Raw genomic sequence first — 57,671 nt, forward strand, 5'->3', positions numbered from 1 at the left:
TCCTAGCTTGTCCATCCAATCTTTACGCAGGATCGGAAAAGCCCCGCCTCCGTAGCTAGGATAAAACCTGGGAATGGAGTAGTTTTTCCCTTTAATCTTCGAATCAGACCACGCCAATTCTAGATTTGGGGCGCTTAGGTTCGGATAATCCTTTATGTACGGCGTCAAGTCCCAGAACACGCCTTGATCAACCATCTTCTGCAGCTGCGGATTCACCAATGACTCGACAAACGTAACCTCGGGCAAATCGCCGGATGCCAGCATGACATTAATCTTTTCCTCTGAGGTGGAAGGCGACAGCCATGTAATATCAAGCTTGGTATTGGTACGCTTCTCAAATTCTTTCCAAATCACGTTTGTGTTGTCAATAAATTCAGGCGCATAATTCAGCGTCTGGATTTGAATTTTCGTTGGAGCCGAAGAATCAGAAGCCTCCTTTGTACTGCTGCATGCCGTTATGAGCATGCTTGATCCCACAATTACAACGATGGATTTCGTTAACAAAGACTTCTTCAGCTGTGTGCTTTGTCGATTCATGATCATGACCTCCTCAGATTAGTAAAACCTATGTCATCATTCCTTTACAGAACCGACCATTGCGCCTTTCGCAAAATGCTTCTGCAAGAATGGGTACACCAGCATAATTGGAATCGTTGCGATCACGACTGCAGCCATTTTCAATGTTTCGGTTGGCATCTGTCTGTTCATCTGGCTAGCTACCTTTGCTTCTCCACCACCTCCCATCGTAGTGGGATCAACGAGCATATTTTGCAGAAGAACCTGCAGCGGCCACTTCGTTTGCTCGTTAATAAACATAATTCCGTTAAAATACGTATTCCAATAAGCTACGGCAAAAAACAACCCAAAGGCGACGAGTGCGGGCATAGACAGCGGAATAATAATGCGCCAGAATACGCCGATCTCGGTAGCTCCGTCGATGCGAGCCGCCTCTTCCAAACTATCCGGAATACTGTCGAAAAATCCTTTCATTAAGAGCACATACCATCCGCTTGTCAAAGACGATAAAATAAGCGACCAAATACTATCGATAAGCCCGAGATTGCGAACGACCATATACAGCGGTACGAGACCCGGTGTGAATAAAAAGGTTAGCAGAATCATGAACATCATGGTTTTACGGAAACGAAGACGTCTGCAGGATATGGCATATGCCAATCCTCCTGTAACCAGCAGGCTTAGCGCTGTGCCTACCGTAGCCAGAAAAACGCTGATCAATAAGGAATTCATGAATAATCCGTTATCAAGCAAGTATTTATATGCATCGAGCGACCATTCTTTCGGCCATAATATCAAATCTCTCGTGTAATACTCCGTTGGAGCCGTGAATGAAAGCACGATTGTATAATAGATCGGGAAGATCATGGCTAAGCTAAATAGGATGAGAATACCGCCATTCGTAATCCCAAATATACGGTCCTTCCAAATCATGTTCGTTTTCATAATCCGATGTCTCTCCCTTCGCAGCCCCAATTAATATAAGCTTTCGTCGCCGAACCGTTTAGCAACCTTATTTGCCGCCACGACTAGAACCACGCCAATAACGGATTTGAATAAACCGATCGCTGTACTATAGCTGAACTCGCCTTGCCGTATCCCCACGCGGTATACGTAGGTGTCGAACACTTCAGCAACCTGAGTTACGGCAGCGTTCATCATCAGGTATACTTGCTCAAAGCCCGTATCCATAATGGTCCCCAAGCGCAAAATGAATAGAATGATAATGACGTTTCTCATTGCGGGTAAAGTAATATGCCACATCCTGCGGAATCGGCCTGCTCCATCCATTACAGCCGCTTCATACTGCTGTGGATCAACGCCTGCAATCGTTGCGAGGAATATTATCGTCCCCCACCCTACTTCCTTCCAAATCGATTGTGCCGTCAGCAGCCCCCAGAAATAATTCGGATTGGACAAAATATCCATGGTGTCCTTATCTAGTGCTGCGAGCAGCTTATTAAATAGGCCTTCCGATTGGGAAAACATTAAATAGGTGAGCCCATAGATCAAAACCCAAGATAAAAAATGAGGAATGTATATGAGTGATTGAACCATCCGCTTCATCACTTGATTCCGTACTTCATTCATCATAAGCGCCAATATAATCGGAGCCGGAAAGAAAAAGACAAGGTTCATGACGCTTATGCCCAGCGTGTTCCGCATCAATATCCAAAAGTCAGGATTGGAAAAAAATCGCGTGAAATGTTCAAACCCGACCCATTCGCTTCCCCAAACCCCTAAGTAAGGCGAATAATCCTGAAATGCAATAATTAGATTCGTAATCGGAATATATTTGAAAATAATAAAAAATAAGATGCCCGGGAGAGCCAATAAATACAAATACCGATCCCGCTTTAAATCCGGCCATAGCGATCGTTTTCTTTTTTTAATCATTTTGTTTTTCGATGGTCGAGACGACAAGCTTTTGCCCCGAAATGCTGCTTCCGTATTAGGCGTTCGCATCGGTCTACCTCGCTTTCTTCTATCCATAATTTGTCCATCCACTAACTTGGAACACCGTTGATCGATAAGAAGAAAGTAACCGTTCCTAACATTTCATGCAATTCGACTTTTTTTCCGCTGCTATAAAGATGGTTTTTACTAGAATCGAGGACCTAGAACACCCTATAGAATATGGGTTTGTCCTATTCATTTCCATAGATTGCACTATTTTTACGACGATCCTCTAGCTATCAAAGTTAATTTTTTGAAAATGTATTTCTTTTCATATGAACGCTATTTCGCTATGATGGATAACAACATCATTTCTTAACACCATAGATTATCTTTATGATATTCGAATCAGGAGTGAGGTAAATGAAAGCACCATGGGCAAGAAAACGATCCTCAAAAGGAATCATGTATTGGAAACTTAGCGCGCTATCCATACTCCTCACCTGCCTTCCTATCACCATTGTCAGTGCCATCAACTGGAATGTCGGAAATCAGTACCTGATTAAGCAATATCAGCATAATAACGAACAGCTGCTCAAGGACACATCGAGGCAGATTGATGATCAAATTAATCAGCTTATCCAATACTCCCTACATATGATTGCGAACCCGATATTCAAATCCTCTATTGCCAGCATGAATTTTGTTAATGAATTTGAAACGACACACGAACTTAGCGATACGCTGGATTTCATTGAAAATGGCTACCCGCTTATCGATCAAGCCTATTTATATATTGAAAGCCAGAATAAGGTGATGCAATCGACACTAGGATTACGGTCGCTTGACAGCTCTGCTGCTTCTTCAGCTTGGAAAAGCATAATGAGCGAAGATAAAGGCATATTCTGGACGAATAAACTTGTCCGGCCCTTTAATAGAGACGACACGAAAAACGCGATTGTGATGAAATTACCTTTCAATAGCCAAAAGCCATTTGGTGCCCTTGTTCTATATGTGAATCCATCCAAATTCCATCTCAATTCGAATTCCGAACAAATTTCCTATGTCCTTGATGGGGAGGATACTCTAATCGGGCAATCCGATGCGAGCAAGGAATACCCAAATGCGCTGCCTGGAATACAAAAGTTTTTAAGCGAAAACGTTCGATCGTATGATAGCGAGTTCCATTTTAGGCTCCCTGTCGACAACGATGTCATGCTGATGAATACACTATCTTTTTGGAAATTGGGCAGTATTTGGACTTACGTCTCTGGAACACCCGCATCCGCTATCACGGCGCCTAATCAACCCTATAAGCAGGTTGTACTGATCTACTGGGCTATTTCACTGCTTATCGCACTTGGAGTAAGCTGGTTTGCCTCACACCGCATGTACAAGCCTATCCGCAAAATAGTAGATTTGTTCAAAGAAGAAAAAACAAAAGACCCCTCCCAATACAATGAGATCGAATATATCGAAGAGAAATGGAAGCAGCACAGATTCGCTGCTGAATCTTTACAAAACCAATTGAACACTTCCATTCCGAAGGTTAGGGAAGCGTTTATCAATCAATTTGTCTCGGGGCAAGCTACGCATTTGACCGAATCGGAAATAAAGGAAAAGCTGCTCGCTCTGCAGCTCGACATCACCGATCAACATTTTTCAGTCATTATATGCCAGCCTTATACGCTTAGCCGAGATAGCGGGCAACTTACAGCAAAGGACGATCAGCTGCTTACGTATGCTTCCATCAATGTTTTGCAACAACTCTCTGAACCTGTGACCTCATATATGCATACGATTAATTTCATGGACAGCTCCTTCGCTATGATCTTGTTCTATCCGGCGTCCTCGTCCTCTGACGAGCTGAAGAAGCAGCTGATGCAATTAAGCACAGATATGATTCATACTTTGCGTGATGTATTGAACATGAAGGCAACCATCATTATAAACGGCCCCACCCGCTCATGGTCTAACGTTCCTTTTTTACTAGAACAGGCTAAAATAGCGCTTAATTACCGCAGCTTTATTTCTGACAGTCAGCTATTAGACGCTGAGCTCGTATTGGAGCAAGTGAATATGCAAAGCGAATTCCCTTTAGAGCTGGAGCAGGAATTTACCCATACGCTCAACCTTGGACTCGAAGAAGAGTCTGTCGAGATTTTAACGAGATTAGTTATGGCACTGCAAAATGGCGATGCTCCTGAATGGGTCGTCCATCAAGTGCTGATGCGTCTAAAAAATAACCTGTACCGTGTCATGCTTCAATCCGGCCATAATCCCTACGCGCTGTACGACGGGGTCAAATTGCAAAAGGAATTGAAGGCACTTCATGATTCAAACGCTTGTATTCATTGGTTTCGCACGAATATCATTAAGCCCTATATCGAAATATTGAATAAAAGCTATCATCATTCCATTAAACATGTCGTTGACCACATCATTACAACCATTAATGAAAACTATATGAGTGATCTCTCGCTCGAAACATTCGCTTCTGAGGCTAAAGTGAGCATATCCCAGCTAAGCAAGGCATTCAGGCAGATGACCGGCACGAACTATATTGATTACTTAACCTCTGTTAAAATAAATCATTGCAAACAGCTCCTCATCACTACCGATATGAAAATACATGAAATTGCGAAATGCGTAGGCTATCAGCCTCCCTATTTCAACCGGATGTTCAAGCGGCTTGAAGACCTAACTCCGGGACAATTCCGCGAACAGTTTAAATAGCGGCCCTCTTATTAGCAAAAAAGATCGCATTCTCCTAGCCCCGCACGGCTAGGGGAGGAATGCGATCTTTCTCATGTTCGGTGCGGTGTCTGTCATCACTTAAGCAAGCTTAAGAAGCAGACCATTCCGCGCAGATATACTGCCGTGAATGATCTGCCCATGTCATCTATTCGATGCCTTCCTCTTTTGCCTTCGCGTTTACTTCCTCAATCATCTTGTCGAGACCCTTGGCCTTGTAGCCGTCTACAACCTTTTTCCAGGACTGCTCCGCCGAATCCTTCGACAGCATGATGTTCAACAAATCATCGTGATCAAACACTGTAAATTTATCCTTGGCAGGCGTCGACATGTAAGTCAGACGAATATCATAGTCAGGAATTTTGGTGTTATTCATAATCCAGTCGATATAATTGACCGCTTCCTGCCTAATCTCTTCATTTGAAATAATGGGACTGTTCATATCGTAGTTGCTGGCCGTTTCATAGGCAACCAGGTCCTTCAAGAAACCGATAGCAGGGTATTTTTCGATGCGCGGCCTATTATCCAAAATAACCTTTTTGTCTCCCTCTACCTTGTAATCTACGCCTTCAATGCCGTAAGTGAGCAAAGCTTTGCCTTCTGGAGAGAGTACATAATCGTACAGCGCCAAAATACGGTCAAGCTTCTTCGGATCAATCTTTCCGCTGAAGTAGCTTTCGGACCAATAGGTTTTGAAGATTGCATGGCTGCGCTCCCCGTCCGGTCCAACTAGCGGCTTCAGCACCTTTACGCTATCAAGAATATTGACGTTTGGATTGCTGTTAGCCCAGCGCTTGGTGTAAATATGCTGATCCAGGTTCATAAATCCGCCGCCTGCAATCATCGCTGCTGCTTTGCCTGAAGCGAATTTGTCGTAAGCGGTATCCGGGCTGGTTAAGGCGATGTCAGGATCAATCAGATTATGGTCATACATATCCTTCATGTTCTGAATGGCTGGCAGCGCATTTTTGGAGAAGACCGCCGGAATAAACTTGCCATCCTCCTTGATCCACTTAAAATCCGCGCCGCTGCCATCGCTAGTCGCTACAGGGTTGCCGTACAGCCAAAACAGGCCGCCGATCATTTTCACCTGAGAAGCCGTTAGGCCCGTAATCTTCTTGCCCTCTGGATCGGCCTTAACGATGGCATCAAGCATCGCCTTGAACTCGTCCCATGTCTCCGGCTCTTTCGTAATGCCAGCCTTCTGCGCCAAATCCCACCGATAATAGACTAAGCGGTCAAGCGCGCTCCAGTCCACGCTTGGGAACATCCTTCTAGGGATCGTATAGTGCTTGCCGTCAACCGCCAAACCCTTAATGTCCGGCGCCTCAAAGTATGCTGCCAGGTTCGGATATTTGGTCAAATCCGGCAGCGAAGCGACAACGCCTTGACTAACCCACTTCCGTTGATATTGCGTGCCGACTGCATCTATTGCGAATACGTCCGGGAGCTGTCCCGAAGCAGCCCACATCTGGATTTTTTGAGCATAGTCATCCCATGTTGTATTTACCGGTTTAATCTTAATGTTGAATTTCTTCAAAATTTGTTGCATGATGGGGTCTTTATCCATCTTCGCTACTTCCGCTTCCACGTCCCAGAAAGCGATGGAGATTTCCATTGGATCCTTGTAGGGGTTGTCATCTGCGGCAGTATCCGTGTTATTGGCTGCATTCGCCGCCGGGCTCTCTGCTGCCTTCTCGTTACCGCTGCTGCATGCCGCGAGCAAGCCTGCAAAGAGAGATAAGCATGCAAGGATAACGCCAGCCTTCTTCAATCTTTTCATTGTTGAATCCTCCCTTTTTTGTCATTGTGAAGCTTTCTTTAAATTAGGACAAGCATCTATTTGATATTTCCTTATCCTTTGATGGAGCCCACCATAATGCCTTTATTAAAGTGCTTCTGCAGGAAAGGATAGACCATAAGTATCGGAACGCAAGTAATAACGATAGTAGCCATCTGCAGGGCAGGCGTATAAACTTTGCTGGAGCTGTCGGTTGCCATTTGCTCCGCCAGCGTATTAAGTAATTGATTGGATGTAATGAGCGTCTCCCGCAAATAAATTTGCAAAGGCGTCTTGGCTGAATCGCTGATGAAGATGAGCGCGTACCACCACTCGTTCCACCGCTCTACCGCAAAGAACAAGCCGAATGTAGCGATAAACGGCGCTGAGATCGGCAAAATGATTTTAAGCAAAATGTACAGGTCATTCGCTCCGTCCAGCTTCGCCGATTCCTCCAAGCTCTCTGGGAGCGTGCCAAAGTAGTTTTTCATAATAATAAGATAGAAAGTGTTGAGGCCTGCCGGTATGATCATGACGAAGATGCTGTTGACAAGGCCAAGCGCCTTAATAATGAGATAGAATGGAATAAGTCCCCCGTTAAAAAACATCGTGAACAAAATAAGCGTAAGCATCCCGTTCCGGCCGGGCATTCCTTTCTTGGAGAGCGCGTAGGCTCCCGCCACCGAAATGCTCATGCTGAACAGCACGCCCACAACGGTTATAAATATGGAATTTGTCATAGAGCTCCAAAACTTCGCATCGGACAAAATGACTTTGTAAGCCGACAAGTCAAAGGACAAGGGCAGCAAATAAAGATTGTACTGGCTTATGACATCGAATTTGGCGAAGGAAATAATGAGCACGTTATAGAATGGGAAAAAAGTGACAATGGACAATAGCGAAAGCAGAATATAAACGACTAAGTCGAAGGTGCTTATTTTTTTTCTTTTTCTCGTATGCGAAAGCTTCATCTGATTACCTCCCATGCACGATTAATATAGTCCTTCTTCGCCCATTCGCTTCACAACGGTATTGGCAACCGCCAGAAGCACTAAGCTAATGACGGACTTGATTAATCCCGCCGCTGTCATATAGCCAAAGTCTCCGCCTACCTGGAACGATGTTCGGTAAATGTAAGTATCGATCACGTCAGACACGGAATAGACGGGTGAACTGTACAGGTTGAAAATTTGGTCAAAGCTTGCGCCTTGCGTCAGCAATTGGCCCACATGCAAAATTAGCAAAATGGCTACGGTGCTCTTCATGCCCGGCCATGCGATATGAAGCAGCCGTTGGAAACGACCCGCTCCATCCATCTCGGCGGCTTCGTACAGCTCGGGGTTAATGCCCGCCAACGCGGCTAAGTAGATGATGGAGTCCCAACCGACTTCCCGCCATACATGCGTAATATAGAGCATGGGACGGAATGACGAAGCGCTCGTAAGCGGTGAAATGGACTCATAGCCAAACAGCATAATGATTTGGTTCACGGCACCGTCGCGGCTTAAAATAATGGATATAATGCCCGCCAGCACGACCCATGAAATAAAATGCGGGAAAGTAAGTACCGTTTGGAAGAAGCGCCTCGCCTTTTTCCTCGAAAATTCATTTAGCAAAATCGCGAGTATGATCGGCGCGGGAAAATGAATGAGGAGCTTCATTAGGCTGATAATCATCGTATTTTTGAATGCCGTATGGAAGTCTGCGTCCGTCAAGAGCGTTCGAAAATGTTCGATTCCAATCCATGGACTGCCTAGTATGCCTCCGCTGTAATCAAATGTCTTGAAAGCCAGCGTAACGCCGTACATCGGCGCGTAGCTGAATATCGCATACCAGACCATCACAGGAAGCACCATAAGATAAAAATATTTGTACTGAAGCATCGTCTTCCACAGCTTCTTCTTTGGTTTGTAAGCATTTGCAGCGCTCTGCATAAGAAGTCACTCCTTGCTCTATTAAATTTGCGCAAACTCGGGAATCCATTCGCTCTTTTAAGTATAGTAAGGTCGGCGAGGGCGGAGTATAGACATTACTAGCCTTGTATGTGGACTCCTTCATGCAAGTGCTTTCATTTATTTTCAATCATAAAATAAGACATAGCGGCAATGGTTTTGTACATATTCGGTTATATAAAAAGAGGAGGGCTGTCGTTGGAAGACATGAAAAAATAGCGGTACAGGGTCTATTCCTGTACCGCTATTTTCTATTCTGGTCTATGGCTGCTTGCTTCCTGAGAATGTGGGATACTCCTGTGCGTGCAAGGGCCCGCCTTCCTTCATTACCGTCCATAACGGGTCGGTGTCGCTCTCCATCGAGGACATCATCTCGTCATGCCAATCGCTTAGCAGATAGACGGCTTCCTTGCATACATCCCGCAACTCCTCTGCCAGATTGCGCTGCTCATAGGGATCGTCCTTTAGATGGAACAGCATCTCCTTCGGAAATCCATGGTGACCGTCATGATAAGAGCGGATGTACAGCCAATCCTGGAACCTGACGCTTCGCTGGCACACATGGGCGCATTGCGACAGTACCAAATAATCTCTTCCCTCATCCATTCCCTCCGTAATGCTCTCCATATAGCTTCGTCCATCCCATCGGTCAGGACGCGCTGCTCCGACTAAATCCGCCAGCGTCGGAGCGAGATCGAGATGGTAATGCAGCCCTTCGTTCTTGATTCCCTTTGCTCCCCCCGGCCAGCGGAATATCATCGGAATCCGGCAAGTGCCCTGATCCGCCGTGCCGTGTTCAGAATAAATGCCAAGCTCGCCAAGATTCTCGCCATGATCCGCACTGATGAGAATAGCCGTATCCTCCAAAATGCCCAGCTGCTCAAGCTTTGACAGCACCTGCCCAATATGATCATCCATATACCGAATCGCGCTGTCGTAATTGTCGATGATATGCCTTAGATCGCCATAGTTCTCTACTGGCTGCCCGTGTCTGGGCCACTTGCTGTAATGCGACTTTGCAAGCCGGTTCATATCCGAAATGCTGTGCTGCCCTTCCTTCAGCAGATGGGATTGGAATACGTCCTCCGTCAGCCACTCCGGAAGAGGGGCCTCCCGGAAGGGATACCCATATGTCTCAGGCACCCGGTACGGCGTATGCGGGTCCCAGAAGTTCAAATGCAAAAACCACCGATTCATGCTTCCATTATCCTCCAGCCATTTTAATGCGGTAGGAAGCACTTGATGTGCCGACTCGATCCCGTTTTCTCCAATATTATGAACCTCATGAAATCCGGCATTAAATGTCCATGCGGAATGCCTGTCAGCAAATGTGCTGATCGTTGCCGCCTTGTAGCCCGCTTTCCGCAATACGCCGGGGAGACTCTCCCACTTAAGCCGATCCTCGAAGCCCCGGCTCGGTCCCTCCCGCCTCATATCCGCCGCTGTGCCGCCATGACCCGCAATGCCGGTATGGATGCCGAATCTGCCTGACATCAAAGCTGATCTCGAAGGAAGACATGGCGCGTCCGAGCAATAATAGTTAGTAAAAACCACTCCCTCTTCCGCTATACGATCAATATTGGGAGATGTGTTACGGTGATACCCGTAGCAGCCCAAATGATCGGGACGGAGAGAGTCTAGATCGAGATAAACAATTCTCATCGCGGACAGCCTCTCTTTCCATTAATTCATCATTCCGCACCTTTGTAATGATCAAACTATCGCAGCTAGGCGTCACTTGCATGCGGAACTGCTTCCCTTTCCCTTTACCTATCATCCATATTATAATTTGTAAATAGTTTGGCTAAGTATAGAAAAAAGCGTTAAATTCATTGTTGTTTATTATGAAAGTGCATTCATTTAGATTAAATCTTGGTTTTGTACATATTAATCATATTTTTTTCTATACGAATACATGAATACTATCGCTACGATTGCTGTAAAGGGGGCATTACGATGTACAAAGCGGTCATTGTGGATGACGAACGATGGATTGTCGAAGGCATAAAGGCAGGAGTCCGCTGGGAAAAGTACGGCTTTCAGGTTGCTGGCGAAGCCGAGAACGGGCAAGAAGGTCTGAAACTAATCGAGGCGCTGCAGCCAGAATTTGTGCTGACCGATATTAAGATGCCCCTTGTCAACGGGCTTGAGCTGATCAAGCGGGGAAAGGACTTGTCGCCACGCACTCATTTTGCGGTGCTGAGCGGGCATGCGGAATTTGCTTACGCCCAGAAGGCGCTGAATTACGGAACGTTCGGCTACTGCCTTAAACCTTTTGAAATTGAGGAAATTGAAGCTTTGCTCGGCAGGCTCTCGCAGGTGCTCAAGCAGCAGTCACAGGCAGAACCGCAATACGACTCCCAGGAGCTGTATGAAGTGCTCTGCTCTGGGAATGAAGAGCTCCTTAAAGAGAAATTTACTGTTGTCGGCTTGCCTATAAGCACAGAGCTCCCCGTCACACCCATTGTCATACAAGGCTATCCGCTCCTTCCATACTCGGGAGATATTCACCATGTCCGCTTTCGCATGAACAAGCGAAGGGTAGGCTACTTCGTGTACAGCCATCTAACGAACCATTTCTTGGGTTCGCTTAACTTGTCCGGGAACAGCATCGATTACAGCATCGGCACCGGTCCTTCCACTTCCCGTCCTACCGATCTTGAGGCATCGCTGGAAGCGGCGTCCATAGCGTCTTACGGCTACTTCTCAACAGGCAAGAGCGGCATCTACCATCCCGCTTCCGCTGAGGAATCACCTATCGACTCCATTCTAACGGAGCTGACTGAGGCTCTAGCCCAGAAGGACCGCGTACGATTCGTATCCGTTATGGAATCCTGCAGGCCGATGTTCCAACATTTTAAGCTGACCATTAAGGATGCATATCTCATTTTCAATACGGTCATGTACCTTTTCTCGAGAGAAGGGGCAGCGGCGCAAACCCGGTTTCTGGAGGGTTATGACCAGCTCTATTATGACTATGGCCAAGCCCATGCGATGATTGATTATCTTATTAAGCAAACGTTAAAGCATTTTTCGGATGAGCTTTCCTTACGACTCGCAGGCGTAACGCATAGTCGCATCAAGGAAATATTGTTTTTTATCCATAATCATTTTAATCAGGAAATGTCCATTCAAAGCCTTTCAGAGAAATTTTTCTTAAGCCCTACTTATTTGTCCCAGCTGTTCAAGAAAGAAGTCGGAGAAAACTTCGTGGAATATTTGTCCCGCCAGCGCATCCAATATGCTTGCAAGCTGCTCACCGAGACAGATATGACGGTTAGCCAGATTGGCGAGAAATGCGGCTTCAATGACTATTTTTACTTTACGCGAATCTTTAAACGGCTAAATAGCATGACGCCTACACAATACCGGGGCTCGCAATGAAATCCTTTAAAAAATGGTCCATTCGGACGCAGGTGCTGACCATTGGAGCGATTATTCTAGCCATTATCCCGCTTGTCATTATTTTGACGTATCGTCAATCCAGTGCAATCATCGTCAACCAAAACACGCAGTACAACATGGAAATGGTATCCAGTCTTCAGCAGCGGGTCTCCGACAGCTACGCTAGAATTTCCGGCATCTTGATTAATCTGGGCTACGATACAACCGTCCAAGACTTTCTGGTGGAGAGCGATAGCCTAAGGATCTACGAGCTGTCGAAGAAGGTACAGAGCTTGATGGGGGTAATCAAAAGCACCAACCCCGACATTGTCGACGTCGTCATTATGAACAATTCCGGCAAGCATACGTCTCTGCAGGGCAGAATCAGCATCGTGAATGACATGGTGGGTGAGCTGGCGGAGAAGCAAGGCGAGGTCTATTATGGCGGTTTTAAACAAGCAGGCCCTTTCATCTTGCGGGACTCATTTCTCTTCGGCATGAATCTATACGCTTCTCGCAACACGTACCAATACGGAGAAAAAATAGGCTTCATTGCGGTTGTTCTGGATGCCAAGTCCATTCAGCTTGAAATCGAGAAGTTTCCAAGGCTGTCCGGCACAAGCTTCTACCTTAGAACGAATAATGAGCTGGTGTACGCAAATGCGAGCGGGCAGGAGCTTAATCTAGACGAGACAAGGCTGACTCTCTATTCCGGCTTTGGCGAGAGCGCTGTCATGGAGAAGATTGACGGTAAGTCCTATGCTATTCAATCGTTTCCCTTACCAGAGATCAAAGGCAACATTATTTCGGCGGTGCCCATCAAAAACCTGATTAAAGAGCTAGAGGGACTGAAGCGAACCAGCTACTTGATGCTAATCATTACGCTTCTTCTCATTACGATACCGTATTACGTGCTTATAATGAATTTATTGCGGCCTCTTGGAAAGCTAATCGCGTTCATGAAGCGGCTGAAGAGCGGTAATCTGGACTTGCTGCATACGAAGGTAGAGCTGGAGGGCTACGCTGAAATGGAGGTTATTTCCACTCAATTCAACACCATGTTGAACCGCATCAACGACCTGACCGAGCAGCTGCTGGAGACGACAGGTGCGCTGTATCAAGCCGATATCGAGCGGCAGCGCGCCGAAATGTCGTTTCTGCAGAGCCAGATCAAGCCGCATTTTCTCAGCAATACGCTGGATGCTATTAAGGGAATCGCAATTGTTAAGGGAAATAATGAAATTTACGAAATGGCCTCGGCCTTAAGCCGGATGCTGCGTTATAGCATCAAAGGCGCCAATGAAGTGACGCTGCAGGAGGAGATTAGAATTGTCGACTCTTACATTACGATCCATCAGGGGAGATTTCCAGGAAGAATTCAGTACGAGCAATACATTTCGGAGGAGCTGAGCGAGATTCTCATTCCGAAAATGATTATTCAACCGATTGTCGAAAATGCGCTGACTCACGGGCTGGAGCCGTCTGAAAGCGGGGGCAAAGTTATCATCCAGACAGAGATCTATGATGCTCGTCACATAGAGATCATGGTGACGGACAATGGCGTCGGCATGGAGCCGCAACGGCTGAAGCAAGTGAGAAATGCCCTTATCTCCAAGGACCCCGAGGCCAATCAGCATATCGGGATGAAAAATGTAAATGATCGAATTCGCCTCCATTACGGAGAGGGAGCCGGGATCACCATTAATAGCTGGCTTGGAAGCGGCACCGTCGTCCGCGTGCGGCTTCCTGTGCCGACTAATTTTAACTATCGCTTATGAAAGATGCTGACGCTCGAAAGCATGAACTCCTTACATTTTAAAATGATTAAGCTGCTCTTTCGAAATGTTCGTCATATGAAGCAATTCATCCGCAGACTCTAATAACGTTTTCATCAACCCTGCCTGAGCAGTCACCGATGCAGATGCGTAATTGGTATTTTCAGCAGATTGTTTGGCAATATCCGCTACTTCATGGACGGATGCGGTGACCTGCTCTGAGCTTGCTGAGATTTGCTCCGTTAAATTCGTTACCTGCTGCACTTGATCTACTAATTTCTGAGATGACGCCAGTATTCCTGTAAAGATGTCATTTGCGCTATTGATCGTTTCGATTCCTTTGTCAACCTCGATTTTCTCGCTTGTCATGGATGCGCCTAAACGATTAATCTTTTCCGTAATCGCTGTTAATTTGTCTGATATATCATCTGTAGAGAGCTTAGACTGGCTGGCTAGCTTCTGAATTTCTGAAGCGACTACTGCAAAGCCTCTCCCATGCTCCCCAGCACGCGCAGCCTCTATGGAAGCGTTCAGCGCGAGTATGTTTGTTTGAGCCGAGATTTTTGCTATTATGGCAACCATTCCCTGTACCTGTTCGGATTGGCTCGTTAGGAATTCTACTAACTCACCAGAGCTCATAACGGAATGATTAATTTTGTTCATCTGGTTGAAAGCATCTTCAATCGCAAGCTGGCCCTGAACAGCCTGTTGATGTGAATGAGACGATTCATTAAGAACATCTTGAGCGGATTCAACTATGCGCTGAATATTAATCGCAATTTCATTCATGGCCGTCGAGCTTTCTTCCGAATTGATGAATTGCGTTTGCGTTCCACTGCTTAACTCGACCATCTTACTATTGATATTATCCATTTCCGCTACGGATTGCGTGATCGCCTTCGTTAATTCGGATGAGGATAGAGATACTTTACTGCTCGTAGCTTTGCTTGCGCTGATCATATTTCTAAACTCATTGATAACTGTATTGATAGGCTTAACGATGTCCCCAACTTCATCTCTCGTATAGGGAACAAGCCGATTGGTTAAGTCACCTTGGCTAACTTGAATGAGAGACGTATTTATATAGGCAATCGACTTCTTGACCGAAATATAAAAGCCTATAAAAATATATAATAAAATGATAAATCCAATCATAACGGCGATATTAAATATCATTGCTTTATTCTCATAGGCGTCTACTCTATTCTTGATTAACCCGTCCAATAACGTTAACTCCAAATGATATAGCTCTGAATTATTTTGAATAAATGCCGTAGCTATTTGAAAATATTCACTCGCCGGAAGCTCCAGTGCTGCTGCATTCAGCAGCTCTTTATTAACGAGCCCAGTAAATTTGTCCCTTTCCTCTTCGAGCTTTATTCTAGATGCTTCAAGCTCCGTACTTAATGAAGGATTTTGTTCGATGACCGATTTGATCCCGTTGCTAATATCATTCGTGGAATAGCTCAGCAGCGAAGTCAAAGACAATAGCTGATCACGCTGCTCCTGGGTCATCGACTTAACCGTCAAGTATTCTGCCCCTAAATCACGGATTTGCGCAAGCTTTTCCGTTGCAAAAGGGATTTTGTTAATGACCCCATCCATCAAATAGTAGCTGTCCAGATCGGGATCAAGAATTAAATTCGAGGAGTCTCCAACCTTCGCAATAAGCTTGATGCCCCGGTCAATTAAGCGGGTGTAGCTTTCCGAATCGGTTGTACTTATATTTTGCCAATCGCCATGCATGTCACGCAAAGCACCTTCAATCTTTAATTTTTTTCCCAGCTTATCCTCTACTGCAAAAGCCTGTTGAAAGGCTTGTTCTATCTCACCATTATTTTTGTCTATTTGTTCTTTTACAGAAGCGTCATTATGGAATGAATAGATATGATATAATCCTCGGCTTTGCTGCATTTTCGCAATTACTACTTGCAGGGGAGATATGTATGCTACGCCAATTCTCTCTTTCGCATTAAATGAAATTAGATCACTAGATTGGCCCTGATACATATATGACATCACTACCATTGGAATAAAAATCAACAAACCGATAACGATAAACTTATACGCATACCTCAGCCTTCGTATTAATTGCTCGGACAACCAAAATAAGTTCATATAACACTTCCTTCTACTCGTGATGGACTCTTTATTGTATTTCGGCATTTGTTCCAAAAATATTTCTACAAATTTCGATAAAATCCTTTTTATGGCTAAAAAAATCCGGTTCTTCTGCACTAAGGCAAAAGAACCGGATTTTTTATCGTTAAGAACCGGCGCCGTATTCTAAGCTCATCCAGAAGCGATCAACTGCGCATAGAAAAGCCGCTTCATCCCTATGAAGCGGCCGCAAAGCTTGTTTTATTCAATTAATTAAGAATTAAAATTTTGAGCGGTGCCTTTGCCTCTTTGAGCAGCCGTCACCATGATTAAAATTGCCGAAACCAGATGCAGAACCCATCCCAGGAAAGGGATCCACGCTAGCAGCGAAGTTACGATGCCCACCGCCGAACCGTACTTAGGCTCATTGTTTTTGCTGGAAAGTACAAAGGCAACAATATGTAAGATTAACATAACGCCCAAAGCTGAATACCAGCTTGAGATAACGATTGAACCGCCGATAATTGGAATAGCCAAAATAAGTTCCAATATTCCCGTTATCCATTTCAAAATTCTAGATCCTGTCAAAATAATACGCCTCCTTGGGTAATCTTTCCTACACATTGTAACAAATTCGACAAACATATTATAGCCTTTTTTTCATATTTATGTACTCATTTCCATTTTGGCGCATGAAGAAAGAGAGCACCTCACGAGAGGCGCTCTCTTCCATCCAAACTATATTCTGCTCTTCTTGGAAAAGACCGTTGGCGACGTTTCCTCCCCGACCAGCTTATTGCCGCGTGTGACGTATACCTCTTTATCGAGAATGACATTATCCAGCGAGGAGTCCTCTTCGATCACGCATTTTTGCATTAAAATGCTGTTTCGCACGACCGCCCCTTTCCCAATTCGAACGCCCCGGAACAAAATGCTGTTTTCCACTGTTCCTTCAATAATACAGCCGTTAGCCACCTGTGAATTCGTTACGACAGCGCTATTCGCATATCTGGCTGGCGGTTCATCCTTAATCTTGGTGTAGATCACGCCAGGCTGGTAGAAGAGGGACTTCCATACTTCCGGATTCAGCAGCTCCTTGCTGTATTTGTAATAGTTTTGAACGGAATTGATGACGGCCAGATACCCTTTGTACTCATACCCATACACTTTTAATACGCTTAAGTTCCGAATAATGACATGCCGCACCAGATCATAGTAGTTTTGATTCACGCTTTTTTTGACCAGCTCCATGAGCAGCTCTTTCTTAATGATGATCATCCGCATATAGGCTTTGTTGCTCTTTTTTGTCTGGCGGTTCTCCGTCATGCGGACAACCCGTCCGTCCTCGGCTAAATCCAGCGTGATCAGGTTAGAAAAATCCTCGCTTCCTTCGTCCATTTCCTTATAGATAACGGTGATATCCGCATTGGTCCTTTGGTGGTTCTCCACCGCCTCGGTATAGTTGATATTGCAGATCATATGGCTGCTCGATACAACAACAAATTCCTCCGTGCTGCGGTTAAAATATTCCAGAGAGCCGTAAAAATTTTGCAAATCGCCGTTAAAGCCCGGGACGTTGCTATTGTTGGGCGGCAAAATGAACAGCCCTCGGTACTTTCGATCCAAGTCCCATTCTTTCCCCGAACCCAAATGGTCGATGATGGAACGGTAATTGTTATGGGCGAGCACCGCCACATTGTTAATTCCCGAATTCACCATGTTGGATAATACGAAGTCTATTAACCGGTATCTGCCGCCGAAGGGAACCGTGGCCGTAGCCCGCGAGTAAGTCAATTCATGCAGCAGCGGCTGGTTGATGCTGAGATTGATGACACCTAACACATTATTCATCGCATTCACTCCTATATCAATTGAGAAGAGATGACCATGTTCTCGCCAATTAAGGTGATTTCCGCCGATTCGTCCGGGCTTCCGACAGATGCGCCGTCTTGGATGACGGTACCCGAGCCGATGATCGCTTTATGGATAGTGACGTTTTTTCCGATTTGGGCGTACGGCATAATGACCGAATCCTTGATCCGGCTGCCTTCACCGACATGAACACCGTAAAAGAGTACAGAATGGTCAACTTCCCCAAATACCATACATCCTTCATTTACTAAAGAGCCTGTAACCTTGCCGGTAGATGCGATATGATGCGGGGGCTTGTTGGGGTTCTTCGCGTAAATCCGCCACTTCGGGTCGTGGAGCGTAAACGGCGGATTTTCCAAGAGCAGATCCATATGTGCTTCCCATAAGCTTTCGACGGTTCCGACATCTTTCCAGTAATCGTTAAAGCGGTAAACAAAAAGCGACTGGTCGCTATCCAGCATCGACGGAATAATGTCTTTGCCAAAGTCGTTGCTTGAGGTTGGATCCTCGGCATCGGCAATTAATTTCTTTTTGAGCACATCCCATGTGAAAATATAAACGCCCATGGAGGCCAGATTATTTTTGGGCAGCTTGGGCTTCTCTTCAAACTCAATAATCCGGTCTTCCTTATCTACATCCATAATGCCGAACCGGCTGGCTTCTTGCAGAGGCACCTCAATAACCGCGATAGTGGCATCGGCTTGTGTTTCTTTATGCTGTTGAAGCATGAGCGCGTAATTCATCTTGTATACATGATCGCCGGAAATGACCAGCACGTATTCGGGATCATACTGCTCAAGATAGTGGATATTTTGGTAGATTGCATGTGCCGTTCCTTTATACCAGCTGCCACCTCTTTGTTCCATAAAAGGGGGGAGGACGGTGACGCCGCCGTTTTTACGGTCCAAATCCCATGAGCTGCCGATCCCTATGTAGGCATTCAAAACCATCGGCTGGTACTGCGTCAGTACCCCAACCGTGTGAATGCCTGAATTACTGCAATTGCTTAACGGAAAATCGATGATCCGGTACTTCCCGCCAAAAGGTACAGCAGGCTTTGCCAATTTAGATGTCAAATGGCCTAATCTTTTACCTTCACCGCCTGCAAGCAGCATAGCTACACACTCTTTTTTCTGCATTCGGCACTCTCCCCACTGTTAAAAATTTTGCCATTGATAATAGATAGAATTTTCTGATAATTAAAATTTCACCTCTTTTTTCATTGCTTATTCGGCCCGCGCATATGGCAATGTAAGCGTATACATTGTTGTAAAAATTATAATACTCTGTTGATTAAAGGAAGTCAACAGATGCCCTTTTCATCCTAAACAGATAATTCCGCAGCAATCGAGGGGGTTCTGTACGCCGTACTTGCAGAACGTTTGCTTTTGTTGAACGATACGTTTTGTTGTTGTTGCTGCCCTTGTGAAAGAAGTCGCATTGGCACACAATGGCTCGTTTTCCAGCGAATGCTGCAGCTAAGGCTTAATCGTTATGCGGAAAATATTTTTTTCGTAAAGCGTTCAAAAAAAGCCGCTCAGTCTCGATAACTGAGCGGTTCTCATTCTACCCACTGTGTACCTTCTCATTACGCGTGCCTTCCGCAATCATCGTACGGTTTCTACCGGCATGCTTCGCCTTGTATAACGCCTGATCGGCTAACACAAACAGCTCGTCCGCGTTGCCAGACTGCAATGGAAATTGTGCAACGCCGAGCGAAATGGTTACTTTCTGCTTCAAATGGCTCTCGCTGCTTTCCATCGTTGTACGGATTCGTTCGGAAATGTCATACGCATCGCTCACAGTCGCAGAAGGCAAAAGAACAACAAATTCTTCGCCCCCATAACGGCTGCATAAGTCGCCCGGCCTTGCGGTTGACTTCACGATATTGGCTAAGTGCTGCAGTACTTTGTCACCCTCCTGGTGCCCAAAGGTATCGTTAATGAGCTTGAAACGATCGATATCGAGGAGGATGATGGCATATGGCTTTAGCTCCTCCGTCCACTGCTTCATCCTGCTCTCCATCGTTCTTCGATTGCTCAGACCCGTTAACGCGTCAGTCATAGCAGCCTGTGTTAATTGGTCGGTCTGCAGCTTAATGCCGTCAAACGCAAGAACAACCGCTTTGTTTAGCAAATCGGCTTCTCTGTTCCAGTGCTGCTTGAGATCTGGCCGCCTTTCTTCCTTCTGCCCGATATTGCCGACGATGTTAGCCAGCGTTTCAAAAGGACTTGCTAAACGTCTTGCCAGCGCGATCGTTACCAGCAACAATAAAATAAAAGGGAAAAGTGAGTAGATCAAAATCTGCTCGACCTGATTGATTAATCGTTTTCTTATCGTACTGATCTCGGAAACCACAACGATTCCCCATTGATTCTCAGGCACGTAGGAATAACCCGCCAATAAGGAGACTCCATCTGATTCCGTTAGCCTATACCCGCTTTTACCTTCCATGAGTGTCTGGACGATGGAATCCGAGCTCATATTTTTACCAATTTGACTTATATCGGGATCGTACAGAAGGCTGCCATCGGAGCCAACAACATAAAAGTATGATCCATTATTGTCGAGGCCGGAATTGCCAAATATCATGCTTAAAACGTTGTTTTTTTGCAGATAGAGGCTCCCTCCGATATATCCGCGATACACCCCTTCCTCGTCATAAATCGGTTCGCTAATAAACACGATAAGATTTTTGGTGGTTGGGCTCACAAAAGGCTTCGATATGTACGGTTTTCTGCTATGTAACGCTTCCTTGGCCGCATCCGTCAAAATCCGCTCGCCCGCTGTCCCTATCGAGGAAGGCGAAACCGCGAGAATGAGTCCGGAGGAATCAACCAGCGCAATCGAATTAAAGTATGTGCTGCTCGTGCGAATCAAATTAAGGTGGCTCTTCGTATCCTCTGCATGAAGCGAGGGGTTGGCGGCATAGAAATCGGCTGCGTTTTTAAGGCTGCTGCGCATGGATTTAAACAAGGAGTCCATCGTTTGGCTCATTTTCGACGCGTTTGACAGATTTAGAGTAAGAGTCGTTTCATATAACGACTGTTTTTTTGAATGATACGACGCGATTAGTAATATTGTTAACGTAAGCAGAACCGAAATCGAGACTAGTCCAGTCAGGAGCGTAGCCAAGCTAATTTTATTCTTTTTTATCTCTTTAATGATGCGTAGTGAAGACATATGGCTCCCCCTTTAACAAATAACCATTTCATAGCTGACATAGGCGGCTTTGTTTCACATAACAACCCCTTTATAGTTCATAAGTCATATATTACCATGCGCTCAACGAGGCGTCTTTATATTTTAATAGAATGGGAATGGAATTAATACTTATATGAATGGAAGTTTTAGGGGCCGCTACTGTTTCGGGGATTCGCCACATAATTTAGAACAACGACCTGAATAAACAAGGATGTGAAAACCATGTTCGATCATTCAACATCGGCACGTTATTTGAAGAGACCTAATTTTCTTGTCTTCCTTGTGGATGAAGAACGTTATCCTCCGGTTTATGAAACGCCTGAAATAAAAGAATGGCGGAAACAAAGCCTTCTTGCGCAGGAGCAACTAAAATCCCATGGCATGTCGTTTCACAGACATTATACGGGAAGCATCGCCTGCTGTCCTAGCCGCGCTACGCTGTTCACCGGTCATTATCCCTCGCTCCACGGGGTCAGTCAGACCATAGGAATTGCCAAAGACGCCTTTGACTCCGATATGTATTGGCTGGATAGAAACACCGTGCCTACGATGGGCGATTATTTTCGCGAGGCTGGATATCAGACTTACTATACAGGAAAATGGCATATCTCCCATGAAGATATCGTCGTTCCCGGCACCCATCATAGCGTCCCCAGTTATCATCCGTTAACGGGCGTGCCCGATAGGCAATTGGAGGCATTATATGCTCGCGCTAATCGCTTAGACAAGTTTGGCTTCTCTGGCTGGATCGGTCCAGATCCGATCGGAAGAAACCCGCGCAATTCAGCATCCTCCGCTGCTATTGGGTTAAGCGGAAGAGATGAGGTTTACGCGGATGAGGCTATTCATTTAATTGAGTCGCTAAGCCGCCAAAAGAATCACGATCACAATGCTCCGCCTTGGCTAGTCGTATCTTCTTTCGTAAACCCGCATGACATTGCTTTGTATGGCGATCTTACCGCGCAGCTTCCTTATTTCAGGTTTGAGGTTGAGCCTATGCCTGCCGTTTCCCCTCCTCCAACCCGAGACGAATCGCTGCTCACGAAGCCGCGCTGTCAAGCCAGCTATCGCGATATCTATCCGAAAGCCTTACAGCCTATCACCGACGAGCCATTTTACCGTCAACTCTATTACCAGCTGCAGAAAAACGCCGACCGCCAAATGTTAAAGGTATTTGAGGCGCTAACCCGCTCCCCGCTCTATGACAATACCATTGTCATCTTTACATCCGATCATGGGGACCTGCTCGGCGCGCACGGAAATCTCCATCAAAAATGGTACTGCGCCTACGAAGAGTCTTTGCATGTTCCATTTGTTATCCATAATAAGCATCTATTTCCTCAGCCTAAGCAGTCGCATTCGTTAACTAGCCATGTCGATCTCCTGCCTACGATGCTTGGACTCGCGAATGCCAATATGGCTGAGCTTAATAGCCGCATGCAGGACAGATTTAGCGATGCCCGTCCCTTGGTAGGACGTAATCTTGCTCCCCTTATTCTGGGGAAGAGCGATGCCGGATGGCCGGATGAACCCGTTTATTTTATGTCCGACGATGATGTTACCCGGGGCCAGCATCAGGTAAACCAACTAGGAAAGAGCTACGCCTCCGTCATTCAGCCTAACCACATCGAGACCGTCATTGCAGCCATCCCAAACCGCAACACGAAGCAATTGTGGAAGTTTTCCCGTTATTTTGATAACAAGCAATTTTGGAGCTCACCGGGGATAGAGGATGTAACCTGCCAACCAGTCGATGCTGGCGCCACCGAGCAATGGGCATCAGATAACAAAACGGAGCCGGTACAAGAAGAGTATGAGCTGTACAATTTAACGGATGACCCCTTGGAAGCACGCAACCTTGCCTATTCCGCATTTGCAACCTCTTATACTAGAAGCATCCAACAGCAGATGATGCGCATGCTCGAAGAGCAGCGGAAGCAAAAACGGTTATACCCGCTTCACATAGGCATCAATTGAATCACAAACTCCTATCCTGTATTAGCCTAATATGTCCACACCCCCAGCGGCTGATCGCAATAATATACCTCTAAGAAGCATTTTAGGATTAGGGTGGGTGGTACTTTTATGATTTATACAGCTCTAGGAGATTCCATTACGTTCGGGGAAAATGCCTCTTCTTGGGCAAAAGCCTATCCTCAGCTAGCCGTATCAGCTTTAAACTCGCGATCACGCTCCCGTAAGTTTACAGGGTATGTAATCGCTCGTCCCGGCTGGAGCAGCAATAATCTATTAAATGCGGTAATCGGGCAGGGCTCCCCCATTATCAGTCAATCTGAAGCGGTTTCCATATGGATTGGAGGAGTAGATTTAGCGAATGCCGCACTGTATTCGCTTAAGACCCAGCAGCCCGTAGCGGTAAAGCAAAGTATAGCCAATTACAGCCGGAATTTAAGCGCTATGCTAGCCCATATCAGAAATAGAAGCCATGCCCAGATCGTTTGCTGCACGCAGTATAATCCGTTTCCGAACAGTCCTCTTGCGATTGAATCGATAGACCGGTTAAACCAAACGACGTACGAGGTTGCCCAAAGCTATCATGCAAAGGTGGCGCCTGCTCATGCGTGGTTTGAAGGGAAACAAGCCGATCTTATTTACGGTTACCGAAAAGGAAAAATGGAAGATGCATTAAGCGGGTTTCTGCCCATTCATCCTAATGATTCGGGACATCGCGTAATTGCAACGGGATTAACCCCTTATCTTATTCCTCGCAATTAGTTGCGCTGCAGCGTTTCCGACTAGGGAAGGCTGCTTCCTTGCAAACTCCTAATAAGCAGCAGACAGCTTTTGACATGGCTTGCATTGAACTGCAATCTTACGCTGTCTTTGCATTTTGATGTGGATTAGACAGACGAGCCCGGGGACGATGATGAAGCCAATAATACACGGCAACCGACAGCAGCGTAATGAGCGCTGCGACCACATACATCATCCGGTAATCCGTGTAGGATGCAATCATTCCCATGAAATAGGAGCCAAGCCCGTAACCCAAGTCAAACAGCAAGAAGAAGGTTCCCGTTGCGCTCCCCCTCCGATGCTCGGGAACAAGCTTCATGGCAAGTGCCTGAAAACAAGGGATGAGCGCCCCGTAACCTATTCCCATAATGACAGCAGCCGCCAGCACCATCCCTCCGGAATGGGCTTGGCTTAACAAGAGCATGCCGACCGCAAATAATAAAATGCCCGGATAATATAAATAATGCTCTTTATATTTATCAAATACTTTTCCAATAAACGGACGGAACACTACAATCATAATGGCAAAAACGACAAAAAATGTACCCGTAACCGCTGACTGATGAATCTCAGAGGCAAACGATGAAAAAAATCCGGATAACGAGCTATAAGCGAATGCAAGAATAAATCCCGCTAATGAAATCGGCAGCGCCTTGGGTTCGAGAAAATCGCTCCAATGCATGCCCTTCCTTTTTTCCAAGGGCTGTTCGAACGCAGCCGTCTCTGAAGCACTCGTCCTTTGCAGCTGCGGCACACGCATGCCAATCGTGAACAACAGCGAGAGCGCTGCAATCACGCAAACGGCGAGCAGCAGTATATTAATGTTTTTGTCCTTCCATAGAAACAGCCCGAGAGCGGGCCCAACAACCATGGAAATGCTCATAAACATACTATAATAGCCCATTCCTTCCCCTTGGCGCGAATTAGGAACGAGCGCGGAAGCAACCGTGCTCATCGCCGTCGAGGCTACCGCATAACTCATGCCGTGAACAAGCCGAATAACTAAGAACAGAAAAATCCCCTTCGTGCCGAAATAACATACGCAAGCGATTAGAAATAGGACCATTCCTATAACCGCCATTTTCTTTTTGCCGAAGCGGTCCACCCATCCTCCCGAGAAGGGCCGGATCAAGACGCTGCCAATGACATAAATCGTAATGGATAACCCCATCTGCTGCTGACTTCCGTTCAAACTATCCTTCACATATAACGGAAATGCTGTCGCAAGAATATAGAAGGTGAGAAACATAAAAAAGCTGCTCATGCATAAAACCACAAAATTTTTCGTCCAAATTCTCTCTCTAATCAACATACTCTCTCCAATCTCCGTAAAAACTTGCCTGTATGTTGAACTATTATAAAATCAAAAGCTTATAATGAATAATACATATTTTATAATAAAACCATCATATGAAAGCTATGAATGAAACGAGGCTTACGAATGGAATTTCTTCAACTCAAATATTTTCAAGCGGTAGCACGGCTAGAGCACATAACGAAAGCAGCCAAGCAATTGAACGTGTCCCAGCCATCACTTAGCAACTCGATCCAGCGTTTAGAGAGGAAGCTAGGCGTTCCCTTATTCGAGCGGCAAGGCAGGCAGATTCAATTGAATGCATTCGGTAAAACCTATCTCAAACGGGTCGAGCAAGCATTTTTGGAGCTGGAGGAAGGCGAGCGGGAGATTGCCGATATGGCTGGCCTTGACCATGGCGTGTTATCGATTTCCGTGACGCTTCCGTACGTGCTGCCAACGCTCCTCAAAGAATTTCTTACCCTCTACCCGCATATTCGGATTATTCAGCGTCAGCTGGGATCTGTCCATGAGATGAGAACTGAGCTGGAGAACGCCGATATCGATTTCTGCATTTCTACGACTCCAATTACCGGGCAAACCATCGAATGGCTGCCGCTCGTGAAAGAAGAGTTATGTTTAACGGTGCCGAAAGGGCATCGTTTTGCCGATAGGGAAAGCATTTCTTTAATTGAAGCGGCAAACGAGCCCTTCATCTCCTTATCGTCTCGATCCAACTTTCGCGAAATTACCGATGGGTTTTGCCGTCAAGCCGGCTTTGAGCCCAATATTGCATTCGAGCTTGAAGAAGTCAGCGCTATACAAACGTTGGTCGAAATGGGGCTGGGCATCACCTTCACCCTGCCTCTCGCATTAGGAAAAAGAGCCTCAAGCCCGGAAACCGTCCAGCTAAAAATAACAGAGCCGCTATGTCAACGGACCTTCGGGATTGCCTGGAATAAGAAACATTACCTATCCCAGGCCACTATTCATTTCCGCCAGTTCGTGATTAATTTCTTCGGTAAGGATTAGTATGGCATGACTCTTAGGCAGGGCGTTGATTGTGAAGCAGCTTTTGGAGGGAAAAAGAAAATAACAAAACAGCCCTGCGTATATGCAGGGCTGCTTTGTGCTCACAATAGGAGAGATGGTTTTTCTACTCGATCCGCATCCGCTTGAACTGTTTGAGAAGGCTGTCCTCATGGCGAATCATCCAGTCCGCTAGCGACTGCCGCAATTCGGCAAGCGTCTGCGCGTAGTCCGAGCGGTTGATCAGGTTGGTCAGCTCATGAGGGTCGCCTGCCAAATCGTAAAGCTCATCCATATCACCACAGTTAAATACGTATTTGAATGTACCTTTGCGGAGCATGCGCTGAGTGAACATCGCAGCCTCGAGGCCCGCACCTTCAGTCACGATACAATCCGGCCATTCGGATAATTCCTCTCCGGCCAGCGTCGGGGCGAACGACCTGCCGTCCGCTCCGGGCGGCGGCGATCCAGCGCCTGCGAGATCAAGAATCGTCGCATGGATATCGCAAGTGCCGACGAAGCTGGTTTCCGTCCGCGGCTCCATCCGATTGCCGGCTGGCTTGACGATGAGCGGGATGCGGCAGGTTTCTTCGTACATGAAGAATGACTTATCGCACAAGCCGCCGTGAATGCCGAGCGACTCCCCATGATCAGCGGTAAATATAATAACGGTATTCTCATACAGATTATGCTGCTTCAAGTATTCCAGCAGACGCCCGATCTGCGAATCAATGCTGCTCATAGCCCCATAATAATGTTTAATATAGGGTACAAAATCGCACCATTCCGTCGTATTCCCTTTTTTGATGCGGTGAATGGACGGTTTATCCTTGTTGTCGTCGTTAAAGTTCGGCCACGGCTCCAGCTCCACATCGCGGTACAAGTCCAGAAAGCGTGTCGGCGCAACGTAAGGCTCATGCGGGCCCCAAAAGTTTAATGAGAAGAAGAAAGGCTCCTCCCGCTGGCGAAACTGATCGATATAGTGGATTGCCCGCTCCGTCAAATAGTATTCGACAGTGGATTCGACCGGCGAGGTCAATTCCGAGGCGTAATGATACTCGAAGTGGCCGCTCACTTTATTCTCTTCCTGCCACGTAAGTCCGTTATCCCGCAAATATTGCTTAAATTGCGGGTAGTTCATCCCCCCGCCTCCGTGCCCTGCAAAATCATCACCCTCATAGCCGACATCGGTAGGCATGGACTTGATTCCGGCGGCAATATCGGGGAATCGCACATAAGCGAGATTGTCCCGCAAATAGTTGCCCATCTCCGGCCCAAAGCCCAGATGCCATTTGCCCGTATAACCGATGCTGTATGATTGCTCTTCCAGCTGCCTGCTGAGCAGCCGCGGCGTATCCGGAAGCTCCTGTACCATGCTGCCCATACCGTAGCCGTTTGTCTGCATGCCGTGCTTGAACGGGTACATGCCCGTTTGCATTGAAGCTCTGGCTGGCGTGCATACCGGGCAGCTTGTATAAGCATTTTCAAAAATAACGCTTTCATCTGCTAGGTCATTTAAATTAGGTGTCTGGCATACTTGCCCGCCGTAACTGCGCAATGTATCGACTCGCTGCTGATCCGTTTGGATGAATAGAATGTTAGGACGGCTTGGCGATTGATCTTCTTTAAGCGGCATGGTCATGGTAGTACCTCCTCAATATCGTCTAAATAGCGCAAGTAGATGTTTTGGGTTTGTCACTTCTTATATGATTAACTTATAGAGTAGGCCCGTGTAAATATGTCATTTATGCTGGGCTTGTCATTTTTCGCATCCGAACCCTCCCGCGCCCCGTCCTTACGGGATTGGCAACCATATAATACGATTCCATCCAAACGAACACTTGATTCAGGTGAATGGCAAATAGACGAAAATAGTTAATAAAACACGATTTATGCATGCGGCATGCGGCTAAAGCACATGATGTACTTTCATATATTACCTAATTAAATTAATCGTCCATTAACAAACGAGTTTTATACTAGCTGTAATGCATTGCATTATAAATGAAATAAGGAAAGGAATTGCATGCCATGGGAATTCATACGTATTTTCAATCACTTAACGATCTCGAGCGTATTATTCGTTGTCCAGGCAAGTTTAAGTTTGAGGAGCACAGCGTAGCCGCGCATTCATGGAAGGTTGTGCAATACGCCAAAACATTAGCCGATATCGAGGAACGCAATGGCGTTGCGATAGATTGGAAGAAGCTTTACGAGATTACGAGCAGCCATGATTATGGCGAAATATTTATAGGGGATATTAAAACGCCCGTCAAGCATTATTCGCTAGAGCTGCGCGGCATGCTGCAGCAGGTAGAGGAAGGCATGATCACTCTTTTTATTGAGGAAAACATTCCGGAGGAGCTCAAGCCTATTTTTTTTAAACAACTGCGCGAGGGCAAGGACGATTCCGTCGAAGGCCTTATTCTAGAAGTGGCGGATAAGCTAGATCAAGTATACGAAGCCCTTGCTGAGCTGCAGAGAGGCAACAGGGAAAAGGAATTTGTCGTTATGTATCGCGAAGCGCTTATCAAAATCAAAAAAATAAAGCTGCATTGCGTGGAATACTTTCTGGAAAATATTTTACCCGATATCGTAAAGGAAAGCTCCAATTGTCCTATCGATATCAAAAAAATTACAAATGAAGCTTTGGAGCTTTAATATCGCCTTTCAATCTCGTCACTCCTCCATTGCCATCCCCTCCCCGCTTCGATTCATTCCAGCAATCTCCCTTGTTGTATGGCCTTCATTTCATGAACCGTTCCCAAAATAAACCAAAAGGGCAGCCCCATTCGGGCAACCCTACGGGGATGGGACTCGAAACCGGCATTCCGGATTCAGGGATGCAGCGGCGGTAATGCGATATCCATTCTATCGGCAATTAGCGTATAAAACTCTGGAAACCTAGCATCTGTAGGGCTTGGTATTTCTTCAAATGCCCGTATAAATAACCCTGCGTCACCAATTGCCGTTATGATCTCGCCGACAGTCCATCCTCGTACTAATACCTTGCCGAGTTCAGAGCGGTCTTCCTCAGGCAGCAGCTTGGCAAAAGCAACTTCCCCTTCCTTAATACGATCGTCAAAATAATGGCCAGTTGGATGCTTTAGATTGTTCGTGTTCATCCATGCACGCGCAAAAGGATGAAAGTCAGTCAATATAAATCGGCCGTTTCTCCCTAGTCTGCGACGAACAACAGAGAAAATAGAATTGAGATCCGTAAAATAATGCAAAATCCCAAACTCCATCAGCACGATATCGAATTCGCCCAGCGACTCTTCGTCCGGGATATTCAAGACGTCAGAACAGATATAATCGAGCTTCACGCCCGCCGCGGCGGCAGTTTGCATCGCGTACAGCCGGTTTTCTTCAGATATGTCCACCACGGTAACATCAGCACCGAGCAAAGCTAACGAAATGGCCTTTCGACCGTGCGAGCCAAGGAGGTTAACCATACGCTTGCTTGCTGGATCGCCAATATATTTCAACCAATATCGCAGATGATGCTTGTGTTCTCGCTTTAGTTCTGCCGCAAGCTCCTCTGGTGCGCCAAAATATTGTGTCCAAGCCTGATACGCTTTCGTCTCCCACGCAGCCTTGTTCGCCTTTGCCAGTTCTTCTTGCACTCGCATACCTCCCAGGTTCATTCGCCTTCAACCGAAGGTATATATTACCATTTACATGTTAATTGTCAACCTCTTTTTCACACTGCTTCACCTCAGCTTATGACAATATTAAATTTACATTTTATTTAATAAAAGTTAATTACAAGAAGATTATTCCAATGTATGATAGCTAAGAAGTTCAACTATAAGGAGGAGAATAATGAATTTGAAAAAAATGTCGTCCATGCTGTTCACGCTCATTCTCGCATTAAGTGTTCTGACTGCTCCCGTACAAGCTGCCGGACTAACGAACCCGGTCGTCAGCGGCTTTCCCGGAGCATGGAGCAAAGGAACAGAGCCTGCCGCGATCAATCCGAATAAGCCGGTCATCCTGTTCGTTCACGGTCTGAACGGCAGCGCATCCACTTGGTATCAGAGCAATGATATGTACCAGTACGCTTACAATAATGGCTATCAAACCGCATTTATTAACTTGTATGACATTACTGGCACCTCCCAAAACATGTGGACAAATGGCGAGCTTCTGGCAGCGAAAATCAAGGAAATCAGCAATCATTTTGGCAAAAAGCTCGTCATTGTCGCTCATAGCAAAGGCGGCGTCGACACTCAAGCCGCACTCGTTCACTACAATGCTTTTTCGTACGTCTCCAATGTTATTACACTAGGCACTCCGCATAACGGCTCGCAGCTCGCAGATTTGGCTTACAGCAGCTGGGCGAGCTGGCTCTCCTCCTTAATCGGTTATCAAAACCCGGGTACCTACTCCATGCAAACCTCCTACATGCAATATTTTCGATCCGTTACAAACAATCATACGAACGTTAGCAAAAATAAATTTTACACCTTCGCCGGCAATGATTATGAATCCGGCAGTACCTCGGAGCTGTTTGGCGGATTGTTCTTGTCCAACTATGACGCGAATGACGGGGTCGTGACTGTCAGCAGCGCTCATCTGCCGAACGGAACAATGGTCAAGATCGGAAAGTGGAATCACACCAGCGTGAAGACAGGCGCCAATATGTTTTCTTTGATTAAGCCTTATCTGGCAATGCCATTAACAAGCTCCTCTAATAGGCTTAATGAAGCGGCTGCCGGAAGAGAGCAGGCTGTGCAGTCGCTGGCTGCAAGACGAGGACAGCAGAACCAAACCTTCATACGCGGCGGGCAATTTGACGGAAAAGGATCAGAGATTTTCACCGTTGAAAACAATGTAGCCTCCGTCACGATTGACTGGATCGGCAATCAAAAGCTCGATAGCCTGAACATTACTAGCCCTGACGGCTCCAGCCAAAACGTAGCCGTATCTTCCACCGCTGATGATGGCGTGCTAAACGGAGCTTGGCATCATACGGCAACGCTATCAAGACCGGCAGCGGGCGAATGGACAGCTACCGCATCGAGCAATGGATCCAGCGCATACCTGCTATCGATTTCCTATGATACAAATGGCAAGAGAACTGCAAAACTCAATAAGTCCTGGGATAACAAGAAGCTGAAGCTTGACGTTGACGGACTGAAAGACGAGAAAACAACCGTCCGATATAAAGTTGACTTTGTTAACGGAAAAAACGATCACTCCAGCAAATACCAACGCAAGCAAAATCAGTCCAAGCGTGTAAAGCAGCAGGAGTCTCTGCTCGCAACGGATGAGGTCGTTATTCCTGCCTCCGAAGGCAGCGGTGTCTATACGGTTACCGCAGAGATTGAAGGCGAAACAGATGAAGGCTTCAAATACCGCCGCACCCTCGTGAAGTCAGTGTATATGGATGAAAATGGCAACACGTATACATCATAATCCGGTGCGATAATGAGATTGCCCCTACAGGTCTATGGCCTTAGGGGCAGTCTCTTTTTTCATCTCTCGTTTGCAAAATAAAAAGCCCATGCTTTCATGGCATGAGCGACGCGTTATTCATTCATTTCGGGCTTATTGGTTTGGCGGTATTTCAGCGGCGATAGGCCGGTTATATCTTTGAAGATGCGTCCAAAATGCGTCATGCTCTCAAAGCCGACCTTCTCGGCGACATCGGCTATTTTCAAGGTGCTTCCCGTTAAGAGCTGGCGCGCTTCCTTGATTCGGACATTGTTCAAATATTCCGTGAAGGTAAAGCCGGTATTCTCCCGGAACATTTTACAGAAGTAAGAGGGGCTGATGAAAAACTTGCCGGATACGCCTTGAATCGTCTGGGTTTCATGGTAATGCTGGTTCAAGTAATCGACGATTTCAAAAATCTTTTTGTTAATCGGATTGCTCCCATTATGTTCGGCTGCGGGCAGAGTCGACGTCTTGCGGTAAATGAATATAAGCAGCTCGAAGAGCAGCGTCTTTAAATAATATTCATAGCCGGGAGGCTGCTTGATAAATTCGGCAATCATTTTGTCGAAAAGCTTCTCGATCATGCTTTGTTCTTGGCCGTTCAAGGGCATGAAGTTTTTGCCGCTTGAAAAGCTGGACAGCACATGAAAGCTGTCATTATAAGGAAACATATCCTCGAGGAACTCCTCTTGAAACAACAGCGTAATCCGCTCGAAAGATTCCTTGCTGGAATTGACTAGCTTATGGATCTCGTTCATGTTGATGATCAATAAAGCGCCCCCGACTACCTGGTAGCTTTTATCTTCGATGAAATAGCTAATATCACCGGACACGAGATAAAAAATCTCATAGCCGTTGTGATAATGGCGCGATGGCATACTTGTGTTAAATTTTCTCTCGCGACTAATGTCAAATTTAGAAGCTTCATAGAAATTAGATTCCATAACTCTACCACCTTCGTGTAAGGTAATGAAATATATTTAAAGTAAGATATGTAGAAAAATAATGAAATAGATAAGATACGTGCTGATAATTCATATTATCATATGCTATATTGGTAAGCAATAAGGCATAACAACAGTGGGTGATGCGTAGTAAAAGATGCTAATAGGCTGGATATGCGATTAATCAAGTTAGTTTTGTTAACATTTTATAAAGACGGGTTCAAAAATTGATGCGGGGGTTGTCATGAAAAATCCAATTACGAAAAATCGTTTTCTGATGAGTGCACTTCTTTTGTTTTCCTTTTCTACCGTGTTGTCTGCTTGCGGCGATACAGCCGGCACTCCCAAAAGCGACAACGCAGGGGGAAAAAATAACGGCAAGGAGAAAGTAGAGATCGTTTGGGTGATGGCGGCGGATCCGGATAAAAAGGCATGGCAGGACGCGACGATTTCGACCTTCGAAGAGAGCCATCCGAACGTTAAAGTCCGGCTTGAGAACATCCCGTACGATCAATTCGATCAAAAACTGACTACCTTGATCGCAAGCGGCAATGCGCCGGATGTGTGGAATCCCAATCAAGCGGACAGCGGATTCGCTACCTATATGAAGATGGGCGCCTTGAAGGACCTTACTCCTTATATCGAGAAAGCGGCTCCCGAGCTTGATACGATGGATCCAAACCTGCTCGATATTTATAAAATCAACGGTAAAAATTACGGCGTCCCGCTCGTGAGCAACGCTACTTATCTATACTACAACAAGGACTTATTCGATGCGGCAGGCCTTCCTTACCCGACGACAGACTGGGATGACCAGTCCTGGAATTTCGATGCGATGCTTGAAACCGCGCAGAAGCTGTCCCATGACGTAGGAGATGCACGCAAGCAGGTTTTCGGCTTCTCCAGCGCATTAAGCGCAAACGCAATGACATGGCTATACGGAGGGGATCTGTTTAAACCCGAGGCATATACGTCCGGCGTAATGGGAGAGCCTGATCTCATGAAGCCGGTTAACATCGAAGCGCTGCAGTTCAACGCGGATTTAATCAATAAATACAAAGTCTCGCCAGACGCAGAGACGGTAGCCGCTTCCGCACAGCTCGGCGACCCTTTCCTTACCGGCAAAGTCGGCATGTACATTTCCGGCGGTTGGGGACTCGGCTCCTATAAGCAAGCGGAATTCAAATGGGGCGTTGCGGCTGTACCGTATCACGAGGGACGCAAGGTCACGCTATACGTCGATCCTTGGAGCATCTCGGCGACAAGCAAGCATCCCGACGAGTCATGGGAATTCGTACGGCATTTGGCTAATCCGGCGGAGGGCGGCGGCGCCTACCGTTACATGAACGATGTAGGGAGAACGCCTGCGGACGCGAGCCTTTTCAAGCTTTGGTATGACAAAATGGGCGCGGAGACCGGCATGGATCCCGAAGCGTTCAAGCAGGTGCACGAAGGTTCGATCAAATACGGACGCGAAGCGGAAAACCATTTGATCGTCAAATTCAATACGGTTCTCGAAACGATGAACCAATCGCTCTATCAGGTATGGGGAGGCAAGAAGAGCGTAGAAGACGGCTTAAAAGTGTTGAATGACAACCTCCTTTCACTGAATTTGGATCATTAACAGCCAGAGCTTTAAGCAAATTACAGCCAAGCGGACGTCCAGCAAAAGACGGCGTTCGCCTGGCCCACGGAGGTAGCCCATGAGAAAGCTTTCGCTGGCCACGAAGCGCGAAGAACGGTCGTTTTGGTTTTTCATAGCCCCTTGGTTTATCGGTTTTATTTGCTTCACCGGGGGACCGATTCTCTTCTCGCTGCTGCTCAGCTTCACTGAATACAATGTCATCTCGCCGCCAACATTCGCAGGCACAAGCAATTACAGCCTGCTGTTCGGAGACCGGCTGTTTTACAAGTCGCTGTCCGTGACGCTTTATTACAGCGTAATGGCCGTACCGTTTACGATACTGACATCTTTGATTATCGCAGTTCTGCTTAACCATAAAATCAAAGGACAATCGCTCCTCCGTACGCTTTATTACGCGCCAAGCATCATATCCGGCGTAGCCGTTTCCTTCCTTTGGTCATGGCTGCTTAATCCGCAGTTCGGCGTCGTGAATTCCGTCCTTTACGATTGGTTTGGCATTCAAGGGCCGGGGTGGTTTACGAGCCCGGGTACGGTAGTGCCGTCCATGGTACTTATGCAATTGACGGCTTCGGGAAGCACGATGGTCATCTTCCTTGCCGCGCTGCAATCACTCCCGGCAGATCTGTTCGAAGCTGCATCATTGGAAGGAGCAAGCGGCTTCGCGAAGTTCCGGAAAATTACGGTTCCGCTCATCTCCCCCGTCATTTTATTCAATACCATTATCAGCATGATCGGATCGCTGCAAATCTTTACGGAAGCTTACGTTATCACTAAGGGCGGCCCGGACTGGAACTCTTATTTCTACGTGTATTATTTATTCGACACCGCGTTCAAGCAATTCCGGATGGGATATGCCTCCGCCCAGGCATGGATCTTATTCTTGCTTATATTCGCGCTTACTCTCGTTTCGCTATGGGGCTCCAAAAAATTCGTCCACTATGAATATGACCCAAAGTAAAGGAGGTGCCTTATTATGAAGCGAAAAAAATCTTACAATCACGGGAATCTGCGTCTAGTAGACAAAACAATCATCTACGTTCTTCTATACGGCGGCGTTTTATTGTTCGCGTTTCCGCTATTTTGGATGCTCTCCACTTCGCTTAAGACGATCGGCGAAATTCATCGCGTACCGATGACGTGGATTCCTGCCCATTTGCAGTGGGGCAACTATAAGCAAATTTTCATCGATGCCCCTCTTGCCCGCTTCCTTTGGAACTCGGTGTGGTACTCGGCCGTGACGGTAGCTGCGGTCGTTTTTTCCTCCTCGATGGCCGCATTCGCATTTGCGCGATTGCGTGCACGCGGGAGCATGCTATTATTCGGGCTTGTCCTCAGCACGATGATGATTCCGTCCCAAGTAACGCTGATCCCGCAATATTTGCTGTTTACAAAACTGCACTGGACCGGAACGTATTTGCCGCTCGTCATCCCGGCTTTTACGGCAAGCTCATTTACGATCTTCCTGATGCGCCAGTTCTATTTGGGCATTACGAAAGAATTGGACGAAGCCGTCAAGATCGACGGGGGGAGCCATTTCACGATGTATTTCCGCATCCTGATTCCGCTATCCATGCCGGCCTTTGCGACCGCGGCTATTTTGGAGCTGATCTCGAGATGGAATGATTTGTTCGGACCGCTCATTTACTTGAACGACATGACAAAGTACCCGATTTCGCTCGGGCTTGCCAATTTTACGGCAGCGTTTGGAGCAACGCCATGGAACCTGTTGATGGCGGCTTCGCTGATCGCGATTTTGCCGCTGCTGCTCGTTTTCTTCTTCGCTCAAAAGTATTTTATTCAAGGAATCGTTGTATCCGGCTCCAAAGGTTAATTTTATCCATTATTCATCATGAATTTATCGGAGGTATCACATGAAGTTCGACTTTCATACGCATCATGATCGCTGCGGGCACGCAACTGGATCAATCAGGGAATATATCGAGGCAGCAATCGGACAGGGACTCGATATGATCGGCATCTCGGATCATACGCCATTTTTCGCATCGGCTGAAGATCGCCTTTCCTTGACCGGGAGCATGGCAAAAAGCGATTTCCCGACTTATATCAATGAAGTTATAGATCTAAAAAAAGAATATCAAGGAAAAATAGAGGTGCTGCTAGGCATCGAAGCCGATTTTTTGCCTGAACATCTGGATTTGTACCGCTCGATTATTGCAGCCCATCCTTTTGATTACGTCATCGGCTCCGTTCATGAATTCGCCGGCATCGGCATATATGATTCAGAGTATTGGGAAGGCTTGACCGCGGCACGCAAATTGGAAGTCAAAAATTTATTCTATGATTATATCGCGCAGTCCGCGAAATGCGGTTTATATGATATTTTGGGCCATGTGGATTCTTTGAACCGCTACTTCTACGGTTATCCGGAGCTTCGCACGGAGGCTGCCGACGTCACGCTGAAAGCGATTGCCGCTAGCGATGTAGCGATCGAGATCAATTCCTCCGACAACAATTGGGTGCCGGATGGCAGTTTTCTGGAACGCGCGCTCCATTATGGGGTTAAGGTGACCTTCGGCTCCGATGCGCATGAGCCCGAGCGCGTAGGCGAGCACTTCGCCGCCATCGGCAGCCACTTATACGATATCGGCTATCGGGAATGGGCCGTATTCCGCAAGCGCGAACGGTTGATGGTTCCGATCGGTCGGTGAGCGCCATAGAAAACCCGTGGGCTATTGACCATGCCATCATCTTGCTCCGTTTGGCTCTGGCCGTATTTCTTGGCGGCCTCATCGGCTTCGAACGGGAGCAGCATAATCATCCGGCAGGGCTTCGCACGCATATTTTGGTTTGCCTCGGCTCTACGATGATCATGCTGCTGTCTATTTACGGCTTCGCCGATTTCGCCCGCGAGCCCAACGTGCGGATTGATCCGGCACGGCTCGCGACGGCCGTCATTACCGGCATCGGCTTTCTCGGCGCGGGCACGATTCTGTTCACAGGCAAGTCGATCACGGGACTTACGACGGCAGCCTCCTTATGGGTAGTCGCGGCTATCGGGCTGCAGATCGGCGCGGGATTTTATTTTGGCGCGGTTGCCGGAACGTTTCTTGTGTTCATTACTTTATGGGTTTTCAACAAAATGGAGCACCGTTTTCTAAAAAGCAAAAAAGTCAGGAAGCTTACGATTCAAGCGGAGAGTGAAGAGGAGCTGCTGGACATCGTCACGAATAAGCTTGCCAGCCGATCGATCGTTACGCAAAAAATAACGCTGCAGCGGATACGCCCGTCGCTTGAAGCGCCGCTATGTTTGGAAGTTCAGCTGGACATCGTCGTTCCGAGATCCATGGAGCCGAAGGAAATGGTAGCTGAGATGAAACAAATCGGCGGGGTCGTCGCCGTCAGCGTCGAATAGATTGCATATTGCAAAGAAAGGGTTGATGTATTCTAATCATACATCGTCCCTTTTTTTGCAATAGGCGTTTTCAGGCAAGAATAGATTTTATATGCCATTATCCTATTAATTATAAACGTTAATCACTTAGACTATTTTCATAAATATCAAGGAACTTTGTTACCATTACACCTTGTTGTACAACCGCTTCATCTTTAGTTTCAAGCTGCCAGCCATATGTCATATAGTCTTTATAATTCTTATCACTGATAGGCATTAAGTCAAACTCGGCCCCAGTTGCATCAAAGCCTATTTTATAATCGGTTTGAGCTTGTTGTAAGGCCTTCTTATGATCTTTAAAAATAGGCATTCCTTTAGCATTAGCTCCTATTTCATAAGCTTTGTTATCACCGAAATCGACACTCAACCGGCTTGCATCATAGTCGCCAACGACTTTTGAAGCTGAATTACAGGCGGTTAGGAATGCAAGCAAAGCAATGCCAATGACCATCGTAATCCTTCTCACCTAAATCACCACCAACCTTTCTTACAAAAAATCAAATTGAACCAATAGCTCCTGAGTGTGGTTACGTATTAGACGTTATTACACGGAAAATGTTCCAGCTTTATACAAATGATTAGCCAGAGTCTCCCTCAAGAGATTGCAGCCGACACTTGATCTGCGGGTTGTCCAGCCATTTGGGAACAACCAATTGGAAGCACAAAAAAGCAGATAACTTTGAACTGACAAAGTTATCCGCGCTTTCTCTAGGACCCTCGAACATACCTTCCGAAGGCTTACTGTTTGGTAATCATCCACGTGACGCCGAATTTATCTACGACTTCTCCATAATAAGCACCCCATGGCTGAAGAGCGAAAGGATACTTGCTTTCGCCGCCCTCGCTTAGCTTGGCATATGCCGTTGCGGCTTCTGACTCATCGTCATAGTTCAAAGCAAGACTAATGCTGCGGTTATACGAAACCGACTCGAATGAATCGGAGATCATCAACGTATTCTCGCCCGCCACCGTCAAAGCCAAATGCATGACTTTATCCTTCATCGCCTCGGGCGTTCCCGGCGTCTCACCGAATGTGGTGAGAAACTGAATTTCGCCGCCAAGCGACTCGACATAAAAATTCGCCTGGCCTCTTGCATCCTCCGACATTAAATAAGAATGAATTTGCGCTCCCATAAAAGCTCAACAACCTTTCCATTTTAATTTGCCCTTCTATAAGTACGACGAATGAACAATGGTGAGATCGACAGAGGAAGTAAATATTTTTTATATTTTTTAGCTTTTAAATTTGTCCGTTAGTTTGCCTTAATTAACAGCCATTCCATTTCTATCTCGAATGATTTTTCTGCTTATCACCCATCAAATGACTCTCGTCATGTCAATAAAATTACCTTTGTCACTAACTCGGCCATGCCAAAGCATTTAAGATAAGAGTATCAAACAGATGAGGTGAGCGAGAAAATGAACGGTAGCACTTTTTATGTGATGATCGCTTTTATAGCAGCTTTGGTTTTGTGGAGAAGAACAAGAAGTATGTATAGACCTATACGGGGTAACGGGATTCGGCTGCTGATTCCTCTGTTATTCATGCTTCCTGGCCTGTCGCTGATTTTTAGCGCTAACGTGAATGAACCAGCTTGGGAATTTGGGGCAGCCTTCGGAATTGGCCTTCTATTTTCCATCCCATTGATTTGGACGACGAATTACGAGATGAGAGAAGACAAATTGATTTATTCCAAGAAAAACTGGGGATTTGTCGCAGCTTTCATAGGTATAGTGCTTATACGGTTTGCTCTGCGTCAAGAACTATCCGACATGGATCCTCAAGGCCAAACGGCATTGTTCCTACTAGCGGCCTTTGGATATATCATTCCATGGAGAGTTTTTTCGTTTATCAAATTCCGGCGCGTGGTCAACCAGTCGCATTTGGCCCAGAATTGACGCCTTTACTATCGGCTGCTACAAAACAAATACAGCTGTAGACTTAAAACAAAGTTTGATAATTTAGAATAAAGATTGTTAATATTTCCATTGCACTTACGCAATAAATCAAATCTTGTTGTAGACTAAAAAATAAAGTATTAGGCTGACGGTGCTTCATTAAACTAACGGGCAGTTTAACACTAAAGCAGGATTTGGAAAATACTTGAGGAATAGTTCGGAAGGCTGATGATCGAAATGAATAGGAATGTCCGAGAAAAATACATATTATTGGGAAAGGAGTGTAAAAATGCAGTTTTTCATAGGAATCGTTCCACCTGAAGATTACAAAGAACAAATTTCGGTATTTCGTAATAAATGGGCTAAGACATTTCGAAATCGATGGGATAATAACGGCTTTAGAGATCCTGTGGAGCCCCATATTACTGTTAAAGCCAAAAGTGGACTTACGGAGGATATGAATTGGCTTGAAAAAGTAAGAGAAACTTGTTCTTCATTTCCAATCTTCCAGTTAACTTTGTCTGAGCCAGCAACATTCGGAACAGCGGTTACATTCCTTAGCGTTGAATCGAAAGAGATATATAATCTGCATAAGAACTTGGTAGATGCGGTTTCTCCACCGCCCGAACTTATTGAAAGGCATATAGAGTTGGATCACTTCATTCCACATTTGACTTTGGGTCAAACAAAATGGGGCATGAATGAAGCAGAAATTATAGAAATGAAATTGGCTGCGAGTGAAGCATTATCTCCTTTTTCAAGCTTCGATGTTACATTCGTACGGGTATTTGATATCAAAACAAACGCACCTTTTGAAGATATCAAACTTGTCAAGTTGTTCTAATCAGATCATTGAACTAACGGGTAACGATAGTTCAATAGAAACAAACACGGAAGCCGCCGACCACAATGATCGGCGGCTTCATTACGCTAACGGGCAGATTACGTTAATGGATCTTCATTTTATTTAGTTGCATGCATAAACCCAAGTCACTTAACGGAAATTACTTCAATGGGGTGATTTGTAGTGAATGTTAAAGCTATCGGGGCCGCGTCCATAATTGGTTAGATCGGTATTTTCCAGAGTTTCTTTTCTCCATAGAGGGAGGTTAGTTTAATAGAAAGGAAGTATTTTGATAGTCAATAAAATTGATCGTTGAGTTGTATTGTATAATAAATGATGGGGTGATAAAGATGCTTTTTTTAACCGCACTTTTACTAATAATTGCTGTAGGTTATCCAATCTGGGATTATTTTTATATGAAAAAGGTTGAACAAAATCTTGTGAATAAGAAGAAGTTGTTCATTGGAATTATGATTACTCAATGGTTATTGGTCATAATTGTATTTGTCTTTTGGGTAATTACACAACGTTCCCTAAACGACTTATTTTTTCTTGATAAACCCTTATTTCCTTTTCAACTAGAATTTTTATTGGCTGCTGGATTAGGAATAGGTATTTGTATTGGAATGTTTACTTTGATTCTTGTCTTTTCAAAAAAATTAAGAAAAATATTATCTGATGCTCTATCTGATGAAAGCATTCAATTTTTGTTACCCTCAACAATTAAAGAACGTTTACTTTTTCTCTTAGTAGCTATTACTGCAGGAGTCTGCGAAGAAATCATTTTCCGAGGAGTGGTAGTATATTATTTAAATCATCTTCCATTTGAACTGTCTGTCATCACAATTGGTATTGTTTCTAGTTTGCTATTTGGAATTGTTCATTTATATCAAGGTTGGAAAGGTGTTTTACTTACTACCTACTTAGGTGCTATTTTGTTTCTTCTTTTCGTGGGAACAGGCGTCTTATGGATTCCAATCGTCTTACACATTATTATTGATGCGAAATTTGTATTTTTGCCAAATAAAAAGATGCCGTAAAATTAATTAAGTGAGTATTTGTTTGAACTAACGGGAAACGTTAGTTCAATGAAGGACGGACACTATACAAACGAAGAAGGAGCTGCCGCGGCAGCTCCTTTTTCATCTTCACAAAATAAAGATTTTTGTACATATGTACTGATAGGCGTTAAGCTAACGGGCAGTTATTTTTCAATAGCTCTTGTTTTTATGCTCGAGACAATGGTAAAATTTAACAGGAACATGTGTTTGTTTTTTTGTATATTCCAACGGATAGGGGGAATAGGCGTGGTTGAAATCATTGAAAAAGAGCAATTTTCGGTTATTGGAAAATTAGGAAAGGGGTTTGCTAATGAAGCTCCCCAATGGATACCATCATTATGGAAAGAAGCAAATAGTAACTTTATTGAGATAAGCAACCTCGCCATCCATCATCACGTGCAAGCTACTCCCGTTTGTTTCGTTAAGGAGCCGATGTGTACATGATCCAATTGACGAACCGCCAGGCACGGCAATTTCTGCTATTGAAGCACGGGCTGTTGGGCGAATATCAATTTACCGGAAAGCAGGGAGTATTGGATTTTGTGCGGCAGGTCGGCTGTATTCAATACGATCCCATCGATGTTTGCGGAAAAAACGCCGAACTGGTGTTGCAGTCGCGAATCAAAGGATTTACGAAGAACATGCTCGCCGAGTTGCTATATCAAGATAGAAGCCTTGTCGATTATCCCGACAAGAATTTGGCCATTATTCCTGTCGAGGACTGGCCGTATTTTGAGCGGTACAGGCAGGCCGCCCGACAACATGCCAAGCGCTATCCCGAAATGGAAGCGTTGATAGAGCAAGTACGGGCTCACATCCAAAATCACGGTGCGCTAAGTTCGGATGATCTAAAATTGGATGGAAATTTCACTTGGCAATCGGCCATCCACTGGAGCAGCGGAAACAATTCATCCCGGTCGGTGCTGGAGCAGATGTACTCGACAGGCGAGTTGATTATACACCACAAAAAAGGAACGCGTAAATATTACGATATCGCCGGGAAGTACATACAGCCAAATCTGCTGAACGCACCGGAGCCGCTGGAGGGCGAGCATGAGCATCACAAGTGGCGGGTACTGCGTCGAATCGGCGCTGTTGGCCTTTTATGGAATCGCGCATCCGATGCCTGGCTGAACATATGGGGATTGAAAGCAGAGCAGCGCAACGAGGTTTTCCGCCAACTGTTGTACGAAGCTCGCATTGTTGCTGTTGCCGTGGAACAATTGAAGGATTTACTGTACTGCCGCGCGGAGGACTTGCCGCTTATTGAAGCCGTTCTGCAAAATCCGGCGCCGAAATGGCGCTGCGAGCTGATTGCCCCACTAGATAATTTCATATGGGACAGAAAACTGATCAACGTATTGTTTGGATTCGATTACACCTGGGAGATTTACACGCCTGCAATCAAACGGAAATTCGGCTATTATGTGTTGCCTCTAATATACGGAGAAAGCCTCATCGGACGAGCCGAGGTAATCGCGGAGCGAAAAGCCGGGACGCTCGTTGTTAAAAACATCTGGTACGAGAACGACATAAAGCCAACAAAGCAATTGCGAACAGCCTTGAACAATTGCTTTCAAAATTTTGCATTATTCAACGGATGCGAGATTTCGACAGAGTTTATGAACTGATATTCCAGTTCCCCGGTAACATTTGCCAAGCTACTAGATCCTCTTTTGGTAATTCGGTTCACTGATGCTGTAAACTTACCAGAGGAATACACACTGGGGTCTACTCCCTTGAATGCGAAACTTGATTCCATTACAAAAAGGAGATGTTGGATATGTATAAACACATTAAAGATTTTGCCGCAACTTGGCAGAATGAAACGGAAGCAACAATGCGGACACTGGAGATGCTGACCGACGAGTCTCTTGGCCAACAGATAACAAGCGATCATAGAACGCTTGGACGTGTTGCATGGCACCTTGTACAGACGTTGCACGAAATGCCATCTCGGACGGGACTGTCTTTCGAAGGACCGGGCGAAGATATGCCGGTGCCAGCTTCGGCAGCAGACATCGCGTCAGTCTATAAGAGGACCTCACAAGCGCTCCTTGATGCTATACAGTCCAGTTGGAAAGATGAGAATCTGCTTATCATGAGCGATATGTATGGTGATCAATGGCCAAACGGCTTAATGCTGGATATTCTCGTAAAGCATGAGATTCATCATCGTGGTCAGATGACAGTCCTGATGCGTCAGGCAGGCCTTCGTGTGCCGGATCTTTACGGCCCGACAAAAGAGCAGTGGGCCGAGTACGGAGAGCTACCTCCAGTAATTTAGAGTAAGATTATATCCACTTTGGCCGTTTGGCTATAGTTGGATTTATAAGTATTTTATCATAGGATTGAAAGTGGTGGCTTGAATCATAGACAAGAGGATACCATCTGACTGAAACTGTTGATTCTATTGAACTAACGGGTAAGTTGAGCCACGCGGATTGAGGTTAAGATTTATTGAACTAACGGAGAACGATAGTTGAATAACAAAAGGGCTGTCTGGTGGCAGCCCTTCGTCGTTAAGTTCAGTTTTTATCAAACTTTATTTTAAAAATACTTGGTCTCCTTAACGAAAAACCAAGGGTATGTAGCTTTAAAATTATCAAACTTTATTATAAAGCTACAACAGCCGCCCTCTCAAGAGGGCAGGCTGCATTTGTTTAATGGCTTTGATTGGATGGAATGATTCGAATATCCTTATCCAAATTGGCAAGCATCATGTAATTGCGATTGAATGTAAAGATGCGTTTTACCTGATAATAGGACATGGTCACAGCCGTGAATGCTTCGCTGAGCGAGAACCGGAGCTCAGGCCTGTCTATAAGCAATCTGCGCGATTCCCTCTCAAACTCAGGGCCGCTGGAGATGATCTCCAGCTTGCCTCTACTCACTGCCTTATCAATGGCATTCAGAAAATATTCCGCCTGCTGATAGCTGTATTCATTGCGAAGCCATTCGTGAAGATCAAATATAATGGAGTTGGTAGTCACGTAATTACGTTCAAGATCATGCAAATCCAGGAACAGGGAACGAGCTTTCGCATAGCGGGGGTCATCAGGGTTCATCAAAGCGGCTAAAGCCGTTTCGTCCAGAAAAATGGTATCCTGAATGTTCAAGTAATCTTCCATAGGTCAGCACTCCTTAATCCTCTAGTTTGCAAATACCATCCAAATACAGAAGTGGGTTATCTTCCTTTTGATCCACTGAGATGGGGGTTGATTCGTACGGGACGCTTGTCAGGTATTGGACAATAATACCATTGACGACCGCTTGCACGGTTGTATGCTGCTTATCGGCGATTGCTTTCAGTTCAACGTAATATTGCGGATTGAGCTCTATAGTTTCTTCTTCTTGTTCTTCACTTCTTGAGGAAATGAATTCGGAAGCGGTAGATTTCGCTTTTTCAATGAAGCGTTTGTAATTATTCATCATCGTGACTCACTCCTTATGCATAGCTTTTATAAATATTCGTCAAATTTTGTCGATTTCAGGGGGTAATGTTAGGTGAAAAGCTAGCATTCCAAGGGCGAAATGTTCAGGGCACTCTTTAACAGAGTGCCTATTTCCCACTTCATTTCATAGATCTACAAATCTATATCTACCGCTGTCTAGAGCGTCCTTCCATATTAGTTATGCCCAACAAAAAATAGCTGTTCCAATATTTGCGTGGTGACTTTCCTGTGAAAATATAAGTAATATGGAGGGGCCGAATCAGATAATTGTAACGGTACTTTACCGTATTTCAATGATTTGTACGGGGGACGCATTTTCGCTGATGGCCTTATTCAGACAATCAGCTAGGGGTGAATTTTGAATACTCATTTCGTTACCAGTCGGAATGATGTAGAAAATAGGGTTTCCTCAACCCGAACCCGACAACTAACCTCGGAGGCAATACATTTTCTAGGAGGAGCACATGTTAAAAAAAACGATCTTTCGCAAGGGAGTAATTACTTTAACTACCGTCATTGCATTAACTGGAGCAGGACAAGCTTATGCTTTTGCAGCCTCCAACAGTGAATCCAAGGTATCAACTACGTCGACTGCCTATAGCGCTCAACAAGCAAATCTTGATAAATTAATTAAAACGGGCAAAACACAGCTTGGCGTTACTTGGCGTCATGGCATGCAGCGACCGGGATATGGCTTTGACTGTTCGAATTTCTCTTCCTGGGTGTATAAAAACGCACTAGGCATACAGTTCTCCAGCTCATCGCGCCAACAACGTTACAACAATATTGGTACTCAGGTGATCATTGACTCGAAAGACAAATTCAAAAATTTGCAAGTTGGAGACCTGTTATTCTTCAAGAACTCGAAAGACCGTGGTGACGGTTCATTAAACCGTTCTACAAGCGGCGGCGGCGGTCATGTCGGCATTTATGCCGGCGCAATCAACGGCAAGCATTATATCCTCCAATGCGGCGGTGGACGTGGTAAAGTAACGTTCGAACCCATGGAAGGCACATGGTTCAGTCAATCTCTCGTTTACGCAAAAAGAATTGTCAAGTAATTCATTGTGAATTTTGCTCTAGCCGAAAATACACTTCCATTTTGATGGGGTTGATCAAGGGATCAACCCCTCTTTTATTTTAATTCACACCGAACTGATTTTTCTGACCAACAAATTACACTGGTGCCGAGGATGCTTTCCAACGGAACCCTTTACCGAGTTTCGCCGCCTCGTCTATTGAGCTAACGTTACCCGATACCGCATTGACCAATCATAGCTTATGGCACGATTCACCGAAGCTTAACTAATCATAAAGCAGTATGTTATTAGTACAAGCACATACATTCAATGGTTCATAAGATATCCTATATTATTTTAAGGAGTGATCTTATGGCTGCCACAGTTAAATGCGTATTACTTCAAATTGCTAGATTATCTGCGAAATTAGCAAAAAACGTACAATTCAGAAAGAAATTCGAAGGTATTATTGGCGACACACAAACAGGCACAAACAAAAGAGTGCTGCAAATGAGGGCGCTGTTGAGTGCAGCTGGTTTTAAATCTCCAAATCGGGTACGCATATTTAATGATCTTGGAGAAACGCCAAGGGTAGTAATCTCTTATGATGCAATAGACGCCAAATTACAAACAAGCGTAACCCTCTCCTTTACTTTTCAATTGAATCCAGGACCATAACAATTAGCAAAGGACACCAATTAGGTGTCCTTTGCTGTATTTCTTGTAATACGGTTCTCCGCGTTGCCTGTAACAGGTTGTTCGTAAAAGAAATAAGAGGGCGCCTTACCCTTCTTTGAAAGAGCCACAATTCCCCCTTAACGCAATAGTTCCCACTCTTGATTACCACTGTTCCTCTAGCATCATGTCAGCCATTAAGACCTGCCACCTTCGGAATACCGAATGCCTCATCTATGGTAATTTGTACAAATAGCCCTTTAGCCACGTGCAACAGCCCTTTAATTAATAAGAGCAGGCTGCCGCAGCGCCTGCTCTTCAACTTTCCCGTTAGAAGGAGTTCCGCTTGCCCCTCCTCTCATCGGTGTTTCAGCTATCGTTCCCGTTCAGCAAAGGCCGGGATTCAAGGACTCACTTTATTCATTCCGACCCAGTTCCGTCGTCTTGATGCTCGTGCCGAGCGTGGTTAATCGATACAGACCGAAAACAACTGAATTAGCTTGCGCCAATCCTTCGCTCAAAAGCTNTCTACTCACTGCCTTATCAATGGCATTCAGAAAATATTCCGCCTGCTGATAGCTGTATTCATTGCGAAGCCATTCGTGAAGATCAAATATAATGGAGTTGGTAGTCACGTAATTACGTTCAAGATCATGCAAATCCAGGAACAGGGAACGAGCTTTCGCATAGCGGGGGTCATCAGGGTTCATCAAAGCGGCTAAAGCCGTTTCGTCCAGAAAAATGGTATCCTGAATGTTCAAGTAATCTTCCATAGGTCAGCACTCCTTAATCCTCTAGTTTGCAAATACCATCCAAATACAGAAGTGGGTTATCTTCCTTTTGATCCACTGAGATGGGGGTTGATTCGTACGGGACGCTTGTCAGGTATTGGACAATAATACCATTGACGACCGCTTGCACGGTTGTATGCTGCTTATCGGCGATTGCTTTCAGTTCAACGTAATATTGCGGATTGAGCTCTATAGTTTCTTCTTCTTGTTCTTCACTTCTTGAGGAAATGAATTCGGAAGCGGTAGATTTCGCTTTTTCAATGAAGCGTTTGTAATTATTCATCATCGTGACTCACTCCTTATGCATAGCTTTTATAAATATTCGTCAAATTTTGTCGATTTCAGGGGGTAATGTTAGGTGAAAAGCTAGCATTCCAAGGGCGAAATGTTCAGGGCACTCTTTAACAGAGTGCCTATTTCCCACTTCATTTCATAGATCTACAAATCTATATCTACCGCTGTCTAGAGCGTCCTTCCATATTAGTTATGCCCAACAAAAAATAGCTGTTCCAATATTTGCGTGGTGACTTTCCTGTGAAAATATAAGTAATATGGAGGGGCCGAATCAGATAATTGTAACGGTACTTTACCGTATTTCAATGATTTGTACGGGGGACGCATTTTCGCTGATGGCCTTATTCAGACAATCAGCTAGGGGTGAATTTTGAATACTCATTTCGTTACCAGTCGGAATGATGTAGAAAATAGGGTTTCCTCAACCCGAACCCGACAACTAACCTCGGAGGCAATACATTTTCTAGGAGGAGCACATGTTAAAAAAAACGATCTTTCGCAAGGGAGTAATTACTTTAACTACCGTCATTGCATTAACTGGAGCAGGACAAGCTTATGCTTTTGCAGCCTCCAACAGTGAATCCAAGGTATCAACTACGTCGACTGCCTATAGCGCTCAACAAGCAAATCTTGATAAATTAATTAAAACGGGCAAAACACAGCTTGGCGTTACTTGGCGTCATGGCATGCAGCGACCGGGATATGGCTTTGACTGTTCGAATTTCTCTTCCTGGGTGTATAAAAACGCACTAGGCATACAGTTCTCCAGCTCATCGCGCCAACAACGTTACAACAATATTGGTACTCAGGTGATCATTGACTCGAAAGACAAATTCAAAAATTTGCAAGTTGGAGACCTGTTATTCTTCAAGAACTCGAAAGACCGTGGTGACGGTTCATTAAACCGTTCTACAAGCGGCGGCGGCGGTCATGTCGGCATTTATGCCGGCGCAATCAACGGCAAGCATTATATCCTCCAATGCGGCGGTGGACGTGGTAAAGTAACGTTCGAACCCATGGAAGGCACATGGTTCAGTCAATCTCTCGTTTACGCAAAAAGAATTGTCAAGTAATTCATTGTGAATTTTGCTCTAGCCGAAAATACACTTCCATTTTGATGGGGTTGATCAAGGGATCAACCCCTCTTTTATTTTAATTCACACCGAACTGATTTTTCTGACCAACAAATTACACTGGTGCCGAGGATGCTTTCCAACGGAACCCTTTACCGAGTTTCGCCGCCTCGTCTATTGAGCTAACGTTACCCGATACCGCATTGACCAATCATAGCTTATGGCACGATTCACCGAAGCTTAACTAATCATAAAGCAGTATGTTATTAGTACAAGCACATACATTCAATGGTTCATAAGATATCCTATATTATTTTAAGGAGTGATCTTATGGCTGCCACAGTTAAATGCGTATTACTTCAAATTGCTAGATTATCTGCGAAATTAGCAAAAAACGTACAATTCAGAAAGAAATTCGAAGGTATTATTGGCGACACACAAACAGGCACAAACAAAAGAGTGCTGCAAATGAGGGCGCTGTTGAGTGCAGCTGGTTTTAAATCTCCAAATCGGGTACGCATATTTAATGATCTTGGAGAAACGCCAAGGGTAGTAATCTCTTATGATGCAATAGACGCCAAATTACAAACAAGCGTAACCCTCTCCTTTACTTTTCAATTGAATCCAGGACCATAACAATTAGCAAAGGACACCAATTAGGTGTCCTTTGCTGTATTTCTTGTAATACGGTTCTCCGCGTTGCCTGTAACAGGTTGTTCGTAAAAGAAATAAGAGGGCGCCTTACCCTTCTTTGAAAGAGCCACAATTCCCCCTTAACGCAATAGTTCCCACTCTTGATTACCACTGTTCCTCTAGCATCATGTCAGCCATTAAGACCTGCCACCTTCGGAATACCGAATGCCTCATCTATGGTAATTTGTACAAATAGCCCTTTAGCCACGTGCAACAGCCCTTTAATTAATAAGAGCAGGCTGCCGCAGCGCCTGCTCTTCAACTTTCCCGTTAGAAGGAGTTCCGCTTGCCCCTCCTCTCATCGGTGTTTCAGCTATCGTTCCCGTTCAGCAAAGGCCGGGATTCAAGGACTCACTTTATTCATTCCGACCCAGTTCCGTCGTCTTGATGCTCGTGCCGAGCGTGGTTAATCGATACAGACCGAAAACAACTGAATTAGCTTGCGCCAATCCTTCGCTCAAAAGCTCATTTAGTGACTGATTTACGTCAGATGGATCCTCCGGGGCTTTTGGAAGCTGGCCAGCAATCTGCACCGGCGTCTGCCATTCAGTGGTTAATGCCAATAAGACCGATTGTTGCAGTTCAGTCAAGTTCATGCTTACTCCCTCCTCTTCATCGCTTGCGATTCGAGATTCTTTTAATGATAATACGTTGCAAAACCTAAAAGTTCCAATTGATAACGTCCATCCAGTTTGGCGGGAAATCGGCCTTCTTCGGATCTTCTAAATGCTTCCAGCTTATTAACTTCACATTATTAGGATTTACAGGAGATATATCGAATGTAAGACTGTCCTTACCGACGGGAATATGTGGACCAACTGTTGGAACCACCTCAAGGCATATTAAAAAATGAAATCCTCTAAATCCATTTACCCGTTGCACGTTTGTAACATTTACAAAGTAAGGATAAACTTCAGGCGAGTAATTCAATTTGTTTGAATATATCTCATCTATTTTCTTTTCTATATGCGGCAAAAGAAATAGCATAAGCATGTCTTGAAACATTAATTCTTTTGACTCTCTAGGCATGTCATTAGTATTTGTTGCCGGTCTTTCATCTGCCCAGACGTTATCGTCATTAAGACCACTCATTTGACAATAAACGATCAACATTATAATCAATAATTTTCTAATGACCGGAACCCCCAAATGGTTTTGGGATATTTCCCCGAAGATTCCCTGATTCATCCTGCCGTTAGCTTAATAAAAGAAGTGCCTTAGAAAAACCAAAAATAGCCTTGGCCGACTAACGGCGAAGGCTATTTTCAAACAAGCGAATCCGAGCTGATTCGCGATTAGTGGCCCATCATCATCGCCGAGTCCGGATTGTCTCCGTCGGCGATTCCGGCTTCTTCCTGCTGCTTCGGTTTACGCAGTAGGAGCGACAGTGCGACACCCGCGGTCGCGAGGCACGCGGACAGAAAGAACGTGTCGCCGTAACCTGCGACGACGGCTCTCAGCGGATTTGCGTCCGCTCCCGCGCTTGCGGCATGGGAAGTGATTTGCGAAGTCAGATAACCCGTCAATCCTGCGACCGCGAACGAGACAACGACTTGCTGAGCTGCTGTTGTCAAAGGCGTAACGCGGCTCACCAGACGGCGAGGCGCAGAGTTCAGGACATGCGTGTTGAGCGGCATCATGGAGAAGCCCATGCCGAGACCCATAATGCAGATGCACAGGATGATAACCCACAGCGAGGTATCAATTGATATGCCAGACAAAATGAACAGGGAAATGGATACGACGGTAAGACCCGCGAAGGCGAGCGGACGCGCGCCGATCTTATCGAACAACCGGCCGCTGATCGGCATGCCGATTCCCGCGCATATCGCGTAAGGCATCAGAATCCAGCCCGTATCAAGCGCGGTGTAGTGCATGACGCCTTGCAGGTACAGCGGCACGATCAGCATTGCGCCGAACATCGCGAGCTGTACGATCCACGTCAAAATGATGCTGCGTGTAAAGTCGGACGACTTGAACACTTTCAGTTCCAGCAGCGGCTGCTTCTGTGCCAGCTCCACAAAGATGAAAAGGATGAGCGCAATACCGCCGACAGTCAAGCCCGTGATCGTCGAAGCGCTGGACCAACTGGTGCCTCCTTCGCTTACGCCATACGCCAGCATAGAGAAGGCTATCGGCGCGAGGCACATGCCGATGAGATCCAAATGCGGCGCCGCATGGCGGTCGGACTTCGGCAAATATTTATAACCGAGAATGAAGGCGATAATGCCGATCGGCAGATTGATGATGAAAATCCAGTGCCAGCTGACAGAATCAACCAGCCAGCCGGATAACACCGGACCGAACGCCGGCGCCATCAGCATTGGAATGCCGAGTACGCCCATGATGGACCCGCGACGCTCTGGAGGCGCGAGCTTGAACACCATAGTCATCCCGATCGGGGCAACCATGCCGCCGCCCAAGCCTTGAATGATGCGGTAAATGATCAGCTGTTCCGGCGTTTGCGCAATGCCGCACAGTACGGAGCCGATCGTGAACAGGGCAATCGTAATCATGAAAATTTGCTTGGAGCCGAATTTATCGGTCATCCAGCCTGCAAGCGGAATTACAGCGGATAGTGCCAGCGTATAGCCGGTGACGGTCCATTGGATCGTCTTCAAATCGGTGTCGAAGTATTCAACGAGTTTCGGAATAGCATTATTGACGACGGTGCTATCCAGAATAACCATAATCATGGCGACAACAATCGCCATGAGCGGCGGCAGAATGGCTTTCAGCGAGAAGCCGTCCCCGCCGACTGCAATCGTTTTTGTTTGCGTAGGAGCTGACATAGGTCCCTGCTTTCTGCTCATCGAGCTGTATATGGGTGAAAATAATGGTCGAGGAACAGATTGATCTGTTCTTCGATAGAGGCCGACATGCAGAAATAGGGGTCGTCGTGGATTTCTTGCTCACAACCGGCCTTGATGACGGGCTACGGGATGAGTCCGAATATATGCTGAATCATGAACGCGGCATATCGCGGCAGACATCACACCCGATCCGTCAATATGGCGCACTCTCGTACAAATTCGCAGGCAATGTCTGCAAGAACGGTGACCAATTGCCCGTCGTGTAAAGCTGAAGCCGGTGCATAGCCCGCGTACACGCCGTATAAAGAAGCTTGCGTTCGTTGTCCCGGCTGTAAGCTTCGGGCGAAGCATCATAGACCAAGACCGCATCAAACTCGACACCCTTGGCGAGATACACAGGAATGACCATCACTCCTTTTTCAAAGTCCAGCGTCTCCTTCGTAATGAGCTGCAGAGCTTCGCCTCCTAGAATCCGTAACGATTCATGAGCCTCCCGGCTTTCGGCTGCGGTCTTCGTAATGATGGCAATGGAATCGAAGCCTTCGGCTCTGAGCGCCGCGATATCTGCCAGAACTTTCGCATCACGCTTCTCTCCGCCGTCCAGTCTCGACAAAAGGGGCTTTGGCCCTCTCCTTTCAAACGGCGCAATTTCTTCTCCACCTGGAAGCATCGATTTCGTAAATTCAACAATTTCCCTGGTTGAGCGATAACTGCGTACAAGACAGACAAGGCTTGTTTCTGCTTCGCCGAAGAGGCGAACCAGCGGCGAATCGGATGCGGCCAAACTTGTAGCCTGCATGAAGATCGCTTGCCCGTAATCGCCTAGCACCGTCATCTTCGCACGGGGAAACAGCTTTTTCAGATATTCATATTGAAACGCCGAATAATCCTGGCCCTCATCAACGAAGACATACCGAATTTCCGTGTTCGTCCGGAGACCTTCGATCAGTTCTTTTACATACAAATACGGAGTCGCATCCTCGTAGAACAACTCATTCAGGAGCAGCTTTTCCTTGGTCTGCCTGCATATTTCAGGCCACAGCGGGGGGATGACGGCCCCATTCGTTCTCTCCCGATAAGCAGCTTCGTCGACAAACAATTGGCCATATATGCCTTTGACATCAACAAACGAAAATCTTTTCACAATCTTCCTTAGCGGTTTAAAGCTTTCTTTCACAATCCTTCGGCGGAGCAGATCTTCCTCCCTTTGGGCGAAGTCAAAGTCGCCTTCATCTTCCCGGCGCTTGTTTTTAATCCTCTCGCGAACTAAAGCGTATTGTTCCGCAACGTCAAATACTTCCCTCTCTTTATGCAGCATTTCGAAGACTTCCATGTACTGCTCGGTGTCGAGAAAATTCAACTCCTCCTGTACCCAAGGCGTCTCCCGTTCTATGCGTTCCAGCGAAGCCAGTTCATTCAGCAGCCATTCCTGCAAAAGAACGACACGATTGAGCAACGGCAGGGAATGGTCATAACTATAAAATTTCACTCTCATTCGCTCCGCGGTAATCAAATCGCGGTCCCGAATCCGAATACCATTGAATCGCATACCCTCCCGTCCCAACCACATTCCAAAGCTCTGCAGGGCTTGCAGGAAAGCCTCGGAGGCTTTATACTCGATCCCCTGAAGACGAGCTTCATACTCCGGCGCTCCTTGTGCGGTCAGTACATATTCGATCTGATCAAAGGGATCCTCCGGCCGTAACGTGGAACCTAGCCAATAGTCGAGATATTCTTGAAAAGTCGTCTGCTGCATATTCTCTTCACCGAGCTCAGGAAGGACGGTGGAGATATAGCTGGTAAACATCGGATTCGGTGAGAAAAGAACGATCTGATCAGCCTTGATCGTCAGTCGGTGTTTGTACAACAAGTACGCCACCCGCTGCAATGCCGCGGAAGTCTTACCGCTGCCAGCCGCCCCTTGTACGATAAGCATCCGGCTTTTGTCATTGCGTATGATGGCGTTTTGTTCCTTCTGGATGGTTGCCACGATACTCTTCATTTGCGAGTCCGCACCTTTGCCGAGCACTTGCTGCAGCAATTCGTCTCCAATCGTTTCGCTCGCGTCAAACATGTTGCGGATTTGCCCGTTTTGAATCTGAAACTGCCGTTTGAGCTCCATCGACCCTTCGACTCGACCGGCCGGCGTGACATAAGACGCCAGGCCGGGGGAGCAGTCGTAGTATAGGCTAGCGATTGGCGTACGCCAGTCATAGATCAGAAAGCTCAATCCGTCTTCGTCGACGAAGGAAGATACGCCGATATAGATCTGCTCGCTAAAGTCGAGGCCATTCTCCTGAAAGTCGATGCGTCCGAAATAAGGAGATGGGAGCAGCCGGTTCATGCTCTTCCATTGCTGCGTCAGCAGCTTGTGACCACGCTCCCGTTCGGCAAGTACCGCAGACTGCTGGTTAATCGTGTAGAAGGTCTCTTCAAAATCCTCGTACGTGCTTGTGTTGATCGTAACTTCTTCCCAAAACCGCCTGCGGATGTCCGTAGCCTGATCACTCAGTCCGGCCACCTCCGGCTCCAGTTCTTCAATTCTCGCCTGCAGTTTGTTCCTGACTCGTTCCAACCGCTCCCGTTCCTGCCGCCAATCCTTCGTTTCCATCTCTCTCTGAACACTCTCCTTTTTCCTTTTTATGGAATTAAAAAGAGCATTGACAAATCAAAGTGCTCGATGTAAAATTAAAGTAGGGAATATTACGGATACACTTAATAATTTAATTTGTCAATGACGCTATCGATTATATCATAGTGTTATTTTGTGTTCAATCTTTTTTATATTGCCCTCCTGCGGAGCTAAACACTGACCCGGCTTTGGGACAGTTTAAATAAACCACTGCGGCATTACGCTGCCAGTAGATGGCCCTTGAATTCATCAGGGTCATCTTTTTTATGCCCACTGCCTCTGAATTGTAAGAGATTTTGTTGTAAGTGAAGACGCGTGCTCGAGCTTCTTCAGGGGTACCCTTAACTTATTTTGATGTGACTTACACCCTGCATGTCAACTGCGGCTGATTAAAAAACTTTATTTCCCCTTACCAACTACGATTTACATAACAGATATTCGAGTAATGAATAAAAATATGCTATCCGTTAACTTAATAAAAAAAGGAACAGCTGTGATGAACGATAACCGAAAGATAGACATTTTAGAAAATGTGCCCGTCTTTTAAGTTACCGTTCAAGCATACTGCTCCTTACTATGCTGTAGTACGAAGTAAAGCTTCACTGATTCACCCCCAATTATTTGACCGATGGCGACTGATCTCCGATCTCTTTTTTCTTCATTCTTATGCCTAATACGATGAAGGCGACATAAATTACGATGGCAATAGAATCGATTAACGTATCTGCAAGTGCCGAAATGTCATGAAATGCCGTTATGCCAAGAATGACCATCAATCGAACGATCAGAAGCGACACGATCGTCCATGCAACAGGCCGGATCTTCGATCGATCGCTTTGGAAGGACATTAAAATGAATACGATGCCGAAGACCAGATTTTCCGCCGTGATGATGTGCCAGACATACGTGAATATTGTCTGGGTATCCGTGGCTATCGCACTCACTTGGAGCGTCGGCAGCACAGCGGATTGCCCGTTCCATGCATGCGTAACAGCAAACAGTATCGCAAGAATACCCGCAATCAGATAGTAAAAATTCCTAACCTTAACGTTCATGACATCCCTCCTCGAATATTTTGGTTTCCTCCTTTCGAATAGCCTGGTAAATCTCGCGAACGATCTCTGCCAGCCGCTGGTCTCTTACATGATTAAAGTCCCTTAACGTTTCGGATGCTACGTCGAGCAACTGACTGACCTTTTGTAGATGGGCAATCTTCATGCGTGTTTGTGCATTCTTGTCATCGAGGAACGCAGCAACCTCCTGGCAATAAGCAGGGTCTATATTCTCCATCCTGTGGAACCCAAACTTACCCTTGATTTCGTCAAGCGAAAAGTCCGCATACTGCATGATTTGAATATTCATTAAGTCGATGAGGTCGTTCTTCGAATACTTACGGTACCGATTGTCCTCCCGGGACGGTGATACGATGCCAATCCGGTCATAGTACCGAAGCGTATCCTTCGGGATCCCAAGCATCCGAGAAACCTCTTGTATTGAATAAAGTTTTTCCATAAATTCAAATTAACATTGGAGTGCACTTCAATGTCAAGCCGTTTTTTATCAAGGTATCCGATGTTCTTACACGGTTGTCGTGAAATTATCCTGCCCGTGAGCAAAAAAATGAGCAGGCCGGTCAGTGTCTGGTATCCCATTATTTTACGATTGTCCTAAATGAACCTTGCGATGAATTTCGTCTCTCACTATTGTTGATGAGCTATTCAGAATTCGGGTAAGGAAACCGATATTAATTAAGGAAAAAAATAACAATTAAAGCGAGAGGAAGTATGAGCATGTGTAAAAAAGGAAAATGGGGTTTCTTGATTGGATTGTCTATGGTTTTGTTTATTCTCTCAGGATGTGCAAGTAATGAAAAGACAGAAGAGGAGAAGCTAGTCGAAGCCATTCAGGAAGCTGTTAAAGATTCTTCGATTGGTGGAGAAGCCTCGAATAAGGCCGAAAAGCCTACTGTGGAGTCAACGCTCAGCGAGATTGTTAATTTTGTAACTATTGATATTTGGAATGAAGCTTTTGTAAACATTAGCTGGTATGCCGGCAGCGGAACAGACAGCACAGGTAATGAATTGGATATCGAATTCACTATCGATCGTCTAGGCAAAGCTATGGAGAAGAAAGCGGAATATAATTCTTATATAGCGGGGTTAGACTCGAAATATGATGATATAAAACAAGTATGGACCAAACTATCAAATGAGATCGACACACTGTATGCGAAGCTGAAAGAAAATCCACCCCATGCAACTGATTCTGAATATGAATTCGATACCGGGTTGTTCAAGCAATATAGTAAAGCATTCGACAGCGATGTGGAAAGCTTGAATGCCCAATAATGTACCCAAGCTCCTTCATTTTGAGGAGCTTTTTTATTTTTAGTACGCACTGCAGTATTCAGTTTATTGTTGTATACTCAACCAGCTATAGAAATCTGTTCAACGAGTCATTGAACTAACGTTCCCAGTTAGCATAATGAATCTTGCCGAATAGCTCGATGTTTAAATGCGGTGTTAGAGGTTGTTGGTGGCTTCGGAGATATACATAGAAATTCTCATAATCTCCCCCATGCTCTTTCAATATTATCCGATGCTTTTCTTGTTTCCTTACCCATATATCTATAAGCAATTTCTAGTATTTCCTTTTCGTCCCCAAGCCTC

General features: G+C 45.7%; 53 protein-coding genes, 1 pseudogene and 2 riboswitches (2 of these 56 running past the window's edge). Of the genes and pseudogenes, 25 read left to right on the forward strand and 29 right to left on the reverse strand.

Annotation, left to right across the window (positions count from 1 at the left end; all coding sequences use genetic code 11):
• The 3 genes in view from A7975_RS24220 to A7975_RS24230 are tightly spaced (at most 36 nt apart) and all read right to left on the reverse strand, a layout consistent with a single transcriptional unit that may run on beyond the window.
• On the reverse strand, positions 1-537 hold the 5' end (the start) of the coding sequence (locus A7975_RS24220) for an extracellular solute-binding protein (protein WP_065386805.1). Its footprint begins 987 nt before the window's first position; the window shows 537 of its 1,524 coding nt (coding positions 1-537); it begins with the start codon at positions 535-537; the stop codon falls past the left edge of the window.
• A 36-nt stretch (positions 538-573) separates the two neighbouring features.
• The gene (locus A7975_RS24225) at positions 574-1,461 is read right to left on the reverse strand and encodes a carbohydrate ABC transporter permease (RefSeq protein WP_141680397.1); all 888 of its coding nucleotides are present in this window, start codon (positions 1,459-1,461) and stop codon (positions 574-576) included.
• A gap of 30 nt (positions 1,462-1,491) precedes the next feature.
• The gene (locus tag A7975_RS24230; protein WP_065386898.1) at positions 1,492-2,412 is read right to left on the reverse strand and encodes an ABC transporter permease; all 921 of its coding nucleotides are present in this window, start codon (positions 2,410-2,412) and stop codon (positions 1,492-1,494) included.
• A 423-nt stretch (positions 2,413-2,835) separates the two neighbouring features.
• Between A7975_RS24230 and A7975_RS24235 the strand changes: the two genes are divergently transcribed.
• Positions 2,836-5,148 (forward strand): helix-turn-helix transcriptional regulator, encoded by a 2,313-nt coding sequence (locus A7975_RS24235; protein WP_065386806.1) that lies wholly within the window; start codon positions 2,836-2,838, stop codon positions 5,146-5,148.
• Between the two features lie 166 nt (positions 5,149-5,314).
• Here A7975_RS24235 and A7975_RS24240 read toward each other — a convergent pair whose 3' ends face one another.
• The 4 genes from A7975_RS24240 to A7975_RS24255 all read right to left on the reverse strand — a co-directional run bounded on the left by A7975_RS24240 (position 5,315) and on the right by A7975_RS24255 (position 10,560).
• On the reverse strand, positions 5,315-6,949 hold the full coding sequence (locus A7975_RS24240) for an extracellular solute-binding protein (protein WP_065386807.1): 1,635 nt from the start codon (positions 6,947-6,949) through the stop codon (positions 5,315-5,317).
• Between the two features lie 71 nt (positions 6,950-7,020).
• Positions 7,021-7,917 (reverse strand): carbohydrate ABC transporter permease, encoded by an 897-nt coding sequence (locus A7975_RS24245; protein ID WP_053373166.1) that lies wholly within the window; start codon positions 7,915-7,917, stop codon positions 7,021-7,023.
• Between the two features lie 21 nt (positions 7,918-7,938).
• Positions 7,939-8,880: an ABC transporter permease gene (locus tag A7975_RS24250; RefSeq protein WP_053373167.1), complete on the reverse strand. Its 942-nt coding sequence runs from the start codon at positions 8,878-8,880 to the stop codon at positions 7,939-7,941.
• A gap of 279 nt (positions 8,881-9,159) precedes the next feature.
• Positions 9,160-10,560: a sulfatase family protein gene (locus tag A7975_RS24255; protein WP_065386808.1), complete on the reverse strand. Its 1,401-nt coding sequence runs from the start codon at positions 10,558-10,560 to the stop codon at positions 9,160-9,162.
• A gap of 294 nt (positions 10,561-10,854) precedes the next feature.
• Between A7975_RS24255 and A7975_RS24260 the strand changes: the two genes are divergently transcribed.
• A complete protein-coding gene (locus A7975_RS24260) occupies positions 10,855-12,282 on the forward strand; it encodes a response regulator transcription factor (RefSeq protein ID WP_065386809.1) in 1,428 nt (475 codons plus the stop codon).
• Entirely contained in the window at positions 12,279-14,060 is a 1,782-nt protein-coding gene (locus A7975_RS24265; RefSeq protein WP_065386810.1) for a sensor histidine kinase, read from the forward strand. Before A7975_RS24260 ends, A7975_RS24265 begins: the two co-directional genes overlap by 4 nt.
• A gap of 30 nt (positions 14,061-14,090) precedes the next feature.
• Here A7975_RS24265 and A7975_RS24270 read toward each other — a convergent pair whose 3' ends face one another.
• The 5 genes from A7975_RS24270 to A7975_RS24290 all read right to left on the reverse strand — a co-directional run bounded on the left by A7975_RS24270 (position 14,091) and on the right by A7975_RS24290 (position 21,212).
• A complete protein-coding gene (locus A7975_RS24270) occupies positions 14,091-16,175 on the reverse strand; it encodes a methyl-accepting chemotaxis protein (protein WP_065386811.1) in 2,085 nt (694 codons plus the stop codon).
• A 255-nt stretch (positions 16,176-16,430) separates the two neighbouring features.
• Positions 16,431-16,745, reverse strand: a complete 315-nt coding sequence (locus A7975_RS24275; RefSeq protein WP_065386812.1) for a hypothetical protein — start codon at positions 16,743-16,745, stop codon at positions 16,431-16,433.
• Between the two features lie 150 nt (positions 16,746-16,895).
• Positions 16,896-18,008: a glucose-1-phosphate adenylyltransferase subunit GlgD gene (gene glgD, locus A7975_RS24280; RefSeq protein ID WP_053373174.1), complete on the reverse strand. Its 1,113-nt coding sequence runs from the start codon at positions 18,006-18,008 to the stop codon at positions 16,896-16,898.
• Positions 18,009-18,019: 11 nt separating this feature from the next.
• A complete protein-coding gene (locus tag A7975_RS24285) occupies positions 18,020-19,168 on the reverse strand; it encodes a glucose-1-phosphate adenylyltransferase (protein WP_053373175.1) in 1,149 nt (382 codons plus the stop codon).
• Positions 19,169-19,595: 427 nt separating this feature from the next.
• Positions 19,596-21,212, reverse strand: a complete 1,617-nt coding sequence (locus A7975_RS24290) for a sensor domain-containing diguanylate cyclase (protein ID WP_065386813.1) — start codon at positions 21,210-21,212, stop codon at positions 19,596-19,598.
• 243 nt (positions 21,213-21,455) lie between these two features.
• Between A7975_RS24290 and A7975_RS24295 the strand changes: the two genes are divergently transcribed.
• The gene (locus tag A7975_RS24295; protein WP_065386814.1) at positions 21,456-23,210 is read left to right on the forward strand and encodes a sulfatase family protein; all 1,755 of its coding nucleotides are present in this window, start codon (positions 21,456-21,458) and stop codon (positions 23,208-23,210) included.
• A gap of 108 nt (positions 23,211-23,318) precedes the next feature.
• Entirely contained in the window at positions 23,319-23,969 is a 651-nt protein-coding gene (locus A7975_RS24300) for an SGNH/GDSL hydrolase family protein (RefSeq protein ID WP_065386815.1), read from the forward strand.
• Between the two features lie 97 nt (positions 23,970-24,066).
• Here the strand turns inward: A7975_RS24300 and A7975_RS24305 are convergent, their stop codons facing one another.
• On the reverse strand, positions 24,067-25,299 hold the full coding sequence (locus A7975_RS24305) for an MFS transporter (RefSeq protein WP_053373179.1): 1,233 nt from the start codon (positions 25,297-25,299) through the stop codon (positions 24,067-24,069).
• Positions 25,300-25,428: 129 nt separating this feature from the next.
• On the opposite strand from A7975_RS24305, the gene A7975_RS24310 reads away from it, so the two are divergent.
• The gene (locus A7975_RS24310) at positions 25,429-26,313 is read left to right on the forward strand and encodes a LysR family transcriptional regulator (RefSeq protein WP_065386816.1); all 885 of its coding nucleotides are present in this window, start codon (positions 25,429-25,431) and stop codon (positions 26,311-26,313) included.
• Positions 26,314-26,437: 124 nt separating this feature from the next.
• On the opposite strand, the gene A7975_RS24315 is transcribed toward A7975_RS24310, so the two are convergent.
• A complete protein-coding gene (locus tag A7975_RS24315) occupies positions 26,438-27,952 on the reverse strand; it encodes a sulfatase family protein (RefSeq protein ID WP_255314506.1) in 1,515 nt (504 codons plus the stop codon).
• Between the two features lie 389 nt (positions 27,953-28,341).
• On the opposite strand from A7975_RS24315, the gene A7975_RS24320 reads away from it, so the two are divergent.
• A complete protein-coding gene (locus tag A7975_RS24320) occupies positions 28,342-28,971 on the forward strand; it encodes a YfbR-like 5'-deoxynucleotidase (RefSeq protein WP_053373181.1) in 630 nt (209 codons plus the stop codon).
• Positions 28,972-29,147: 176 nt separating this feature from the next.
• Here the strand turns inward: A7975_RS24320 and A7975_RS24325 are convergent, their stop codons facing one another.
• A complete protein-coding gene (locus A7975_RS24325; protein ID WP_065386817.1) occupies positions 29,148-29,936 on the reverse strand; it encodes a class I SAM-dependent methyltransferase in 789 nt (262 codons plus the stop codon).
• A gap of 199 nt (positions 29,937-30,135) precedes the next feature.
• Between A7975_RS24325 and A7975_RS24330 the strand changes: the two genes are divergently transcribed.
• On the forward strand, positions 30,136-31,731 hold the full coding sequence (locus A7975_RS24330; RefSeq protein WP_082198423.1) for an alpha/beta fold hydrolase: 1,596 nt from the start codon (positions 30,136-30,138) through the stop codon (positions 31,729-31,731).
• Between the two features lie 113 nt (positions 31,732-31,844).
• Here the strand turns inward: A7975_RS24330 and A7975_RS24335 are convergent, their stop codons facing one another.
• A complete protein-coding gene (locus A7975_RS24335; protein WP_065386818.1) occupies positions 31,845-32,696 on the reverse strand; it encodes an AraC family transcriptional regulator in 852 nt (283 codons plus the stop codon).
• Between the two features lie 244 nt (positions 32,697-32,940).
• On the opposite strand from A7975_RS24335, the gene A7975_RS24340 reads away from it, so the two are divergent.
• From A7975_RS24340 to A7975_RS24360, 5 genes are all read left to right on the forward strand, one after another.
• Positions 32,941-34,320 carry an ABC transporter substrate-binding protein gene (locus tag A7975_RS24340; protein ID WP_065386819.1) on the forward strand — a complete coding sequence of 460 codons (1,380 nt, stop codon included), beginning with the start codon at positions 32,941-32,943 and terminating at the stop codon, positions 34,318-34,320.
• A 79-nt stretch (positions 34,321-34,399) separates the two neighbouring features.
• The gene (locus A7975_RS24345) at positions 34,400-35,299 is read left to right on the forward strand and encodes a carbohydrate ABC transporter permease (protein WP_065386820.1); all 900 of its coding nucleotides are present in this window, start codon (positions 34,400-34,402) and stop codon (positions 35,297-35,299) included.
• Between the two features lie 15 nt (positions 35,300-35,314).
• Positions 35,315-36,172, forward strand: a complete 858-nt coding sequence (locus A7975_RS24350) for a carbohydrate ABC transporter permease (RefSeq protein ID WP_065386821.1) — start codon at positions 35,315-35,317, stop codon at positions 36,170-36,172.
• A 40-nt stretch (positions 36,173-36,212) separates the two neighbouring features.
• Positions 36,213-37,010 carry a histidinol-phosphatase gene (locus tag A7975_RS24355; RefSeq protein ID WP_065386822.1) on the forward strand — a complete coding sequence of 266 codons (798 nt, stop codon included), beginning with the start codon at positions 36,213-36,215 and terminating at the stop codon, positions 37,008-37,010.
• Positions 37,011-37,015: 5 nt separating this feature from the next.
• Entirely contained in the window at positions 37,016-37,714 is a 699-nt protein-coding gene (locus A7975_RS24360) for an MgtC/SapB family protein (RefSeq protein WP_053377524.1), read from the forward strand.
• A 118-nt stretch (positions 37,715-37,832) separates the two neighbouring features.
• On the opposite strand, the gene A7975_RS24365 is transcribed toward A7975_RS24360, so the two are convergent.
• A complete protein-coding gene (locus A7975_RS24365) occupies positions 37,833-38,204 on the reverse strand; it encodes a hypothetical protein (RefSeq protein ID WP_065386823.1) in 372 nt (123 codons plus the stop codon).
• Between the two features lie 287 nt (positions 38,205-38,491).
• Entirely contained in the window at positions 38,492-38,887 is a 396-nt protein-coding gene (locus A7975_RS24370; RefSeq protein WP_065386824.1) for a VOC family protein, read from the reverse strand.
• A 285-nt stretch (positions 38,888-39,172) separates the two neighbouring features.
• Between A7975_RS24370 and A7975_RS24375 the strand changes: the two genes are divergently transcribed.
• The 5 genes from A7975_RS24375 to A7975_RS24395 all read left to right on the forward strand — a co-directional run bounded on the left by A7975_RS24375 (position 39,173) and on the right by A7975_RS24395 (position 43,188).
• On the forward strand, positions 39,173-39,652 hold the full coding sequence (locus A7975_RS24375) for a CcdC family protein (RefSeq protein WP_065386825.1): 480 nt from the start codon (positions 39,173-39,175) through the stop codon (positions 39,650-39,652).
• Between the two features lie 289 nt (positions 39,653-39,941).
• Positions 39,942-40,496 carry a 2'-5' RNA ligase family protein gene (locus A7975_RS24380; RefSeq protein WP_065386826.1) on the forward strand — a complete coding sequence of 185 codons (555 nt, stop codon included), beginning with the start codon at positions 39,942-39,944 and terminating at the stop codon, positions 40,494-40,496.
• Positions 40,497-40,846: 350 nt separating this feature from the next.
• Positions 40,847-41,536: a type II CAAX endopeptidase family protein gene (locus A7975_RS24385; protein WP_065386827.1), complete on the forward strand. Its 690-nt coding sequence runs from the start codon at positions 40,847-40,849 to the stop codon at positions 41,534-41,536.
• Positions 41,537-41,584: 48 nt separating this feature from the next.
• On the forward strand, positions 41,585-42,001 hold the full coding sequence (locus tag A7975_RS24390) for a hypothetical protein (protein ID WP_065386828.1): 417 nt from the start codon (positions 41,585-41,587) through the stop codon (positions 41,999-42,001).
• On the forward strand, positions 41,998-43,188 hold the full coding sequence (locus tag A7975_RS24395; RefSeq protein ID WP_065386829.1) for a winged helix-turn-helix domain-containing protein: 1,191 nt from the start codon (positions 41,998-42,000) through the stop codon (positions 43,186-43,188). The genes A7975_RS24390 and A7975_RS24395 overlap by 4 nt, the downstream gene beginning before the upstream one ends.
• Positions 43,189-43,214: 26 nt before the next feature.
• Here the strand turns inward: A7975_RS24395 and A7975_RS35095 are convergent.
• Positions 43,215-43,304, reverse strand: a pseudogene (locus tag A7975_RS35095) (transposase); the annotation flags it as partial.
• Positions 43,305-43,340: 36 nt separating this feature from the next.
• Between A7975_RS35095 and A7975_RS24400 the strand changes: the two are divergent.
• The gene (locus A7975_RS24400; protein ID WP_065386830.1) at positions 43,341-43,844 is read left to right on the forward strand and encodes a DinB family protein; all 504 of its coding nucleotides are present in this window, start codon (positions 43,341-43,343) and stop codon (positions 43,842-43,844) included.
• A 376-nt stretch (positions 43,845-44,220) separates the two neighbouring features.
• Here the strand turns inward: A7975_RS24400 and A7975_RS24405 are convergent, their stop codons facing one another.
• Both A7975_RS24405 and A7975_RS24410 read right to left on the reverse strand, forming a co-directional pair.
• Complete coding sequence (locus A7975_RS24405; RefSeq protein ID WP_053373199.1) at positions 44,221-44,688, reverse strand: type II toxin-antitoxin system VapC family toxin; 468 nt, start codon at positions 44,686-44,688, stop codon at positions 44,221-44,223.
• 13 nt (positions 44,689-44,701) lie between these two features.
• Complete coding sequence (locus A7975_RS24410; RefSeq protein ID WP_053373200.1) at positions 44,702-44,992, reverse strand: hypothetical protein; 291 nt, start codon at positions 44,990-44,992, stop codon at positions 44,702-44,704.
• Between the two features lie 291 nt (positions 44,993-45,283).
• Positions 45,284-45,469, forward strand: a riboswitch (cyclic di-AMP (ydaO/yuaA leader).
• A 7-nt stretch (positions 45,470-45,476) separates the two neighbouring features.
• Between A7975_RS24410 and A7975_RS24415 the strand changes: the two genes are divergently transcribed.
• Both A7975_RS24415 and A7975_RS24420 read left to right on the forward strand, forming a co-directional pair.
• Positions 45,477-46,073: a C40 family peptidase gene (locus A7975_RS24415; protein WP_053373201.1), complete on the forward strand. Its 597-nt coding sequence runs from the start codon at positions 45,477-45,479 to the stop codon at positions 46,071-46,073.
• Positions 46,074-46,403: 330 nt separating this feature from the next.
• Entirely contained in the window at positions 46,404-46,709 is a 306-nt protein-coding gene (locus A7975_RS24420; protein WP_065386831.1) for a hypothetical protein, read from the forward strand.
• Between the two features lie 783 nt (positions 46,710-47,492).
• On the opposite strand, the gene A7975_RS24430 is transcribed toward A7975_RS24420, so the two are convergent.
• Complete coding sequence (locus A7975_RS24430) at positions 47,493-47,783, reverse strand: hypothetical protein (RefSeq protein WP_053373200.1); 291 nt, start codon at positions 47,781-47,783, stop codon at positions 47,493-47,495.
• Between the two features lie 291 nt (positions 47,784-48,074).
• Positions 48,075-48,260: riboswitch (cyclic di-AMP (ydaO/yuaA leader) on the forward strand.
• 7 nt (positions 48,261-48,267) lie between these two features.
• Here A7975_RS24430 and A7975_RS24435 point away from each other — a divergent pair.
• Positions 48,268-48,864, forward strand: a complete 597-nt coding sequence (locus A7975_RS24435; RefSeq protein WP_053373201.1) for a C40 family peptidase — start codon at positions 48,268-48,270, stop codon at positions 48,862-48,864.
• A gap of 330 nt (positions 48,865-49,194) precedes the next feature.
• Positions 49,195-49,500: a hypothetical protein gene (locus A7975_RS24440; protein ID WP_065386831.1), complete on the forward strand. Its 306-nt coding sequence runs from the start codon at positions 49,195-49,197 to the stop codon at positions 49,498-49,500.
• Between the two features lie 413 nt (positions 49,501-49,913).
• On the opposite strand, the gene A7975_RS24445 is transcribed toward A7975_RS24440, so the two are convergent.
• The 3 genes from A7975_RS24445 to A7975_RS24455 form a co-directional block, all read right to left on the reverse strand.
• Positions 49,914-50,153: a hypothetical protein gene (locus A7975_RS24445; protein WP_065386833.1), complete on the reverse strand. Its 240-nt coding sequence runs from the start codon at positions 50,151-50,153 to the stop codon at positions 49,914-49,916.
• Positions 50,154-50,217: 64 nt separating this feature from the next.
• On the reverse strand, positions 50,218-50,745 hold the full coding sequence (locus A7975_RS24450) for a DUF3888 domain-containing protein (protein WP_065386834.1): 528 nt from the start codon (positions 50,743-50,745) through the stop codon (positions 50,218-50,220).
• Between the two features lie 107 nt (positions 50,746-50,852).
• On the reverse strand, positions 50,853-52,349 hold the full coding sequence (locus tag A7975_RS24455) for an MDR family MFS transporter (protein WP_065386835.1): 1,497 nt from the start codon (positions 52,347-52,349) through the stop codon (positions 50,853-50,855).
• A gap of 44 nt (positions 52,350-52,393) precedes the next feature.
• Between A7975_RS24455 and A7975_RS33800 the strand changes: the two genes are divergently transcribed.
• Positions 52,394-52,636, forward strand: a complete 243-nt coding sequence (locus A7975_RS33800; RefSeq protein ID WP_141680399.1) for a hypothetical protein — start codon at positions 52,394-52,396, stop codon at positions 52,634-52,636.
• Here the strand turns inward: A7975_RS33800 and helD are convergent.
• The 3 genes from helD to A7975_RS24470 all read right to left on the reverse strand — a co-directional run bounded on the left by helD (position 52,564) and on the right by A7975_RS24470 (position 56,514).
• Positions 52,564-54,981, reverse strand: a complete 2,418-nt coding sequence (gene helD / locus A7975_RS24460; RefSeq protein ID WP_065386836.1) for an RNA polymerase recycling motor HelD — start codon at positions 54,979-54,981, stop codon at positions 52,564-52,566. The genes A7975_RS33800 and helD overlap by 73 nt on opposite strands.
• Before the next feature lie 638 nt (positions 54,982-55,619).
• Positions 55,620-56,057 carry a hypothetical protein gene (locus A7975_RS24465; protein ID WP_065386837.1) on the reverse strand — a complete coding sequence of 146 codons (438 nt, stop codon included), beginning with the start codon at positions 56,055-56,057 and terminating at the stop codon, positions 55,620-55,622.
• A complete protein-coding gene (locus tag A7975_RS24470; RefSeq protein WP_065386838.1) occupies positions 56,047-56,514 on the reverse strand; it encodes a MerR family transcriptional regulator in 468 nt (155 codons plus the stop codon). Before A7975_RS24470 ends, A7975_RS24465 begins: the two co-directional genes overlap by 11 nt.
• Positions 56,515-56,792: 278 nt before the next feature.
• Here A7975_RS24470 and A7975_RS24475 point away from each other — a divergent pair, with 278 nt between their 5' ends.
• Positions 56,793-57,350, forward strand: coding sequence for a hypothetical protein (locus A7975_RS24475; RefSeq protein ID WP_065386839.1), 558 nt, complete (start codon positions 56,793-56,795; stop codon positions 57,348-57,350).
• Between the two features lie 215 nt (positions 57,351-57,565).
• Here A7975_RS24475 and A7975_RS24480 read toward each other — a convergent pair whose 3' ends face one another.
• Positions 57,566-57,671, reverse strand: partial view of a DUF7674 family protein gene (locus tag A7975_RS24480; protein ID WP_065386840.1) — the 3' portion only. The gene runs 254 nt beyond the window's last position; the window shows 106 of its 360 coding nt (coding positions 255-360); its start codon lies beyond the right edge, outside the window — the gene reads right to left on this strand; its stop codon occupies positions 57,566-57,568.

It is taken from the genome of Bacillus sp. FJAT-26390, assembly GCF_001682865.1.
In the GTDB taxonomy this organism is placed as follows: Bacteria; Bacillota; Bacilli; order Paenibacillales; family Paenibacillaceae; genus Pristimantibacillus.

What these genes read in the sequence shown, in the direction of transcription:
- A7975_RS24230 (WP_065386898.1), bottom strand. Translation starts at nt 2,412, where the DNA reads ATGATTAAAAAAAGAAAACGATCGCTATGGCCGGATTTAAAGCGGGAT.
- A7975_RS24335 (WP_065386818.1), bottom strand. Translation starts at nt 32,696, where the DNA reads ATGGAATCTAATTTCTATGAAGCTTCTAAATTTGACATTAGTCGCGAG.
- A7975_RS24430 (WP_053373200.1), bottom strand. Translation starts at nt 47,783, where the DNA reads ATGATGAATAATTACAAACGCTTCATTGAAAAAGCGAAATCTACCGCT.
- A7975_RS24405 (WP_053373199.1), bottom strand. Translation starts at nt 44,688, where the DNA reads ATGGAAGATTACTTGAACATTCAGGATACCATTTTTCTGGACGAAACG.
- glgD (WP_053373174.1), bottom strand. Translation starts at nt 18,008, where the DNA reads ATGAATAATGTGTTAGGTGTCATCAATCTCAGCATCAACCAGCCGCTG.
- A7975_RS24245 (WP_053373166.1), bottom strand. Translation starts at nt 7,917, where the DNA reads ATGAAGCTTTCGCATACGAGAAAAAGAAAAAAAATAAGCACCTTCGAC.
- A7975_RS24270 (WP_065386811.1), bottom strand. Translation starts at nt 16,175, where the DNA reads ATGAACTTATTTTGGTTGTCCGAGCAATTAATACGAAGGCTGAGGTAT.
- A7975_RS24250 (WP_053373167.1), bottom strand. Translation starts at nt 8,880, where the DNA reads ATGCAGAGCGCTGCAAATGCTTACAAACCAAAGAAGAAGCTGTGGAAG.
- A7975_RS24370 (WP_065386824.1), bottom strand. Translation starts at nt 38,887, where the DNA reads ATGGGAGCGCAAATTCATTCTTATTTAATGTCGGAGGATGCAAGAGGC.
- A7975_RS24295 (WP_065386814.1), top strand. Translation starts at nt 21,456, where the DNA reads ATGTTCGATCATTCAACATCGGCACGTTATTTGAAGAGACCTAATTTT.
- A7975_RS24465 (WP_065386837.1), bottom strand. Translation starts at nt 56,057, where the DNA reads ATGAACGTTAAGGTTAGGAATTTTTACTATCTGATTGCGGGTATTCTT.
- A7975_RS24475 (WP_065386839.1), top strand. Translation starts at nt 56,793, where the DNA reads ATGTGTAAAAAAGGAAAATGGGGTTTCTTGATTGGATTGTCTATGGTT.
- A7975_RS24300 (WP_065386815.1), top strand. Translation starts at nt 23,319, where the DNA reads ATGATTTATACAGCTCTAGGAGATTCCATTACGTTCGGGGAAAATGCC.
- A7975_RS24380 (WP_065386826.1), top strand. Translation starts at nt 39,942, where the DNA reads ATGCAGTTTTTCATAGGAATCGTTCCACCTGAAGATTACAAAGAACAA.
- A7975_RS24310 (WP_065386816.1), top strand. Translation starts at nt 25,429, where the DNA reads ATGGAATTTCTTCAACTCAAATATTTTCAAGCGGTAGCACGGCTAGAG.
- A7975_RS24375 (WP_065386825.1), top strand. Translation starts at nt 39,173, where the DNA reads ATGAACGGTAGCACTTTTTATGTGATGATCGCTTTTATAGCAGCTTTG.
- A7975_RS24290 (WP_065386813.1), bottom strand. Translation starts at nt 21,212, where the DNA reads ATGTCTTCACTACGCATCATTAAAGAGATAAAAAAGAATAAAATTAGC.
- helD (WP_065386836.1), bottom strand. Translation starts at nt 54,981, where the DNA reads ATGGAAACGAAGGATTGGCGGCAGGAACGGGAGCGGTTGGAACGAGTC.
- A7975_RS24235 (WP_065386806.1), top strand. Translation starts at nt 2,836, where the DNA reads ATGAAAGCACCATGGGCAAGAAAACGATCCTCAAAAGGAATCATGTAT.
- A7975_RS24450 (WP_065386834.1), bottom strand. Translation starts at nt 50,745, where the DNA reads ATGAATCAGGGAATCTTCGGGGAAATATCCCAAAACCATTTGGGGGTT.
- A7975_RS24385 (WP_065386827.1), top strand. Translation starts at nt 40,847, where the DNA reads ATGCTTTTTTTAACCGCACTTTTACTAATAATTGCTGTAGGTTATCCA.
- A7975_RS24440 (WP_065386831.1), top strand. Translation starts at nt 49,195, where the DNA reads ATGGCTGCCACAGTTAAATGCGTATTACTTCAAATTGCTAGATTATCT.
- A7975_RS24240 (WP_065386807.1), bottom strand. Translation starts at nt 6,949, where the DNA reads ATGAAAAGATTGAAGAAGGCTGGCGTTATCCTTGCATGCTTATCTCTC.
- A7975_RS24455 (WP_065386835.1), bottom strand. Translation starts at nt 52,349, where the DNA reads ATGTCAGCTCCTACGCAAACAAAAACGATTGCAGTCGGCGGGGACGGC.
- A7975_RS24225 (WP_141680397.1), bottom strand. Translation starts at nt 1,461, where the DNA reads ATGAAAACGAACATGATTTGGAAGGACCGTATATTTGGGATTACGAAT.
- A7975_RS24445 (WP_065386833.1), bottom strand. Translation starts at nt 50,153, where the DNA reads ATGAACTTGACTGAACTGCAACAATCGGTCTTATTGGCATTAACCACT.
- A7975_RS24330 (WP_082198423.1), top strand. Translation starts at nt 30,136, where the DNA reads ATGAATTTGAAAAAAATGTCGTCCATGCTGTTCACGCTCATTCTCGCA.
- A7975_RS24255 (WP_065386808.1), bottom strand. Translation starts at nt 10,560, where the DNA reads ATGAGAATTGTTTATCTCGATCTAGACTCTCTCCGTCCCGATCATTTG.
- A7975_RS24390 (WP_065386828.1), top strand. Translation starts at nt 41,585, where the DNA reads ATGAAGGACGGACACTATACAAACGAAGAAGGAGCTGCCGCGGCAGCT.
- A7975_RS24435 (WP_053373201.1), top strand. Translation starts at nt 48,268, where the DNA reads ATGTTAAAAAAAACGATCTTTCGCAAGGGAGTAATTACTTTAACTACC.
- A7975_RS24415 (WP_053373201.1), top strand. Translation starts at nt 45,477, where the DNA reads ATGTTAAAAAAAACGATCTTTCGCAAGGGAGTAATTACTTTAACTACC.
- A7975_RS24395 (WP_065386829.1), top strand. Translation starts at nt 41,998, where the DNA reads ATGATCCAATTGACGAACCGCCAGGCACGGCAATTTCTGCTATTGAAG.
- A7975_RS24355 (WP_065386822.1), top strand. Translation starts at nt 36,213, where the DNA reads ATGAAGTTCGACTTTCATACGCATCATGATCGCTGCGGGCACGCAACT.
- A7975_RS24340 (WP_065386819.1), top strand. Translation starts at nt 32,941, where the DNA reads ATGAAAAATCCAATTACGAAAAATCGTTTTCTGATGAGTGCACTTCTT.
- A7975_RS24285 (WP_053373175.1), bottom strand. Translation starts at nt 19,168, where the DNA reads ATGCAGAAAAAAGAGTGTGTAGCTATGCTGCTTGCAGGCGGTGAAGGT.
- A7975_RS24315 (WP_255314506.1), bottom strand. Translation starts at nt 27,952, where the DNA reads ATGACCATGCCGCTTAAAGAAGATCAATCGCCAAGCCGTCCTAACATT.
- A7975_RS24265 (WP_065386810.1), top strand. Translation starts at nt 12,279, where the DNA reads ATGAAATCCTTTAAAAAATGGTCCATTCGGACGCAGGTGCTGACCATT.
- A7975_RS24400 (WP_065386830.1), top strand. Translation starts at nt 43,341, where the DNA reads ATGTATAAACACATTAAAGATTTTGCCGCAACTTGGCAGAATGAAACG.
- A7975_RS24345 (WP_065386820.1), top strand. Translation starts at nt 34,400, where the DNA reads ATGAGAAAGCTTTCGCTGGCCACGAAGCGCGAAGAACGGTCGTTTTGG.
- A7975_RS24470 (WP_065386838.1), bottom strand. Translation starts at nt 56,514, where the DNA reads ATGGAAAAACTTTATTCAATACAAGAGGTTTCTCGGATGCTTGGGATC.
- A7975_RS24420 (WP_065386831.1), top strand. Translation starts at nt 46,404, where the DNA reads ATGGCTGCCACAGTTAAATGCGTATTACTTCAAATTGCTAGATTATCT.
- A7975_RS24260 (WP_065386809.1), top strand. Translation starts at nt 10,855, where the DNA reads ATGTACAAAGCGGTCATTGTGGATGACGAACGATGGATTGTCGAAGGC.
- A7975_RS24410 (WP_053373200.1), bottom strand. Translation starts at nt 44,992, where the DNA reads ATGATGAATAATTACAAACGCTTCATTGAAAAAGCGAAATCTACCGCT.
- A7975_RS24350 (WP_065386821.1), top strand. Translation starts at nt 35,315, where the DNA reads ATGAAGCGAAAAAAATCTTACAATCACGGGAATCTGCGTCTAGTAGAC.
- A7975_RS24365 (WP_065386823.1), bottom strand. Translation starts at nt 38,204, where the DNA reads ATGGTCATTGGCATTGCTTTGCTTGCATTCCTAACCGCCTGTAATTCA.
- A7975_RS24320 (WP_053373181.1), top strand. Translation starts at nt 28,342, where the DNA reads ATGGGAATTCATACGTATTTTCAATCACTTAACGATCTCGAGCGTATT.
- A7975_RS24305 (WP_053373179.1), bottom strand. Translation starts at nt 25,299, where the DNA reads ATGTTGATTAGAGAGAGAATTTGGACGAAAAATTTTGTGGTTTTATGC.
- A7975_RS33800 (WP_141680399.1), top strand. Translation starts at nt 52,394, where the DNA reads ATGGTCGAGGAACAGATTGATCTGTTCTTCGATAGAGGCCGACATGCA.